We start from the raw sequence: 54,081 nt of genomic DNA, 5'->3' as shown, positions 1-54,081 counted from the left end.
CCGGGTCGCATCCACCACTGCATGCGATCGATCGGCATGGCCGAGCTGGCGCTGGAGCTAATGGTCGAGCGCGCTCAGGAGCGCAAGGCCTTCGGCAAATATCTGCAGCAGTATTCCAATGTTGCCGACTGGATCGCCGAGTCGCGCATCGAGATCGAACAGGCGCGGCTGCTGGTGCTGAAGACCGCCTGGATGATCGACGAAGTGGGCGCCAAGGCCGCACGCAAGGAAATCTCCATGATCAAGGCGCTGGTGCCGCGCATGCACACCCGCGTCGTCGATCGCGCCATCCAGGTTTACGGCGCCATGGGCCTGACCCCGGATACCCCGCTGGCGGACATGTGGACCGGTGGCCGCGCGCTGCGCTTCGCCGACGGCCCGGATCAGGTGCACTTGCGCAGCATCGCGAAGATGGAGATCAAGGCCAGCGAAGCCACCCGAGGCGCCACCGCCGCCTATCTCACGCCGCCTGGCCGAGCTTGAACGGGTCCGTTTAGGGGAACGCAGCCTCGTCTAGCGCGAGGCCTCCGCCGGAGCCTGCACGGCATGGATGCGGGTCAAGATCGCTGAGGTTCGAGGGGCAACAGAGGGCACTGGACGCTTCGTTGACATGGCTCAATGAAATCAGTCGTCAGCGGTAAGGTTGATCGCGGTCAAGGGTAGGCCTGGGCTGCGTCACTACCATGCTTCCTACATTCCTTGCTGGAAGTGGAACAGTGCTCATGAAGCCCCAACGCAGTACGTCCGTTATCGCCGGCAATTGGGGGGGGTACCTGCTGATCGCAGTGTTCCTCATGGTCTGCAGCTTCACGCTGCAAGCCAAAGAGTATGAAGCCGAGCAACAGCGCATCGAGCTGTTTTTCCCGAAGGTAACCCAGATTTCCGAGCCCGAAGGCGACTATCAGGTCCGTACGCTCACCGACGGCGTCGGCACTGTCTACGGTTACGCCTTCCAGAGCATCCACGTCACCGACATGCCGGCGTATTCCGGCAAGCCGCTGAACATGCAGGTGCTGCTCGACCGCGAAGGCGCCATCGTCGACGCCTATGTGCTGGAGCATCACGAACCCATCCTGCTGATTGGCATTCCCGAGCAGAAACTGCATGACTTCACCGCGAAATATGCCGGCATCAAGGCCGATCAGCGTGTGGTGGTGGGACGCTCCAGCGACAAGAGCGCAGTGACCGTCGATGCCGTGACGGGCGCCACCGTGACCGTGATGGTGGTCAACGAAATCGTCATGCGCTCCGCCCATGAAGTGGCGGCGTCTCTCGGTCTGGTCAAGAGCAACCTCGACGCCCGGCAGAAGCCGGCCATCGTCCGCGAAGACGTTTACCAGCCCGCCACCTGGGCGGAGCTGACCGGCAACGGCGCGATTCGTCGGTTGCATCTGACCAATGGCGATATCAATCAGGCGTTCAAAGGCACCAAGGCCGAAGGCATCGACGAGGCGCCCGCCGAGGAAGTCGACGATACCTTCATCGACCTCTACGCCGCCCACCTGAACCCGCCGACCATCGGCCGCAACCTGCTGGGCGACAATCAGTACCGCTTTCTGATGGAAGATCTCAAGCCGGGCGAACACGCCATCGCCGTGCTCGGCAGCGGCGAATACTCGTTCAAGGGCTCGGGTTACGTGCGCGGCGGCATTTTCGATCGGGTGCAGGTGCGCCAGTTCGGCAACATCCTCAGCTTCCGTGATATGGACTATCAGCGGCTCAACGACGTGTTCGCTGAAGGCATTCCGGACTTCAAGGAAATGGCGATCTTCATCCTCCGCGAAAATACCGGCTTCGATCCGGGCACACCGTGGACGCTGGAGCTGCTGGTGCGCCGCCAGACCGGCCCGGTGGATGGCATCTTCACCAGTTTCGAGCTGCCCTATCAGATTCCCGAAGCCTACATCGAGCGCCCGCAGCCGACTGCCGAGGAGCTGGCCGCCATCGAGGAAGCCAACCGGCCGATGTGGGTCAACATCTGGTACCAGAAGAGTTTCCAGATCGGCGTGATCCTGGTCGCGCTGGCGCTGCTGACGGTCATCCTGTTCATGCAGGACACCTTCGCTCGTTACCCGCACTTCCTGCGCATGCTGCGCCATGGCTATCTGATCTTCACCGTGGTGTTCATCGGCTGGTATGCCCTGGGGCAGCTGTCGGTGGTCAATGTGCTGACCTTCGTCCACGCGCTGGTGCAGGACTTCCGCTGGGAGCTGTTCCTGACCGACCCGGTGATCTTCATTCTCTGGACGTTCACCGCCGCAAGTTTGCTGCTTTGGGGGCGCGGCGTGTTCTGCGGCTGGCTGTGCCCCTTCGGCGCGCTGCAGGAGTTGATCAACGAGGCCGCGCGCAAGCTGAAGATTCCGCAGTACGACGTGCCCTTCACCGTTCACGAGCGGCTCTGGGCGATCAAATACATCGTGCTACTGGTGCTGTTCGGCATCTCGCTGGAATCCATGACGATGGCCGAGAAGGCCGCCGAGGTGGAGCCATTCAAGACTGCAATCACACTGAAGTTCGACCGCCAGTGGTGGTTCGTCGCCTACGCCGTGTTCCTGCTGGTGATCAACATTTTCACCCGCAAGGTCTTCTGCCGTTACGTCTGCCCGCTGGGCGCGGGGCTGGCGATCACCGGGCGCTTCCGTCTGTTCGACTGGCTCAAGCGGCGCAAGGAGTGCGGCAACCCGTGCCAGCTCTGCGCCAACGAATGCGAAGTGCAGGCGATCCATCCAGATGGGCATATCAATCACAACGAATGCCACTACTGCCTGGATTGCCAGATGACCTACTTCAATGACGACAAGTGTCCGCCGCTGATCGCCAAGAACAAGCGCTCCAAGCGCGACAAGAAAGCGCCGGCCGGGCCGCAGCTGATCCCCGTGCAAGTCGTGGAACCCTGAACCAGACACAACAACCCTTCACTTGACTGTTGGAATTACATCCAGAAAGGAGCAGACCATGAGCGACAAGGCAAAAGGCAACACCGAGGTGCTGGAAAAAAGCGGTCTGAGCCGCCGCGGCTTCCTGGGTGCGACAGCCGTGACCGGCGCGGCGGTTGCCGCCACGGCGTTCGGCGGCGCAGTGATGACGCGCGAATCTTTCGCGGCTGCGGCGAAGGACGCACGGTCGAAGATCCACGTGGGGCCGGGCGAGCTGGATGAGTACTACGGCTTCTGGAGCGGCGGCCACCAGGGCGAGGTGCGCGTGATGGGCGTGCCGTCGATGCGCGAGCTGATGCGTATTCCGGTATTCAACGTCGATTCGGCCACCGGCTGGGGCCTGACCAACGAAAGCAAGCACATCCTGGGAGATAGCGCCAAGTACCTCAACGGTGACTGCCACCACCCGCACATCTCCATGACCGACGGCAAGTACGACGGTAAATACCTGTTCATCAATGACAAGGCCAACAGCCGCGTGGCGCGTATCCGCCTCGATGTCATGAAGTGCGACAAGATCCTCACCGTGCCGAACGTCCAGGCGATTCACGGGCTGCGCCTGCAGAAAGTGCCGCACACCAAGTACGTGTTCGCCAACGCCGAGTTTGTGATCCCGCATCCCAACGACGGCAGCACATTCGATATCAGCGGCGAAAATGCCTACACCATGTTCAACGTCATCGATGCCGAGAAGATGGAAATGGCTTTCCAGGTCATCGTCGATGGCAACCTGGATAACACCGATGCTGATTACACCGGGCGTTTCGCCGCTTCCACCTGCTACAACTCGGAAAAGGCGTTCGACCTGGGCGGCATGATGCGCAACGAGCGTGACTGGGTCGTGGTGTTCGACATTCCTGCCATCGAGGCGGCAATCAAGGCCGGTGACTTCATCACCCTCGGCGACTCCAAGGTGCCGGTGGTCAATGGTCGCGACGGGTCCAAGCTGACTCGCTACATCCCGGTACCGAAAAACCCCCACGGCCTGAACACCTCGCCGGACGGTAAATACTTCATCGCCAACGGCAAGCTGTCGCCGACCGCCACCATCATCGCCATTGACAAGCTGCCCGAGCTGTTCGACGGCAAGCTGGCCGATCCCCGCGATGTGGTCGTGGGCGAACCCGAGCTGGGTCTCGGTCCGCTGCACACCACCTTCGACGGTCGCGGCAACGGCTACACCACGCTGTTCATCGACAGCCAAGTGGTCAAATGGAACATCGAAGAGGCCGTGCGCGCCTACAAGGGCGAGAAGGTCAACTACATCAAGCAGAAGCTGGACGTTCACTACCAGCCGGGGCACATCCATGCCTCGCTGACCGAAACCAGCGAAGCGGACGGCAAGTGGCTGATTGCGCTTTCGAAGTTCTCCAAGGACCGTTTCCTGCCGGTCGGGCCGCTGCACCCGGAAAACGATCAGCTGATCGACATTTCCGGCGATGAAATGAAGCTGGTGCACGACGGCCCAACCTATGCCGAACCGCACGACTGCATCCTGGTGCGCCGCGACCAGATTCGTACCAAGAAGATCTGGGACCGCAACGACCCGATGTTCGCCCCGACGGTGGAAATGGCCAAGAAGGACGGCGTCAATCTGGACACGGAAAACAAGGTCATCCGTGACGGCAACAAGGTGCGCGTCTACATGACCTCGATGGCGCCGGCGTACGGCATCACCGAGTTCACGGTGAAGCAGGGCAACGAAGTCACGGTGATCATTACCAACATCGACCAGATCGAGGACGTGTCCCACGGTTTCGTCATGACCAACCACGGCGCAAGCATGGAGATCAGCCCTCAGCAGACCTCGTCCATCACCTTCACAGCCGATAAACCCGGTCTGCACTGGTACTACTGCAGCTGGTTCTGCCACGCGCTGCACATGGAGATGGTCGGCCGTATGCTGGTTGAGCCGGCCTGAGGCAGGGCCTGAACGTGGGGCTGGCGCCGCGCGAAGCAGCTTCGCGCCGAGCCCGCCTTCACGGTCGCTTCAAAGCTGGCGAACCCTGATGGGGTCGCCAGTCGCATCACCCGCCTGGACGCTGAAGAAGGTAATTGGTGTGCTCGGATTTCAGGCTATTCGCTTAGGGTTTTCAGTGGCGCTTGTCGCCCACATGTTTTTTGCCGGGGCCGCGCTGGCGGAACCGCAACCCATCACCTCGCTGCCCTTGCAAACGCTGGGGGAAAACCGCTGGACGCTGCCCGCAGGCGAATACAGCGGGCAATTTTTCATCGATCAGCCGCTGGCGTTGCACTGTGCGCCCGGCGCGGTGATCGAGGCGCAGGGCCAGGCCAATGCCCTGACCATCCGCGCGCCAGACGTGACCATCGAGGGCTGTGAGCTGCGCGATTGGGGGCGCGATCTGACCGACATGAACGCGGCGATCTTCATCGAGCCCAGCGCCACCGATGCTGTGATCCGTAACAACCGCCTGCAGGGGCCGGGGTTCGGTATCTGGGCTGATCGCAGCCAGAATCTGCTGATCGAAGGCAACCGGATCGAGGGCGACCTGGACTTGCGCTCCCAAGACCGTGGCAACGGTATCCATTTGTTCTCCGTTCGCGGTTCCCGCGTCGTCGGCAATCATGTCTGGAACACCCGCGACGGTATCTACATCGACAACTCCAATGGCAACCGCATCGAGCGCAACCTGTTCGAGGACCTGCGCTACGGCGTGCACTACATGTTCTCCCACGAGAACCAGGTGATCGCCAACGTCACCCGCCGCACCCGCACCGGCTACGCGCTGATGCAGAGCCGCAAGCTGACCGTGATCGGCAACCGCTCCGAGCAGGACCAGAACTACGGCATCCTGATGAACTACATCACCTACTCGACCATCAAGGACAACGTCGTCAGCGACGTCGAGCGCGGCGATACCGGTGGCGACAGCATGATCAGCGGCGGCGAGGGCAAGGCGCTGTTCATCTATAACTCGCTGTTCAACACCATCGAAGGCAACCACTTCCAGCGCAGCGATCTGGGTATTCACCTGACTGCAGGTTCGGAGAACAACCGCATCGTCGGCAATGCCTTTGTCGGCAACCAGCAGCAGGTCAAGTACGTGGCCGTGCGGACCCAGGAATGGTCGGTGGACGGGCGCGGCAACTACTGGAGCGATTATCTGGGCTGGGACCGCGACGACGACGGTTTGGGCGATATCGCCTACGAGCCCAACGACAACGTCGACCGCCTGCTGTGGATGTACCCGCAGGTGCGGCTGCTGATGAACAGCCCCAGCATCGAAGTGCTGCGCTGGGTGCAGCGCGCCTTTCCGGTGATCAAGTCGCCGGGTGTGCAAGACAGTCATCCGTTGATGAAGCCGCCTACCCGCGAACCGTTGAAGCCAGACCAGGAACCTCTTTCATGAATGCCGTTGAAATCATGGGTGTGAGCCAGCGCTACGGCAATATGACCGTGTTGCACGATTTGAACCTGAACCTCGGTGAAGGCGAGGTGCTGGGCCTGTTTGGTCATAACGGTGCCGGCAAGACCACCAGCATGAAGCTAATCCTCGGCCTGTTGCAGGCCAGTGAGGGGCAGGTCCGGGTACTCGGTCGCGACCCACGGACCAGCGATGTCCGCCGCCAGCTGGGCTATCTGCCGGAGAACGTCACCTTCTATCCGCAGCTGACCGGGCGCGAAACCCTGCGCCACTTCGCCCGCCTGAAGAGCACACCGCTGAATCAGGTCGACGATCTGCTCGAACAGGTCGGCCTCACCCACGCCGCCGATCGTCGGGTGAAGACGTATTCCAAGGGGATGCGTCAGCGCCTCGGGTTGGCCCAGGCGGTACTCGGCGAGCCGCGCCTGTTGCTGCTCGATGAGCCGACAGTCGGCCTCGACCCCATCGCCACCCAAGAGCTGTATCTGCTGGTCGACCGCCTGCGCCAGAGCGGCACCAGCGTGATTCTTTGCTCCCACGTGCTGCCCGGTGTCGAGGCGCATATCAACCGCGCGGCAATCCTTGCCAAGGGCCGGCTGCAGGCCGTTGGTAGCCTCAAGCAATTGCGTAGCGAAGCCGGCTTGCCGGTACGTATCCGCGCCAGTGGCGTCAGCCAGAGCGAGGCATGGCTGGAGCGCTGGAACACCGCAGGCCATTCGGCGCGGCGCCATGGCGAGGATGGGGTTGAGGTGGTCGCCATCAACGGCCACAAGCTGCCGCTGCTGCGTGAACTGCTGGGCGAAAGCGAGCCGGATGACGTCGAGATCCACCAGCCGTCGCTGGAGGATCTGTACCGCTATTACATGGAGCGCGCCAGCGATGTGCAGGCCGCGGAGGGCAGGCTATGAACCAGGTCTGGAATATCGCTCGCAAGGAACTCAGCGATGGCCTGCGCAACCGCTGGTTGCTGGCCATCAGCCTGCTGTTCGCGGTACTGGCCGTAGGCATCGCCTGGCTGGGCGCGGCGGCTTCGGGGCAGGTGGGCTTCACCTCGATTCCGGCGACCATCGCCAGCCTGGCGAGCCTCGCCACCTTCCTGATGCCGCTGATCGCGCTGCTGCTGGCCTATGACGCCATCGTTGGTGAGGATGAAGGCGGCACATTGATGCTGCTGCTGACCTATCCTTTGGGGCGCGGCGAGATTCTGCTCGGTAAGTTCGTCGGTCACGGGCTGATTCTTGCCCTGGCGGTGCTGATCGGCTTTGGCGGCGCCGCGCTAGCCATCGCCGTGCTGGTCGAGGACATCGAGCTGGGCCTGCTGCTCTGGGCCTTCGGCCGCTTCATGATTTCCTCCACGCTGCTGGGCTGGGTGTTTCTGGCGATGGCCTACGTGCTCAGCGGCAAGGTCAGCGAGAAATCCAGTGCTGCCGGGCTGGCGCTGGGGGTCTGGTTCCTGTTCGTGCTGGTATTCGATCTGGTGCTGCTGGCGCTACTGGTGCTCAGCGAGGGCAAGTTCAGCCCCGAGTTGCTGCCCTGGTTGCTGCTGCTCAACCCCACCGACATCTACCGGCTGATCAACCTGTCCGGTTTTGAGGGCGGCGGCGCCATGGGCGTGCTGTCGCTGGGCAGCGAACTGCCGGTGCCCGGTGCTGTGCTCTGGCTGTGCCTGCTGGCCTGGGCCGGGGCTTCGCTGCTGCTGGCCTATGGCATTTTCCGCCGTCGTCTGGCCTGATTTCTTCGTTAAAGGAACTGCAATGATGAATGCGTTATACGTACAGGCTTCCCGGGCGCTGGTTGCCATCCTGCTGCTGGCTTTGGCCGGCTGTAATGAATCCGAGCAGGTGGAGCAGGTTCTGGAGCCGGTCGCTTTCCATGCCGAGGATGAGTGTCATGTCTGCGGCATGATCATCACCGACTTCCCCGGCCCTAAGGGGCAGGCGGTCGAGAAGGGCGGAGTGCGCAAGTTCTGCTCCACGGCGGAGATGCTTGGGTGGTGGCTGCAGCCGGAAAACCGTGTGCTGAACGCCAAGCTGTACGTTCACGACATGGGGCACAGTACCTGGGAGCAGCCTGACGACGAGTACCTGATCGATGCCACTAGCGCCTACTACGTGGCCGGAACCGGCCTCAAAGGTGCGATGGGTGCTGTACTGGCCACGTTCGCCGAGGAGGCCGCCGCGCAGAAACTGGCCGCTGAACAGGGCGGGCGGGTACTGCGCTTCGAGGAGATCGATCAGTCGGTGCTTCAACAATCGTCGGGCATGCAGCATGACATGGCCGATGACCACAACGCTCACAGCGGTCACCAGACCGGACACTAACGAGGTAACGAAAAATGATGGGTATCAGCATTTGGCAGCTTTTGATCGTGTTGCTGATCGTGGTCATGTTGTTCGGCACCAAGCGCCTGCGTGGCCTTGGTTCGGATTTGGGTGGCGCGATTAGTGGTTTTCGTAAATCCATGAGCGATGGGGAGAGCGCAACGCAGGGTGACGCGGTCAAGCAGGAGTTGAAATAGGTTTTTCGTATTTCCAGGGGGCATGGTTGCTTGACGTTGGGTTGGCGAGTTTTTTTGGGGGGTTGACTGCAAGTTTCGCTTTCATTAGCCCTTATAGAGCAGTCTGACGGCTTGGTTCCGCCCTGCTGGGCGAGTTCCTTTTGGCAGTCGCCCGGTTGGCCGGCCCCGCCAAAAGGAACCAAAAGGTCTTGCCCCTGCATCCGGCCCTGCGCTTCGCTCCGGGTTCGTTCGCTCCATCGTCGCTCCGAGGGTCGTCGTACAAGGGCCATCCATGGCCCTTTACGACTCTCGCCGCGTCCTGCGGCTCGCCCCTCTGCGCGACGATTCCGCTCACCCTCCTGACGGGGCGGCTGGTGTCGTCTGTTGGCCCGCGTACAAAAAGCGAAGCCAAAGCAAGTCCGGGTCTTAACGATCTTTCAGGCGACTCGGACCCTGTTCCCCTTCAGGAGGCCGAACGCAGGCGTTGCGCAGGGGGATGAGCGGCATGGATGCCGCGAAAGGCTTAAAGGGCCAGGGATGGCCCTTGTAAGCCGTGCCCCCGGAGCTGCGCCGGAGTGAGGGAAGTTTTGCGAAGCAAAACCCGGATGTTGGGGTGGCCTTCTTTTTGGTTCCTTTTTCTTGGCCAAACAAGAAAAAGGACTCGCCCAGCAGGGCGAAACCTGAAGTGTCAGTACACTCGGCAATCGGCCTGATCTCCAAAGTGCAATCCTAAACGAGCTGGCAGTACCACCCGAATCAGCGATACGGCTGACGCCACACTCACGCGCCGGAACCCCAGCCAGACGCCCTGGCACCGGGCCCTAAAGCCCTACCAACCGTCGGCACCGAGGCGGCTCGGCGAAAAGATGATTGCAATCAAGTCTGTCGAAGCCTTCTAACCTGTAGAAAGTAATCCTGGCTTCGGGTAATCCGGAGCACTCATAGTTCTGCCTGGCAGGCACTCCATCTGCAGCAGACATAAGACGTTCAGGAGGCCCTTGTGCAAGTTATCGATCGGCGAAAAGCCCTGAGTATCCCGCCCCTGTGGCGGCTCGCCTTTCGCCCGTTTTTCCTCGCCGGCAGCCTCTTCGCCATGCTTGCGATTCCGCTCTGGGTCGCCACCTGGACAGGCATCTGGCCCGGTTTTCAGCCAACCGGCGGCTGGCTGTCCTGGCATCGCCACGAGATGCTGTTCGGTTTCGCCATGGCCATCGTCGCGGGCTTCCTGCTCACCGCCGGCCAGACCTGGACCGGCCAACCCGGTGTGTCCGGCAAAAAGCTGATGGCACTGGCCGCCGTCTGGCTACTGGCGCGCCTGGGCTGGCTGTTCGGCCTGCCGCTGGCGCTGGTGATCCCACTGGATCTGCTGTTCATGCTCGGCGTGACCGGGCTGATGGCGCGCATGCTCTGGGTGGTCAAGCAGAAGCGCAACTACCCGATCGTGGCGGTACTCACGCTGATGATCGGCGCGGATGTGTTGGTGCTCTGCGGTATCGCCCAAGGTGGCGATGGCTTGCAACGCCAGGGCGTGCTCGCCGGGCTTTGGCTGGTGGCGGCGCTGATGGCGATCATTGGCGGGCGGGTGATTCCCTTCTTCACCCAGCGCGGCCTCGGTCATACCGAGGCGGTGAAACCCTGGGTCTGGCTCGATGTAGCGCTGCTGGTCGGCACTGGCCTGATCGCCGTGCTCTACGCCGCAGGCATCGCATTGCAACAGAATCTGCTGATCGGCGTGTTGTTCCTCGCTATCGCCGCCGGCCACTTGCTGCGGCTGGTGCGCTGGTACGACGGCGGCATCTGGCGCGTTCCGCTGCTTTGGTCGCTGCACGTAGCGATGCTCTGGCTGGTGGTCGCGGCTGCGGGGCTGGCGCTGTGGAATTTCGGCTTGCTGAATAGCTCCAGCCCTTCGTTGCATGCGCTGTCGGTGGGCTCCATGAGCGGTCTGATCCTGGCGATGATCGCCCGCGTCACGCTTGGCCACACGGGGCGTCCGTTGCAGCTGCCGGGTGGCATCGCCGCTGCCTTCGTGTTGTTCAACCTCGGGGCGGCCTCGCGTGTGTTCCTGTCGGGCCAGTGGCCGGTGATGGGGCTCTGGCTGGCGGCGATCTGCTGGGCCCTGGCCTTCGCGCTTTACGCCTGGCGTTACGCGCCGATGCTGCTGACCGCACGGGTCGACGGCCATCCGGGCTGATCGTCCCGTACCAGGCACTGCCTGATTAGTCATTCAACTGTGAAACCGCTGCCTGCCCAGTTCCGGGACGGGCAGCCTGCGGCTCGGCGGACGCCGGCATCGGAGATGATGATGAAAAGTGAATTCAAAGACCGCCTGGCAGTCGTCACCGGCGCCAGTTCGGGGATCGGCCTGGCGCTGTGTGCGGCGCTGCTGCAACGTGGCGCGCGGGTGCTGGCCATGTCGCGCAGCCTCGGCGGCCTCGGGCAATTGATCGAAACCTATCCCGAGCACTTGCACTGGATCGCCGGTGACGTGACATCGGCGGACGATCTCGCCGCGTTGCGGTGCCGCGCGGCGGAACTCGGTCCGGTGGACTATCTGGTGCCGAACGCCGGCATCGCCGAGCTGGGCGACAGCCTAGACATGGCCTGTTTCGATCGGCAATGGGCCGTCAACGGCGCCGGTGCACTGAACACTCTGGCCGCGCTGCGCACGGAACTGGCCAAGCCGGCGTCGGTGGTCTTCATCGGTACGTTTCTGGCGCGCGGGACCTTCCCCGGCCTTGCCGCCTATATCGCCAGCAAGGCCGCGCTGATTGCTCAGGCACGCACGCTGGCGGTGGAATTCGCGCCGCTGGATGTGCGCATCAACGTGGTCTCGCCGGGGCCGACCGCGACGGCGATCTGGGGCACGCTGGGGCTGGCCGACGAGCAGCTGGAGCAGGTCGCCGAAGGCGTCAGCAAGCGCTTGTTGCCTGGACATTTTCTCGAGTCCGCGGCGGTCGCCAACGTCATCCTGTTCCAGCTGTCGCAGGGCGCCCGTGGCGTTTACGGTCAGGATTGGGTCGTTGACAACGGTTACACCATCAACTGAACGGCGAGGCCGATGATGTTCAAGTGGAAGCGGACCGCCCAGGACTTGCAGCAGCAACGCGATGACCTGCAGCGCACCTGCACCGAGCAGGCGGCGCGTATCGCGGCGCTAGAAGCGCAGTTGACAGCGGCCAGCGCCGAAAGCGCGGCCGGTAAACGCCAGCTGGACTATTACCGTGGCGTGGCCGGCAACCTGGTGCGCTTCAGTGCGTCGGTGGCGCATCTAGGCGATTCCTTCGAATACCTCACGGGCCGGCTTGGCGATAATCGTGATCGCGCGGAGCAGGTCGCCGACGCGGCGCTGAGCAACCAGCAGCACTTCGGCGAGCTGCGCAACAAGGCCGTCGACATGGAAAGCGGGCTCACCGAGGCTTCGCACAAGGTCGACACCCTTGCCCGGCATTCGCAGGAGATCAACGGAATCGTCGATCTCATCAGCGGCATCGCCAGCCAGACCAATCTGCTCGCACTCAATGCTGCCATCGAGGCGGCGCGGGCCGGGGAGTCCGGTCGCGGCTTCGCCGTGGTCGCCGGCGAGGTGCGAACGCTGGCGGAAAAGACCGCGCTGGCCACCGCCGACATCGTGGACAAGATCACCGAGGTTCAGCGCGAGATCGCCCAGGTGCACGGTTACATCCAGCTGCAGGGCGAGCTGGCCCAGGGCTTCAGCCGCACCACCGAGCGTGCCGTGGCCGCCATGCGACAGCTGCATCAGCTGGCCGGCGCCATGCGTCAAGGAATCGAACATTCGTCGTTCCGTGCTGGCGTCGAGCTGGCCAACCTCGATGAGCTGTCGTTGAAGTTCGTCGTCTATAACCATGTGCTCGGCTCGGGTGACCCGAGGCCGTCGGTTCTGCCCAGCGAGCGCGAGTGTCGCTTCGGCCGCTGGTACTACGCCCAGAGCAATCGAGACATGCGCCGGCTGGAGCAATTCCAGCAAATCGAGCGGCCGCATATGGCGGTGCACCATCAGGGGCAGCAGGCGCTCGATGCGTTCGGCCGGCATGCGCTGGAAGATACGCTCACCTCTCTGGGCAGGATGGAGGAGGCCAACCTGGAGGTGATGCGCATCGTCGCGGCGCTGATCCGAGAGCATGAAAAGACCGTTCAGCCGGTGACCGAGGCGTCGTAGCAGGCTCGATCAGGCGAACCTGCCTAGGCATGTCTGGCCGCGCTCTAGTGCAAAAATATTGCGCGCAAAGTTCACTACTATTCATTGGCGATGCATTGGCAGCGCACCGACAATGTCGCGCGCAATTAGATCGGTGCAACTTTTCAGCGCGCCGGTCCATCCAAACCAGCCAGCGCCGCTACCGAGCGCCGCTGACTAGCGGAACGAATTCCCAACCAAAGCAGAAATAATGCAAGAACGCCTTCTCGACTGGTGCCGGTCCTTCGCGCCCGCGCCATTGTCCGCGCGTCCCGCTGAATGGCTGCGCGCCGCACTGGGCATTGGCCTGGCGCTGCTGGTGACGATACCTGCCTGTGCCTGGGTCTTCGGCACCGCGATTGCCCTGCCTCTCGCTGCACCGGCCGCCGCATCGGCGGTGCTGGTGTTCGTCGCCTCATCGAGCCCTTTCGCACAGCCATGGTCGGTGCTGGCCGGCAACCTGTTCGCGACCGCCGTGGGCGTGGCGCTGGGCATCAGTGGCATGCCCATCGCCACCGCTGCCGGACTGGCCGGCGCGCTGGCGATCTTCTGCCTGTTCGGCCTGCGCTGCCTGCATCCGCCCGGCGCGGCGCTGGCACTGGTCGCGGTGGTGGGCAGTCCGGAGATTCATGCGTACGGTTTTCAGTTGCTCTATCCGGTGGCGTTCAACTCGGCGCTGCTGATCGCGGTTGCGCTGATCTACAACAACCTCAGCGGGCATGCCTACCCGAAGCCGCGCCCGCAGAAGGGCAACATCCATCACACACAGGACGCGCTGCCCAGCGAGCGCATGAGTTTCAGCGAGGATGACGTCGAGCGCGCGCTGGCGGACTTCGGCGAATACGTGGACGTCACGCGCGACGACCTCGCACAGCTGATCAAACAGACCGAAAAGCACGCGCTGCGGCGCAGCATGGGTGAGATCACCGCAGGCGACATCATGTCCCGCGACCTTTACTGGAGCACGCCGGATTGCTCGATCCAGCGCGCCTGGCAGACCCTGCGCGAGCACCGTCTGCATTCGATGCCGGTGCTGCAGGCCGACAGCCACAAACTGGTGGGCATCGTGACCCTGGTCGACCTGCTCAAGCACTTCCGCCCGGCGTCCGCGCGCATCAACTTCGGCCAGCTCAAATTTCTTCGCGGCGTGCAACTTCGCGCGATCATGAGCAGCCCGGTGGTGTCGGTGACCGAAGACACTCACATGGTCGACTTGGTATTCCTGTTGTCCGACCGGGGGCTGCACTGCTTGCCGGTGGTGGACGACGAGCAGCGCCTGGTAGGCATGATCACCCAGACCGATCTGATCGCCGCGCTCTATCGGAACTGGCTCAAGCATCTGCCCGACTGATCGCCGTGCTCACTCGATCTGGTAGTTCCAGCGCGACCAGTCGTAGTCGTCCTCGGCTACTTCACGCAACAGTTCGATCGCCTTGAACAAGGCGGGCGACTGCGCCGCGCGCGCATACACCAGATAGACGGGATAGCTGAATTCCGGCGCGTGCTCGACGCGCTTGAGCGCACCTTCGTCCAGATAGCGTTGCACCACTCGCGTGCGGAAGTAGCCACGACCACCGCACTGCATCAGGTACTGCAGGGCCAGCGGGCCCAGGCTGAACGACATCGCCGTGCGGATGTGGCCCGGCAGCGCAAGATCGTGCTGTTGGCGAAACGCGGGGCCCCAATCCACATAGACGTAGGGCTCCGCGATGCTGCAGTGCTCCACCTGGATCAGCTTTTCTTCCAGTAGCTGCTCGACCTGCAGGCCCGGCCAGTATTCGGGTTGATGCACCAGCGCCGCGTCCAGTGCGCCGAGGTCGAGTTGCTTCTGCAAGGCGGTGCCGCTGTCCACCTCGTTGCGAAGCGCGTGATCGGGCATTTCCTGGCGCAGGCGCTGGACCCAAGCAAGCATCAGCGGGTTGCACAGGCTCACCTCGGCACCGAGCGACAGCAGATTGTCGAAACCGCGCGGCAACGGCAGATCGCGCCGCGCGGTTTCCCAGGTCTGCACCAGTTGCGTGGCATAGGTGACGAAGCGCTCGCCATCACTGGTCAGCCGCGCGCCGGCGCGGTTTCGTATGAACAGCCGACAGCCGAGCTGCGTTTCCAGACTGCGTACTCGCGCGGTCACCGCCGTTTGCGTGATATGCAGCCGCTCAGCCGTGGCGACGAAGCTGCCGCTGCGAATGATCTCGAGAAAAGTGCGGGCGAGATCTATATCCATGGTTGGGGACTCATATCAATCGGGTCGATATGAAAGCAGCTTGGAATGAAAGATAAAAGTAGATAAGCCGATAACGTCACTGGAGGCTGAGGTAGCTGCGGTGGATCACTAGCCTGACGGCCTCGGTAGGGTGGGCTTCAGCCCACCGGGTACCATTTGGGCCCATTATGGTGGGCTGAAGCCCACCCTACGATCCTATAGCTTACGCCCCAGCCCTGAGCTTCCGGCGCTTCTATCGTCCTCCGCCTTCAATGCGATGTCCCTTCGGCGAATTCGATCTTGTTGCCGACGTTGTACTTGCCCGAGGGCTTGTTCATCGGGATGCGCTTGATCTCTTCCAGGGTGTCGCTGTCGTAGACGATCAGCGCGCCGTCGGTGTCCCAGACGCTGAGCAACAGGTGCTTGCCGTCCCTGGTGAACTCCACGTGCGCGGCGTTCTTGCCGGGCATCGGGCGCAGGGTGTGGGCGACTTCCAGGGTCTGTTTGTCGATCAGGTGCACGGCATCGTTGTTGGGGCCGAAGAAGACGTCGGTCCAGGCGTACTTCGAATGCTCATGGCTGCGCATGAAGAAGCCCGGACCTTCGGTGGGAATCTCCTTGATCAGCTTCCAGCTCTGCATGTCGAGCACTGAGATCAGGCCCTTGCTGACATTCGGGGTGGCGAACACCCATTCGCCGCCGCGTCTCCAGTAGATGCCCGAACCCAGGTGCGGCATGCCGGGCAGCGGAATGTCGGTGACGGCCTTGCCAGTGTCGAGGTCGATCACCTGGCCGCCGTGGGCCTTGCGCGAGGTGGCGAGCAGGTGGCGATAGTCGGGTGTGAAGGAGAAATCATCGAGAAAGTCCGCGGCTTCGATGCGCCGAGGTTCGAAATCTGGCTCCCCGGCGTAGGAAAGCTCCCAGGCCTCCTTCACATCCTTCAGTGCGACCACGAAGCTGTCGCGCGGCGGCGCGGTGTAGACGGCGCTGACCCGTGATGGCGTGCCGTCCGCGCCGACTGCCGGGATGTGCTTGACCAGCGACAGGTCGCGGGCATCCAGCAGCACCAGGTTGCCCGGCAGATAGTTGCCCACCAGTACCCAGCGGCCGTCGTTGCTCACAGCCAGGTTGCGGGTATTCAGCCCGGCGCGGACCTCGGCGATCATGGTCAGGTTGTTGAGGTCGTAGACGCTGACCCAGCCGTCACGCGAGGCGAAATAGACGAAGCGTCCGTCCGGGGAAAACTTCGGCCCACCGTGCAGAGCGAAATGCGAGGGGAAGTTGGCCAGCTCCTCGAAGCGATCACCGTCGAGAACACGCACATGATGATTACCGGCCTCGACCACGACGAACAGGTTGAGCGGGTCGGCGCCGTGTTGAGGGCTGTCGGGCAGCTTGGCGACATCCACCAGCATCCGGTGGCTGGCGCGAATGTCGGCATCACTCCAGGTCGGCGGCACGGCGGAAGGCCGATAGAGGTAGCTGACCAGGCTGTCGATCTGCGCTGCGTCGAGCAGCGTCGAATAGGCCGCCATCTGGCTGGCCGGGCGGCCGTCGCGGATGACCTTGCGCGCCTCGTCCGGCTTGATCCGGCCAAGGCTTTCCGGCAACAGCGCGGGGCCGGCGCCACCGAGGCGATCGACGCCGTGGCAGCTTTGGCAGTGCTGCTGGTAGAGCGCATGGGCATCGATTGTCTCAGCGGCAGCGGCGCGCGGAATGGCCATGTCGAGCGCGACGAAGGTGGCGGCCGGCAGGGCGGCGGCCACCAGCAGGGCAGGAATCAGCCGCATAGGGCCTCCTTTTGCGTAGCGACGTCACCCTGCAGGCGCGCGGGGTACTGGACCTGCCGCCCATCGAACAGCCCGACCACCTTGCCGATCACCGTCAACGTCGGTGGCGTCAGGTGCTGCTCCGCGGCCATGCTCGGCAGTTGCTTGAGGCTGCAGCGCACCACCTGCTGATCCTGACGGGTGCCATTGCCAATCAGCGCGGCGGGCGTATCCACCGGCAGGCCGGCGGCGATCAGATTGCGCGAGATTTCGCCGAGGCTGCCCAACCCCATATAGAACACCAGGGTCTGGTTGCCCTCGGCCAGGGCGCTCCAGGGCAGGTGGAGCTCGCCGTTCTCCTGCAGATGACCGGTGATGAACTGGCAGGAGTGCGCCAAGTCACGGTGCGTCAGGGGAATGCCCGCATAGGTGCTGCAGCCGGCCGCGGCGGTGATGCCGGGCACCACCTGGCAGTCGATGCCGCGTTCGAGCAGGAACTCCAGCTCCTCGGCGCCACGGCCGAAAATGAAGGGATCGCCACCTTTCAGACGCACCACGCGTTTGCCCTGCCGGGCCAAGTCCGCCAGCAGCTGATTGATCTGCGGTTGCGGCAGACTGTGGTAGCCGCTGGTCTTGCCCACGTAGTGGCGGCTGCAGGCGGTGGGCAGCAGCACCATCAAGTCATCGCTGACCAGGCGGTCGTAAACCACCGCGTCAGCCTGTTGCAGCAGGCCCCAGGCGCGCAGGGTGAGCAGGCCCGGGTCGCCAGGGCCGGCACCGACCAGGGCAACTTCACCGGGGGCGAACGGGGTGCTCAGCGAAGCGGGGAGTGTGATTGGCTGGTCCATGCGGACTCCTGTGATTCTCATCAGGTTGACGGTTGCGCTTGGCTGAGTACGGTTCTGACGACCGCTAGGGTTGCTGATTTACAGGGCACTGATTTCCACGCTGGGGATGCGTACGGGAAGCGGCAACCCGATTTCCTCGTCGCTCAGGTAGCAGCCGGGGTCTTCCGCCCACAGATCGCCTGCGGCCCAGGCACGGGTACGGGTGTTGCCGTTGCAGATCGGCAGCCAGCGGCATTTGGCGCAGCGCCCACCCACGGCGCGCGGGAGCTGGCGCAGCTCGCGCAGCAACGGCTCGGGCTCATCCAGCCAGAGTTCGCGGAAGCGCTGCCGGCGTACGTTGCCGACGGTGTGCTGCCACCAGTAGGTATCGGGATGCACATCGCCGATGTTGTCGATGTTGGCGATACCGTTGCCCGAGGCGTTGCCGCCCCAGGCGCGCAGCATCTGCTCCAGGCGGTCGCGATGCTGCGGCAGGCGCTCCTCGACCCACTGCAGCAGCAGGATCGCGTCGGCGTCATTGTTGCCGCTGACGAAATCGGTCTCGCGGCCGTTCTGCACGTCGTCCCAGGCCTGCTCGAACAGCTGGCGCATGGCGTCGCGGGTCATCTGGTGGTGGGCGTCGGCCTTGCGGCTGCGCTTGCCGCGCCCGCTGTAGTTCAGGTGCGAGAGATAGAACTTCTGCACGTCGTGCTCGCGCATCAGCGCCAGCAGGGCGGGCAATTGTGGGTAGTTGTTCTGCGTGAGGGTGGTGCGCAGCCCGACGCGAATGCCGTGCTGGCGGCACAGGTCGATGGCATGCATCGAGGCGACGAAGCTGCCCTGGAGCTGGCGCCACTCGTCATGCACCGCTTCCAGGCCGTCGATGCTGATGCCGACGTAGTCGTACTTTGCTGCCGCCACTTGCTCGATATTGCGCTCGTCGATCAGCGTGCCGTTGGTTGACAGCGCCACGAAAAAGCCCTTTTCGCGGGCATAGGCGGAGAGATCGAATATGTCGTCCCGCAGCAGCGGCTCGCCACCGGAAAGGATCAGCACGCGCACACCGGCTTCGTGCAGATCGTCGATCACCTTCAGGGCTTCGTCAGTATCCAGCTCGTCGCGAAATTCGCTGTCGGCGGAGGTGGCGTAGCAGTGCTTACAGGTCAGGTTGCAGCGCCGCAGCAGGTTCCAGATGACCACCGGCGGACGGGTTCCCGGTGTGCCTCGTGCACCGAGCACTGGACCGGAATTCGGGCGGGCCAGGGCGCGCAGGTAATGGCTGATTCGCAGCATGCGGTATCTCCTCAGGAAGCGGCGGCTTCGTGGGTGAATCGATGGCTGCAGCATTACCGAGGTGGGGTGGCCGGTCCTTGATCCGAAACAAATAAAGGGGTGGTAGCGCGGGAGGCTGATGTTTGGATCATGGCAGACGTAGGGTGGGCTTCAGCCCACCGTAATCGCCGACGGCGCGGTGTCCTGCTGGGCAGAAGCGGAGCGCCTCCCGGACCAAGCTGCGATGCTTGTCGGGTTGCAACGAGACTGCCGTCAAACTCTGTAAAAGGCCGCTTCGCATAGACTGCCGCTCCTTGACCGCTGAGGGGGATCCATGGAGATCGGAGAGTTCGTTGCGCTGTACTGCCTGAACAGCCTGTTCTGGAAATGGATCATCAGTTGGGGTGGCGCGCACTGGCTTGAGGGCTGGAAAGCCATGGCCTTTCTGGAGTGGTTCGCCTGGCCATGGAACGCCGAGCAGATCCGCCTCTATGCGGTCGTGATGTGGGGCTTTACCACGCTGTTTTTCGTGGTTGGCCTGTTCAAGCCCGAATGGCGGTTCTGACAGGCTCGGTGGCTGCGTGGAATTTCTAATCAGCATGCTCGTGCAATGCTTCGGGTATGTGGTTTCCGAGCTGATCCTGAGCACCTTCTTCTTTCTCTGCGGCTGGCCAGTGGTCCGGCTTTTCACGCTGGGTCGCTACCCGACGCACGCCCGACCGGACGGCTCGCGGGGAGACAACTACGTATGCTGTGTCGGGTTGGTGGTGTTCTGTCTGCTGCTCCTGGCGCTGTGCAGCCAGTTCTGACGTCAGTAACGTGTCGCTGACTACTAATCTAGGGCTAAATCTCGCATTGATTCGCCTAAGGCCTCATGACCCCGTTCGATCAGGATCGTTGCAGCACTATGGATATCTCGCGGATCCTTGTTCTGGCTCAGCTTGAACTTACCGGCAAGTCGGGTGATCTCGATTTCTATACCGACGATAGCCAGCATCATCGATGCCATGTACTCCTTCGGTGCATCGGTCATTTTCCACGGCTTGGGTTCGGAGGCTTCATGCGTGCGGGTAAGCTTCGCGACCAGCCCCCTTACATAGCGCTCATCATCTCGAATCGTGATACGACCATGTGCATGTACGACCTTGTAGTTCCAGGTGGGCACTTGCTTGTGGTGCTCTTGCTTGCTCGGATACCAGTTAGGCGAGATATAGGCTTCCTCTCCTCTAAAAACGACAAGTACCTCGTCGCCGTTCCGAACCTCTGTCCAAACGGGGTTGTTGCGCGCGACATGGGCATGCAGCGTCCCAAGCGCCCCTTGCTCTGCGGCCAACTCGAAGGGAATGTGATTGGCGTCCAAACCGCTTCCGCCGTTTGTGAAAAGGATGCCCAAAGGATGCTGCCTGACGAGTTGGAGCATGGCGTCAGTCGAAGGGGCGCTAAAGTGTTCTGGAACGTACATATCACTACCGAATAGTTGCCGGGACGCAGTTGTAAGGAGAGGATCTGCCTAGGCATCACCAGGCATCCATTTGGCACTATGAAGCTTTTTGGCGATAACACACACACATCGTGTGCTTACAGGCTGACATCCCGCTCGACACGCTTCAAAGCAGCATCAAGCGCAAGGCTGCTTTCGGCCAAACGCTGCTAATCGCTTCCGGTATCAATCCACGACGAACAACGTGGCGCCGGTAGTGGTTGAAGACCGGTGGGCCTCCGCATTGTCGGCTACTTGGTAGCTCATGCCGGCGCTCAATGTGAATGTGCGGCCATCATCGAGCTCGGTCTCCAGTTGACCTTCCAGGCATAGCAGAATGTGTCCCTTCCGGCACCAATGATCTGCAACGTATCCCGGGCTGTAGTCGACCATTCGAACTCTCGTGTTACCGAATTGGCAGGTACGCCAGAGCGCCGTGCCGGTTTCACCCGGATGCGCAATGGGTTCTATTGTCGACCAGTCGGTAGTACCAAATGGGATATCAGTGAGTTCCATGGTTGCCTTACCCAAGGGGATAAGGTCCGAATCCTACCCATGCACCACCAAGACAAGATAGATACAGATGGGCCTTGTTTTTTCGTACACCTACGTGCGCGGCGGCTGGAGCCATGTATCCAGTGATCTTCTTTGATGCCCTACGGGTAAATATCCGTGACGAAGGCATGGTTCGCGACAAGGCAATCTATCTGGCGTTGGATGTGTTGCCAGACGGTACCCGCGATGCTGGGCATCTGGATCGAAAATACCGAAGGCGCCAAGTTCTGGCTGAAGGTATTCAACAGCTTGCGTAACAGGGGTGTAAAAGACGTGCTGATCGCAGTTACGGATGGCCTCAAGGGCATGCCGGAAACGCTAGGCGCCGTGTACCCTGAAACGACGCTGCCGACATGTATCTGCCGGCGCTGGCTCTGCGGCTACACCCTCAACCCGGTCTTCTTCAGAATCCGGCTGCTGACCAGCATCTCGTCCGCTCGGCAAGCATCACCTAGCAGGGTACGGATTTCGGCACGGTAGGTCTGGATCTCGCCGGCACTGCGACCGTGGACCATGGCGAACAGGTTGTAGCGCCAGCCGTCGCGACGGGGACGGCGGTAGCAGTGGCTGACGAAGGGCTGTGACCCGAGCAGCGGGCCGAGGCGGGGGAGGTGGGTGTCGTCGACGTCCCAGACGGTCATGCCGTTGTGCTTGTAGCCCAGGCGGTAGTGGTTGGGTACGGCGGCGATGCGGCGGATGGCGCTGTCGGCTTGCAGCTGGCGCAGCAGGGTCAGTACGGCGTCTTCGTCGAGGTCCAGGTGTTCGCCGATCCAGGCCCAGGGGTTGTCCACCAGCGGCAGGCCGGACTGGGTGAGTTCCACCAGGCGGCGCACCAGTGCGGGGTCAGACGGGCCATCAAACTGAGAAATGCAGGCCGACATGGTAGGTCTCCTCCTTGGGCAGGTTGAGTACCGGCAGGCCGGTCTGCGCCTCGATGCGGACGATAGTCTCTGCGATGCCCTCGGGCGTCGCGCAGCCCAGTACGAACCACATGTTCCACTCGTGCTCGCGACGGTAGTTGTGGGCGACTTCGGGTAGGGCGTTGAGTTGTGCAGCCACCGCGTCGAAACGTTCTTCGGGCACCGACAACGCAGCCAGGGTGAAGGCGCCGCCGAGGCGGTCGATGTCGAACATGGGGCCGAAACGGGTCAGGGTGCCATCGTCCAACAGCGCCTGGACACGGTCGCGCAGGGTCTGCGAGTCGTTTTCCAGCTCATCGGCCAGCGCCTGCCAGGGCTGCTTTACCAGCGGCAGGCCATGTTGCAGGCGGTTGATCAGTCGACGGTCGAGGTCATCCATGGGCCAGCTCCCGGGCAGCGGGTGGAGCATAGCGGCCACCGCACTGTTTGAAGGCGCGCGTGCTGAACAGCAACTGGTGCGGCACTTCGCTCAATCCGTGCTCGGCCAGCAGGTTTTCGATCAGTTGGCAGACCTGTTCGCGCTCGCGGCCGTGGACCATGCAGAACAGGTTGTAGGGCCAGTCCGGCAGGCGGCGTGGACGCTGGTAGCAGAGGTTGATGCCGGCGGCCTGGCCGAGACGTCGACCGACCTCGTCGACCTGCTCGTTAGGAATGTCCAGCACCAGCATGGCGTTGGCGCGAAAGCCCAGCGCGCGATGCTTGAGCACCAGGCCGACGCGGCGGAACAGCCCGTCCTCGCTCCAGTGCCGGACCTGTTCGAGCACGGCCTGTTCGCTGGCACCGATGCGTTCGGCCAGCATCCGGTAAGGACGGGCGGCAAGCGGCAGGCCCGCTTCGAGCAGGCTGCGCAGCTGCATGGCCTGCGAGTGGTCGAGGGTGCCGGTCATGGCGCATCTCCAATGGGAAAGCCGAGGTCGATGCGGTAGGCGCATTCCATCGGCAGGTCCAGCGGCATGAGGCCGGTTTCCGCCTCGATCTGTGCCAGCAGGGCGTCCAGGTGCGCGCGGTCAGGGCCGGTCACCACGAACCAGAGGTTGTAGTCATGCTCGCGCAGGTAGTTGTGATTGACCTCGGGAAAGCTGTTGATCCGCGCTGCCACCGCTTCCACGCGCGCTGGTGGCACGGCGAGCGCCACCAGGGTGCTGGCGCCGGCGCGGCTGTGCTCGAAGACGGGGCCGATCCGGGAAAGCCCGCCGCTGCGTTCCAGCTGCTCAAGGCTGGCGAGGATCTCTTCTTCGCTGCACTCCAGCGCCTCGGCCATGGCGCGGTAGGGTTCGGTGCACAGCGGCATGCCGTGCTGGAAGCGGTCGATCAGGCGGCGGCTGAGGCTGTCGAGCTGCATGTCATAACCCCGTCTCGTGGGCGCGGCTGCTGAAGAAGATGCCGCTCGGGCTTTCGGCCGGCAGGCGCTTGAGCAGTTTCAGCGTGTAGGGGTCCCACACCTGGACTTCGCCGCCGTCGCGCACCGACAGCCAGAGCTGGTCGCCGCGCGCGGTGAACTCCATGTGCAGCACGGCAGGGCCCGGCTCCAGGGTGGCGATGATGTCGTGGGTTTCAGTGTCGATGACCTGGATCTTGCCGTTGTCCGGATGGGCGAAGTTGACCCAGATCTGTCGCGCATCGGGGCGCGCCATGACGAAGATCGGCTGGCCGGCGACGTCGATGGCGTCGGTCTGCTGCCAGCTCTCGCTGTTCATCACCAGCACGCGGTGCTGGCCGACGGCGGGCACGAAGGTCTGGTCGCCGGCCACGGTCCAGCCTTCGAGGTGCGGCATTTTGTAGACCGGCAGCTTCTGCTGGCCGCGACCGTAACCGTCGAGAATGCGTTCGACGCCCTTTTCCGGGTGCCAGAGGTCGATCTTGGCCATGCCGTCCTCGCCGAACAGGCCGGCGATGTAGTAGCGGCCCTCCGGTGTGAGCAGCGCATCGTAGGGCTGGTTGCCGATGTTCTCGAAACGGCTGATCTGCGGCGTGCGGCCCTGGCTGAAGTCCAGCAGCCAGGTTTCGCCGGTATCGAACAGGCTGTAGATGAAGCGGCGGCCCGGTGCGTCGATGACGCCGACCACTCGCGAATTGCGGCTGTCGTCGGCCAGCGGCGTGGCGGGGATGTCGGCGACCAGCTCCAGCGTGTCGGCGTCGAAGACCTTGACGCCGCCCGGCTCGTAGTTGCCCACGGCGATCAATGTGCCGTCCTGACTGATGGCGCCGCCGATGCTGTTGCCGCCCTGGATCACGCGCTTGTCGATGCGTTGGCGCAGCAGGTCGACCTTGGTCAGCCCGCCGTCGCGACCGAAGGCGTAGGCGAAGCGCTGATCGCGTGAAAACACCACCGAGGCATGGGACAAGTCGCCCAGGCCCTCGATGCGCGCCAGGCTGGTCATGCCGCTGCTCTCGATTAGCTGCAGGCTGCCGGTGGCGCGTTCCACCACCACGCCCAGATCACCGGTGCCGCGCAGCGGTTGTTGCGCGCAGCCGAACAGCAGGCCGGCCGCAGCCAGCAGCAGGAAGGGACGGATCATGGCTTTGGATATCCTTCGATAAGCAGATCGACCAGCCAGAGGATGTCCTGCTCGTCGAGCAGGTCATTCCAGCCGGGCATGGCGGTGCCGGGGCGTCCATAGGTGACGGTGGCAATGAGGTTTGCGCGGGGTTTGCCGGCCAGTGCGTCGCGGGTGATCGCGGGGCCGAGGCCGCCGGTCAGGAGCAGGCCGTGACAGGAACCGCAGTCCTGCACGAGAAGATGTTCGAGTTGAGCCTGGCGTTCGGCATCGGGTGCCGCGGCCATCGCTGCGGGAATCAGGAGGAGGGACGCCAGGGCGAGCCCCAAACGCGATACTGCATGGCGGGACTGGGTCATGACGTCCTCCTGGACGTTACTTCGATTACTTCTGGCTAAGAACCCACTCAGCGAGGATCTTGGCTTCTTCTTCGGTTACAGCGTTTGGCGGCATCGGGATCGGACCCCAGACGCCCTGGCTGCCGTTCTTGATGTGGCCAGCGAGCGTGTCGGCAGCGCCGTCCTGGCCCGCGTATTTGGCGGCGACGTCCTTGAATGCCGGACCAACCAGCTTGGCATCGATGCTATGGCAGGCTGCGCAAGGCTTGCTCTTGAACAGCGCTTCGCCGTCCTGCGCCATCGCTGGTTGCAGCACCAGCGCACCGCCCAGGGCGAGCAGTGGAACTAGGATTTTCTTCATCAGTACTTCCTCAAGGCTAATGGGGAGGATCTTGATGTCCTCCCCGGTTTGACACTCAGTAGATGTCGTGCTGAGTGTTATGAACGTTAAATTTACCCGTTGGGGTAATCAATCTTTTGTCCCTGATCACCTTTTTCAGCTTCAAGGTCTTGTCATCGACCACCACGATAGCCGAATCCTCGTCCTGGCCGCTCCAGACGGAGAACCACACTTCATTACCGGCCTGGTTGTACTCGGGTTGTACGACACGCTTGGCGCCGTCTTTGATCCCCGACCAGTCGCCGATCGGCAGCACTTTGTAGCCGGCATCGAGGTTGTTGATATCGAATACCGCAGCCGATTGGCTGACCTTGGCGTCCGGGTGGAAGGTGGTGTCCAGATAGAGGTGGCTGGATTTCGGATGCGTCTTGATGAACAGCGATCCGCCGCCCTGGCCCTTAAGCGTCTGCACGACCTTCCAGGCGCTGTTCGGGTGCTTGTCCGGGTCGGTGCCGATCAGCGAGATGGTCTCGTCGCCCAGGTGGCTGGTGGCCCATACCGGTCCGAATTCGGGGTGCACGAAGTTGGCGCCACGACCTGGGTGCGGGATTTTGCCGACATCCACCAGCGCGGCCATTTTGCGGTCCTTGGAGTCGATCACCGCCACCTTGTTGGAGTTGTTCGCCGCCGTCATGAAGTAACGGTGGCTCACATCCCAGCCGCCATCGTGCAGGAAGGGCGCGGTGCCGATGATGGTGGTGGACAGGTTGTCGATGTCTTCGTAGTTGACCAGCATGACCTTGCCGGTTTCCTTGACGTTGACGATGAACTCGGGGTGCTCGTGGGAAGCGATGATGGCGGCCACGCGTGGCTCGGGATGGTATTCCTGAGTGCCGACGGTCATGCCGCGGGTGGAGACGATCTGCAGCGGCTCCAGGGTCTCGCCGTCCATGATGGTGAACTGTGGCGGCCAATAGTCACCGGCGATCACGTACTTGTCTTCGTAGCCCTTGAACTTGGAGGTTTCCACCGAGCGCGCCTCGATGCCGACCTTGATTTCAGCGACCTTGACCGGCTCCTTGCCCCACAGGTCGATCATGTCGATCTTGGCGTCGCGCCCGATCACCAGCAGGTAGCGGCCCGAAGCGGACATGCGCGAGATATGCACGGCGTAGCCGGTGTCGATGGTCTTGACGATCTTCTTGGTGTCGCCGTCGATCAGCGCGATCTTGCCATCGTCACGCAGGGTGACGGAGAACAGGTTGGGCAGGTCCAGTTTGTTCATCTGTTTGGTTGGACGGTCCTCGGGCTTGACCAGCACCTGCCAGGAATCCTTCATCTGCGCCATGCCCCACTCCGGCGGGGTCGGTGGCGTGTGCTGGATGAACTTGGCCATCAAGGTGATTTCGTCTTTGGTCAGCGCGTTGGAGGTGCCCCAGTTGGGCATGCCGGCTGGCGAGCCGTAAGTGATCAGCGCTTCGAGAAATGCCTGGCCGCGTTCCTGAGTGATGTCCGGCGTCAGCGGCTTGCCGGTGGCGCCCTTGCGCAGCACACCGTGGCAGCCGGCGCAGCGCTGGAAGTAGATTTCCTTGGCCTTCTCAAACTCGGCGGAGCTCAGATCGGGCGCGCCGGGGGAATGCATCACCTGGGCACTCGCTGGATCGATGCTGGAAGCGCGCCCCTTGTAGGCCGCATCGGCGCTTTCGGGATTGGCTGCCGCCTGGGCGACTGCCAGGCCGAGCAGTGAAAAGGCGGCGATGAAGCCCGCCAATACTGGTTTGCTCATACTCTTTTCTCCTTCTGACCGCATCTTGCGGTTCCTGCTAATGACGGCGATGTGGCAGTTCCCGGGGCTTGCTGTGCGCGGTTTGCATCCTAGAGAGAGCCGTTGCGAATGCGCTTGATGGCAATCAAGAGTGAACCCGGGATGGGGCGGGCGTGACGTCGTGTCGCGGGGAGATCGGGCTTGCAGTTCGGCGTCGCGTGCCGGCTCGGCGCCCATTTCGATTCGGGCTTGACCGTAATCAAGCTTCGCCGGCGGATGGCTTGAGGGGGCAGGGTGTGGCGGGTAGTTTGGACTTAGATGAATAACCAACTGCTGCAGTGAGGTATTGCCAATGAACGCGCCCGAGAACCTTGTCGGCCTGGCTGACGCGCCGTTCTATCAATCGCTGGGTAACGAAGAGGTGCTTTTCGAGCAGGCTTGGCGACATGGAATGCCAGTGCTGATCAAGGGGCCGACCGGCTGCGGCAAGACCCGTTTCGTGCAGCACATGGCACATCGTCTGAACCTGCCGCTGTACACCGTGGCCTGTCACGACGACCTGTCCGCCGCCGATCTGGTCGGCCGCCATCTCATCGGTGCGCAGGGCACCTGGTGGCAGGACGGCCCGCTGACCCGTGCGGTGCGTGAAGGCGGCATCTGCTATCTCGATGAAGTGGTGGAAGCGCGGCAGGACACCGCCGTGGTGCTGCACCCTTTGGCCGATGATCGCCGCGAACTGTTCATCGAACGCACCGGCGAAGCGCTCAAGGCGCCGCCGGGCTTCATGCTGGTGGTCAGCTACAACCCCGGCTACCAGAACCTGCTTAAAGGTATGAAGCCCAGCACCCGGCAGCGCTTCGTCGCCATGCGTTTCGATTACCCGCCAGCCGCCGAGGAGCAGCGCATCGTCGCCAACGAGGCTCAAGTGGATGCCGCGCTGGCCGAGCAGGTGGTCAAGCTCGGGCAGGCGCTGCGTCGCCTCGAACAGCATGATCTGGAAGAGGTGGCCTCGACCCGCCTGCTGATCTTCACCGCCCGCATGATCCGTTCCGGCATGAGCCCGCGCGAGGCCTGCATGGCGTGCCTCGCCGAGCCGCTTTCCGATGATCCGCAAACCGTAGCCGCCCTGATGGATGTGGTCGATGTCCACTTCGCATGAACGCCTCGCGCTGACGAACCGCCGGTTGCCGGGCGATCTGGCGATGTGGTTCTTCATCCTCGCCGAGCTGACAGTGTTCGCGATCCTGATCCTGGCGTTCGCCGTTACCCAGTTACTGAACGCCGAGACGTTTCGCGAAAGCCGCGCGGCGCTGGACAGTTCCATCGGGTTGGTGCTGACGCTGAGTCTGCTGACCTCCGGTCTGCTGGCGGCGCTGGCGGTGGAGCAGGTGCGTCTGGATCGGCCACGTCGCGCGGCGGCGTTGCTGTTGGCGGCGCTGGTGACGTCCTGCGTCTACGTGGTGCTCAAGCTCAACGAGTACAGCCACCTTTCAGGGCTGGGCCTGGGGCTCGAGCACAGTACCTTTTTCACGCTGTACTGGATTCTCACCGGCTTTCATTTCCTGCACGTGTTGCTGGGGATGGTCATTCTCGGCTGGATGGCCGAGCGCTGCCGTCGTCAGACCTACACCGCGCGTGACTGCGCCGGGCTGGAGTCCGGGGTGCTCTATTGGCACATGGTGGATGTGGTCTGGGTGGTGCTGTTCCCGCTGGTCTACGTGATCAACTGACGAGGTCGTGATGTCTGCTTCGAAGGTGTTGATTGTCTGCTGGCTGGTCCTGGCCGCGCTGTCCACGGCGACGGTGGCGCTGGGCAGTTCCGGCTCGACCCTGCTGCTCGCCGCGGCGGTGCTGGTCATCGCGCTGGTGAAGGGCTGGGTGATTACCGAGCGCTTCATGGAAATGTGCCATGCGCCGATGATGTGGCGCTTGCTGATGCTCGGCTGGCCGCTGGTGATGGCGGCTGGGGTGATCCTGACGCTGGTTTGAGTTGGGTCAGGCTGGGTGTTGGGGCTCGTGTTCTGGTGGGCTGAAGCCCACCCTACGGACTGTAGCGTTCCGCGCCCGCCAATGTAGGGTGGGCTTCAGCCCACCGATATCAACAATCTTGATCGCTCTCAATGCCCCGCGTCGGCGCGTTGCTCTGGACGCTCCGCGTCTGCTTTAAGAGTCCTGCACATCCAGCGCCGTGACGCATGGTGTTCTCAAATGCTGGCGTGGGACGCCGCCCGGCATGCCTTCCCATAAACCCGACTAAAACGTTTGGTCTTTTTCTTGATTGCCATCAAGCAGGTTTCGATAGCTCCCTTCTTAAACTGGCCACGCCAAGCCATGAGGAGGCGACCATGTCCGAGACCTTCACCAAGGGGATGGCCAGGAATATCTACTTCGGGGGAAGCGTGTTCTTCTTCCTGGTATTTCTCGGCCTGACCTATCACACAGAGCAGACCTTTCCAGAACGAACGAATGCGTCGGAATTGACCGAGGCGGTCGTGCGCGGCAAGGAAGTCTGGGAAAACAACAACTGCATCGGCTGCCACAGCCTGCTTGGTGAAGGCGCCTACTTCGCGCCGGAGCTGGGTAACGTCTTCGTCCGTCGCGGTGAAGATGCGGCCTTCAAGCCCTTCCTGAGTGCCTGGATGAAAGCGCAGCCGCTGGGCGCGCCAGGACGCCGGGCGATGCCGCAATTCAACCTGAGCGAACAGGAAGTCGATGATCTGGCGGAGTTCCTCAAGTGGACCTCGAAGATCGATACCAACAACTGGCCGCCAAACAAGGAGGGCTGAGAGATGAGCATCATGAATCCGCATCTCAAATTCCAATCGCAAGCGGTCGCCAAACCCTACTTCGTGTTTGCGCTGATCCTGTTCGTCGGGCAGATCCTGTTCGGTCTGATCATGGGCCTGCAATACGTCGTCGGTGACTTCCTGTTCCCATTGCTGCCATTCAACGTGGCGCGGATGGTTCACACCAATCTGCTGATCGTCTGGTTGCTGTTCGGCTTCATGGGCGCGGCCTACTACCTCATCCCCGAGGAAGCGGATCGCGAACTGCACAGCCCGAAACTGGCGATCATCCTGTTCTGGGTGTTTGCAGCCGCTGGTGTGCTGACGATTCTCGGCTACCTGTTCGTGCCTTACGCCGGACTGGCGGAAATGACCAAGAACCACCTGCTGCCGACCATGGGTCGCGAGTTCCTGGAACAGCCGACGATCACCAAGATCGGCATTGTGGTGGTGGCCCTGGGCTTCCTCTACAACGTCGGCATGACCCTGCTCAAAGGTCGCAAGACCGTGATCAGCACGGTGATGATGACCGGTCTGATCGGCCTGGCGGTGTTCTTCCTGTTCTCCTTCTACAACCCGGAAAACCTGGCGCGCGACAAGTACTACTGGTGGTTCGTGGTGCACCTGTGGGTCGAAGGCGTGTGGGAACTGATCATGGGTTCGATGCTGGCCTTCGTCCTGATCAAGATCACCGGCGTCGACCGTGAAGTGATCGAGAAGTGGCTCTACGTGATCATCGCCATGGCCCTGATCACCGGCATCATCGGTACCGGTCACCACTTCTTCTGGATTGGTGCGCCTGAGGTCTGGTTGTGGCTGGGTTCGATCTTCTCCGCCCTTGAACCGCTGCCGTTCTTCGCCATGGTGCTGTTCTCGCTGAACATGGTGAACCGTCGTCGTCGGCAACATCCGAACAAGGCCGCATCGCTCTGGGCCATCGGTACGACCGTGACTGCGTTCTTCGGCGCTGGTGTGTGGGGCTTCCTGCACACCCTGGCTCCGGTGAACTACTACACCCACGGTTCGCAGTTGACCGCCGCCCACGGCCACCTGGCCTTCTACGGTGCCTACGCAATGATCGTGATGACCATGATCAGCTACGCCATGCCGCGTCTGCGTGGTCTGGGTGAAGCGCCGGATGCACGGGCTCAGCGCATCGAGATTTGGGGCTTCTGGCTGATGACCATCTCCATGGTTGCCATCACCCTGTTCCTCACCGCCGCTGGCGTGGTGCAGATTTGGCTGCAACGCATCCCGGCAGACGGCGCGGCGATGTCCTTCATGAATACCGCCGACCAACTGGCCATCTTCTTCTGGCTGCGGTTGATCGCCGGGGTGTTCTTCCTGGTCGGGCTGGTCTGCTACCTGTACAGCTTCAGGCAGCGTGGCCGGGTTACCGCCGACGTACCTGCAGCAGTCGCTGCAGCCTGAGACTGACGCACGATGAACGACGGCCCGGCTGACCCAGCGGGCCGTCTTCGTTCGAACTGCGCTACGGAGATCGCAATGGCCTTTACCATCGAAGTCGAAGAGTGGGTCGGCAGCGTCTGGCACCGTTTCATCACCCGCCGCGCCAGTCCCGATTTTCCCGAGGCGTGCGTCGAGCTGGAGAGCATGCAGCGACCCTTGTCGGTCCTGTTCCGAGCCATGGGTGGCGCCAGCGGTATCGGCGTGGAAGCTGCCAATGCGCGCGACATGATGTTGCGGCGCAACCTGCTGCAACAGGTCGCCGGAACCTGCAAGCAATTGCCGGTCGCCTGGTGCGACGCGAGCAATCTGCGCCTGCCGCAACGCCTTGCGGTCTATCCGGAAGTTTCACTCAATCAGGATCTTTATCGCTGGCTGGCGCTGCTCGCAGCGCAGGCGGGCGAGATGCGCCACTGGGCGCGTGACAACCAGCGCTGGACCCAATCGATTCTCCAGCGCTTCCCTGCCATGCGGCCACGCTACGGGCGGTTGGTCGAGGCACACCTGCAACTGCGTCCCGACCCGGCCACGCTGCCGCGCGCCGAAGCCGCGCTAGAGCGCGCGCTGTGCCAGGCGCTGCGCGAGCCGGGCAGTGTCGAGCAGTTTCCCCGCAGCGAAGTGGCGCCCTGGCCGCTGCCGATGTGGCTGTACCCGGCCGAAAACCTCGGCGTGCCGCAAGCTACCGAGTTGGGCGATGAAGACCCGGATAACACCTTGCAAGCACCGCCGACCGAGCAGAAGGGCCTGCGCAAACGTGCCAAGCGGGTCGAGGAAACCACCGGCAAGGGCGGTTTGATGCTGTTCCGTCTGGAGAATTTGTTCAGCTGGTCCGAGCACGTCGAGCTGGATCGCCAGGGCGACGACAGCGAAAACGAGGACGCCTCGCGCGTCGCCGAGGACCTCGATGAAATCGCCATGTCGCGCCAGCGCATGCGCAAGGGCGGTGGCCTCAAGCTGCACCTCGATCTGCCGCCGTCGGACGTGGACGACATTCCGCTGGGCGAAGGCATCAAGCTGCCGGAGTGGGACTATCGCAAGCAGCGCCTGCAGGAGGATTTCGTCAGCCTGCAGATGATGCTGCCGCGCGGCTCCGAACCCAAGGGCCTGCCGCTGCGGCTGAGCCCGCTGGCGCGCAAGCTGCGGCGGCAATTCGAACATTTGCGTAACGACCGCCAATGGTTGCGTGGGCAACCCCAGGGTTCGGAGCTGGACATGCAGGCCTGGCTGGATTTCCACGTCGAGCGCCAGCACGGCCAATGTGCCGAGCGCGGGCTGTTCATGGAGCAGCGGCAGAGTCGGCGCGACCTGGCCTGCCTGCTACTGGCGGATCTGTCGATGTCCACCGATGCGCATCTGGATGACGAACACAAAGTCATCGATGTCATCACCGACAGCTTGTTGTTGTTCGGCGAAGCGCTGTCGGCGGTCGGCGATGAGTTCGCGTTGTACGGCTTCTCCTCGCTGCGCAGGCAGCAGGTGCGCATGCAGGAATTGAAAAGCTTCCGCCAGCGTTATGACGATGAAACGCGCGGACGTATCCAGGCGCTCAAGCCCGGCTATTACACCCGCATGGGCGCGGCGATCCGCCAGGCCACTGAGCTGCTTGGCAAATGCAAGCAGCGGCGCAAGCTGCTGTTGCTGGTGACCGATGGCAAGCCCAACGACCTGGACCTGTACGAAGGCCGCTACGGCGTCGAAGACACCCGCGAAGCGGTGCTCGAAGCCCGGCGCCACGGCCTGTTGCCGTTTTGCATCACCATCGACCAAGAGGCCGGCGATTACCTGCCCTACATGTTCGGCGCCAACGGCTACACCCTGATCAAGGAACCGCAGCAACTGCCGTTCCGTCTGCCGCAGTTGTATAAGCAGTTGACGAAGGGGTGATAGAGAGCTGGAAGTGTTGCGTGGAATTGGTGGGCTGAAGCCCACCCTACCGGATCGTGCGGAGTAGTCCCGTAGGGTGGGCTTCAGCCCACCAGCCTACTCAGCGGGCGGCGTTCCGCTTCAGCCCACCATCCCCGCTTCCGGCCGCTAGAAAAGGTGCCGCGGCAGCCAGACGATCATCGCCGCGCAGAATACGGTGAGCCCGATACATAACCAGAAGAACTTGCGTTGGCGCCGTTCGCCAGCGGTGTCGGCGTGGGCGGGGAGGGGCATGCCGCAGTGGCTGCACTCGGCTTCTTTCGGTGGGTTGGGCTGCTGGCAGTACAGGCACAGGGGCATGGCGGTGTCCTCGTTACGTCGGGTCCAGCTTGCCACGCGTGGCGGTCGATTGAGGTTGACCGCAATCAACCGCCTGTCAAAGCCGCTGGCGCTGAGCCGAACGGCGCCGAGCCCCGTCTCCGATCACTCGAACTGTTCGAGACGCTGGGGGTCGAGAATGGTGATCTGACGGCCGTCCTGGGTGATGATCCCTTCGTCGATCAGGCGGCGGATGATCCGCGAAAAGGTTTCCGGCTGGATCGACAGGTGGCCGGCGATCAGCTGCTTGGCCATCGGCAGTTCGAAGCTGTTGCCGTCGGCCTTCAGACGCGCCAGCTGGGTCATCAGGTAGCGCACCACGCGGTGGGTGGCGTTCTTCAGTGACAGCGTTTCGATCTCGTTGATGCGCTGATGCAGCCGCACGCTCAGCTTGCCGAGCAGGGCGAAGGACAGCTTCTGGTTCGCTTCCAGCAGGCGCATGTAAGCCGTGTTGGAGAACCGATAGACCTGGCTCGGGCAAACGGCCTGGGCCGAGGCGACGTAGTTGGGCGTGTCCATCAGCATCATCGCTTCGGCAAAGGTCTGGCGATTGCCGATCACCTCGAAGACCTTCTCCTGGCCGTCCGGGGTCAGGCGGTAGATCTTGATCGCGCCGGAAATCACGAAGTAGAACGAGTGAGCCGGTTCGCCCTGATGAAAGAGGTTGTCGCCCTTGTCGAGATTGAGCAACTGGCTGGCACCCATCAGTTCGTCCATCTGCTGATCGTTCAGCGGTTCGAACAGATGGTGGCTACGGAGAATCTGGTTGTGTACGCGATGAAGCACCATGCAAGACATCCTGTTTTCTAATAGTTGGCCATCCGCAACCTGCCTGCTTGAGGCGGTAACGCGGCGCTGATTCGGTACTGAGCCTAGCGCAGCCGTTTGGCTCGAGTATTGATGCAGGCCAGTGTCCAGGTCGAACGGCGCTGGCGCTGCATCGCGGATCGTTTCAACGATCAGCAGTTGCCGATTCGCTCCAATGCGGCGCGGCGAACACGTCGGGGTAGCGGTGCAGCGTAGCCAGAACGAGCTGCGCGCCCTGTTCCTGCTCGGCAGTTTCGGCCAGTGCCTTGGCGCCCTTGAGCAAATCGGCCAGTAGACCATGCAGGGCGGCATCGGCTTGCTCGGTCAGCTCGCAGTGGGCGATCAGGAAGGAGACGTTGTCTTCGACCGCCGTCTGCAGCTGCTTCGCCGCCCGCGCGTCGATGGATGCCGAACCGTCCGGCAGTGCGACATTCACCGCTTCACGCAGCTGCGTCATGCCTTTGCGCAAGGCGGCGTCGGTCGGCCATTGCTGATCATGAATGGACGGTGCCGCAGCTGAGTGCCCGTCATGCCCGTGGTTGTGAGGGGTGGCGGCTTGTGCGCTGTCGACGACCAGATCGAGTGCCACGCCGCTGGCCAGTGCCAGCATCGACGCCATCGCCACGCCCCATGCCAAAGGTTGGATAACTGCTTTCATATCAGTGCGCCGCTGCGTTGACGAACAGGATGTTGTTTTCCAGATGGATGTGCTGCATCAGGTCGTTGCGTAGCTCCTCCAGCCCGCGATAGAGCGCGCGCCAGGTGTTGCAGGCGTTCGCCGGCGGGGTGATGTCGTGGGTCAGCTCGGCCAGGCGCTCCAGGGCGGCACCGTGCTGATCGTGCTCGTAGCGCATCACGGCGATCGGGCCCTGGGTTTGCGGCAACTGGATATTGCGTCGCAGCATCGGAAAGAGGATCTGCTCTTCCTTGAGCATGTGGCTTTCGAGTTCCTGCTGCATGGTCCACAGGTGCTCGGCCAGGCCGATCGGGCAGTCGGCCTTGTTGCCATGCACCTGCTCGACGCGGTTGGCCAGCCGAATCAATTCGGGAAACTGCTCGCGATGGCGCTCATGGAAGCGTTCGAGGACATAATCGATGAGCGTGCTGGCCGGCTCGCTCCGCCAATCCGGCTCGGCTGTCGGAGCGCTTTGCAGTGCGGCGAGTTCGCCGGCAATCGCCTCTGCATCAAGGCTGCGCTGCTGGGCTGCGTCGCGCAGTGGGGTATTGCCGCCGCAGCAGAAATCCAGCTTGTACTGGCGAAACACGCGCGTGGCGCCAGGAATGAGGCAGGCCAAGGTGCCCAGGGTTTGCTCAGTAAGCGCAGTCGTCATGGCGATGTTCCGTGTGGGTTGGCTGGATTAGGTTGACGGGACTAGCGCAAGCCTTGTGCCATGACGCGACTCATTGATTTTTAAGTTGAAAAAATCCGTGCTGGTGAAAATGACCTGAGCGGTTTAGGGTTTAAAAAACCTTGAGGGTATTTGTAACCATGATGGAAGAAGCGCTGCTGGCCGACCTCGTTACCGAATTGCCGAACGCCGTTCGCCTGCAACGGCTGGTGCATACGCTGCATGAGCGTTTTCGCTGTGGCGCGGTGGTGCTGCTGCGCCTGGACGAAGATACGCTGCGCCCGCTGGCGGCGGTGGGGCTGGTGCAGGAGGCCCTTGGCCGGCGCTTCGTCGTAGCCCAGCATCCGCGGCTCGCCGCCATTCTTTCGCAGCGCGAACCCGCTTGGTTCGAACCCGACAGTCGATTACCCGACCCCTACGATGGCCTGCTCGACGAGCATGTCGGCGAACCCTTGCCAGTGCACGACTGCATGGGTGTCAGCCTGTTCGTGGAAGGCAAGCTGTGGGGCGCGCTGACCCTCGATGCGCTGCACGCCGGCACCTTTGATGATGAGGCGCGGCGTGACCTGCAGCGCTATACCCTGGTGATCGAGGCGGCGATCCGCATTACCCGGCTGGAGCATGAGAATCGTGGCCTGCGCCTGGCCCGCAGCGATGTGCTGGAAACCACGCAGGTGCCGGGCGACGGCGAAATTCTCGGGCAGAGTCAGGTGATCGCCGAGTTGCTGCGCGAGCTGGAAGTGGTCGCCGACTCCGAACTGCCGGTGTTGCTGCTGGGCGAGACCGGCGTCGGCAAGGAGCTGTTCGCCCGCTGGCTGCATCGCCATTCGCGGCGCCGGAACAAGCCGCTGGTGCTGGTCAATTGCGCGGCATTGCCCGAATCGCTGGCCGAAAGCGAGCTGTTCGGCCATGTAAAAGGCGCGTTTTCCGGTGCGACCACCGATCGTCCTGGCCGTTTCGACGCAGCCAACGGCGGGACTTTGCTGCTCGACGAAGTGGGCGAATTGCCGCTGATCGTTCAGGCCAAGCTGTTGCGCACCTTGCAGAATGGTGAGATTCAGCGGCTCGGCGCCGACAAGCCGCGTCAGGTCGATGTGCGGATCATCGCCGCGACCAACCGCAACCTGCGCGAGAGTGTGCGTGACGGGCATTTCCGCGCCGACCTCTATCATCGTTTGTCGGTCTATCCGGCACCGATCCCACCGCTGCGCGAGCGCGGCAACGATGTGCTGATCCTGGCCGGTTATTTCCTCGAACTGAACCGCGCCCGGCTGGGCCTGCGCAGCATGCGCCTGTCACCCGCCGCGGAGCGTGCCCTGCTGGGCTATGCCTGGCCGGGCAACGTGCGCGAACTGGAACATGTGATCAGCCGTGCGGCGCTGCGGTTGCTCAGTCGTGGCGCGTCGCGCAGCGAAATTCTCACGCTTGAGCCCGACCTGCTCGACCTGGATAGCACGCAGTCCGCCTCGCTCGCGCCAGTCGCCGACCCGCAGCCGCTGCCAACGGAAGTCGAAATCGTCTCGCTGCGCGAAGCGGTCGATAACGCCCAGCGTCAGGCGATCGTCCGAGCACTAGAGGCCAGCGGTGAGAACTGGGCGCAGGCGGCTCGGTTGCTCGATGTCGACTCCAGCAACCTGCACAAACTGGCAAGGCGGTTGAAACTGAAGTAGCCGCCGGGCACGGGTTGGACCAAGGGCTGCGCACGCGTCGGACGCGTGCCGCCAATCGGCGCGAGTCGTCCCGATTGCCTGGTGGTCTAAGCTGCAGACCATTACCCATTAAGGAGATTTCCATGGCCCTGGACCATGACCAGTTCGACGCGTTGCTGACCGAGGCCCTGGCCCATGCGGAACGTGCAGCCAGCGAGAACAACCCGCAGCATTATCAACAGGCCTTCATCGCCAGCCTCCAGGCCATGCGGTTGTTGGCCGAAGAATCCGGTGCCTGGCGGCAGATGGTGGCGCGCGCCACGGAGGAGTTCGAAGGCGACGAGGGAATATAGAGGCCCGAGGCTGGACGGTCGTGTTCTTGCACTTGCGCCCTGATCACGCCCGCTCCTACGGTCAGCCGTAGGGTGAGTGCAACCCGCCATGCAGGGCTGAAGTCCCTACCTTTAGAGCTACAGATGCGCCATAGCTCACTGGTGGGCTGAAGCGGAACGCCACCCGGCCCACCCTACGAGTTGGAAGCTTGACGTTGCCTTTGTAGGGTGGGCTTTAGCCCACCGGTGGCGCTCAATATGTCGACGAATCATCCGCACTGCCGCGCCGCGGCTACCTTGACCTTCATCAATGCCGACTTCGGGTCGGCTACCTAGACTGCCGGCTTTCCGTCCTCCCTGGACGGGCGCCGTTGCCGCCGGCACGGCGCGCAATGTATCCGAACGTCTAGGAGTTGCCATGCACCTGGTCTGCCCGGCAGGAAGCCTGCCCGCGCTGAAGGCCGCCGTCCAGCAGGGCGCCGATGCCATCTATGTCGGTTTTCGAGACGACACCAACGCCCGCCATTTCGCCGGTCTCAATCTGGATGAGAAGCAGCTCGACAAGGGTCTGCAGCTGATCCGCGAAAAGCGCCGCCAGCTCTACGTCGCCGTCAATACCTACGCCCAGCCGCAAGGTTGGTCGCGCTGGCAGCGCGCGGTGGACCAGGCCGCCGACCTGGGCGTCGATGCGCTGATCGCCGCCGACCCCGGCGTGCTGGGCTATGCCGCCAAGCGCCATCCGCAGCTCAATCTGCATCTGTCCGTTCAAGGCTCAGCGACCAACGCGGCGGCGCTGGCCTTTTACCAACAGCGCTACAACATCAAGCGCGCCGTACTGCCACGGGTTTTGTCGCTCAAGCAGGTCAAGCAGGTCGCGGCCAGCAGCCCGGTGCCGATCGAGGTCTTCGCCTTCGGCAGTCTGTGCATCATGGCCGAAGGACGCTGCCATCTGTCCTCCTACCTCACCGGCGAGTCGCCGAACCTGTGCGGGGTCTGCTCGCCAGCCAAGGCGGTGCGCTGGAGCGAAGAGCCCGAAGGGCTGACCTCGCGCCTCAACAATGTGCTAATCGACCGTTATGCCGAGGGCGAATCGGCGGGCTACCCGACGCTGTGCAAGGGCCGCTTCTTGGTCAATGGCGAGCGCTTCCATGCGCTGGAAGAGCCCACCAGCCTGAACACCCTCGACCTGATTCCGGAGCTGGCCAGCATCGGCGTCACCGCCATGAAAATCGAGGGCCGCCAGCGCAGCCCGGCTTATGTCGAGCAGGTAACTCGCGTCTGGCGTGCGGCACTGGATGCCTATCTACAGGCGCCGCAGCGTTATGCCGTCCAGCCGGGCTGGCGCGAGGTGCTCGATGGCTTGTCCGAGGGTTCGCAAACGACGCTCGGCGCCTACCACCGGGCCTGGCAATGAACGAGGAGCCAACCATGAAACTCAGCCTCGGCCCCGTGCTGTTTTACTGGGATCGCCAGCGCACACTGGAATTTTATGCCGACATGGCCAGCACGCCGCTGGATGTCATCTATCTGGGCGAGACCGTCTGCTCCAAGCGCCGCGACATGGGGCTGGACGACTGGATCGGGCTGGCGCGTGAGCTGAGCCAGCAATCGACGGCGCAACTGGTGCTGTCCGGCTTGACGCTGGTCGAGGCGGCGTCCGAGTTGTCCGGCCTGCGCCGGCTCTGCGACAACGGTGAGTTGCTGGTGGAGGCCAACGACCTGGGCGCGGTGCATTACCTCTCCGAGAAACGCCTGCCTTTTGTCGGCGGTCCGGCATTGAATCTCTACAACGGCCATGCCCTGGCCGAGCTGGTCAGGAGCGGCATGCAGCGCTGGGTGCCGCCAGTGGAAATCTCCGGGGCGATGATCAGGGCTGCGCGCGCGCAGCTGTCACAGCTCGGTGTGCCGATTCCAGAGGTCGAAATCTTCGCCTACGGCCATCTGCCGCTGGCCTACTCGGCGCGCTGCTTCACTGCCCGTGCGGAAAACCGTCCGAAAGACGATTGCCAGTTCTGCTGCCAGAACTACCCCGAAGGCATTCCGCTGCTGAGCCAGGAAGGCGAGGCGCTGTTCACCATCAATGGCATCCAGACCATGTCGGCATCGGTCAGCAATCTACTGGCGGACTATCCGGCATTGGTGGAAAGCGGCGCTGACCTGTTGCGTCTGAGCCCGCGTGCTTCGGGTATGACCGAGGTGATCACGGCCTTCGATGCGGTGCGCAAGGGTGGGCTGCCACCGTTGGCCGTCGACGGCTGCAATGGCTACTGGCACGGCCAGCCAGGGATGCTGCGCGCAGAGGAGGCCGGACTATGCTGAAGCCGCGCGCGCACCTGTTGAAACTGGGCGAGCATCTGTTGCCACTGGCCGCGCGCACGCCATTCCTGCTGCAACGCTTGGCACTGGAACGCAGCCTCAACCAGCTCTTCGCCGAGCCGCTGGCCGAGGGCGCCTTCGAAGCGCTAGAAGGTCACTGGATGCGTCTGGAGGTCGTCGACCTCAAGCTGGCCTGGTGCCTGACCTGCGACCGACAGAAGCTGCGCATCGCCGAACAGGCGCCGGTGCAGGTGACCATTCGCGGCAACTGGCGGGAGTTCTTGCTGCTGGCCAGCCGTCAGGAAGATCCGGACACGCTGTTCTTCCGCCGCCGGCTGGTGATCGAGGGCGATACCGAGTTGGGGCTGGCGATCAAGAATCTGATCGACAGCCTCGACCCGGACATGCTGCCGCCCTGGCTGTGGAAAATTCTGCAGGGTGCCGGAGAAGAAGTGGCGCAGGCGGGTCGGGCGCAGCCTGCGGGCGTCTGCTGATCGAGTACTGCGCCGCTCCGGCAGCGGCGCAGAGGTGGGGGAATGGCTAGACCGAGTACAGCCGGGGACGCGGCTTCATGCGGTCGCTGGCGATGATGCTGCACATGTCCTCGAACAGCGCATCGGCTTCTGACTCGGAGCAGTCTTCACGATAGCGCTTGCGCAGGCCGTAGCTGCTGAGAGTGATATGCACATCGGCGATAACGTCGTGCTGCGCCAGACAGGCGCGTGCGCAATGCAGCGGGCAGCCGTCGATGGCCAGAATCGGTCGACCCGAGTTGGCCTTGTTGACCAGCGAACTGACCCGCCCGCCGACACCGGCAATGCATGACATCTCCGCCAGCCCGGCACGGTCGAGGCGCACCGCGAGGGTGTTGGCCAGCTGCGCCACGTTGGAGCAGCCCGAGCAGGAATAGACCAGTGGAAGTGACGGCGTCGACATGGCGTTCTCCAGTTCGGTAAGACGATTGTCAGTATCGCGGCCGGGGCGGCTGGCGCCTTTGACGATCATCAAGAAGCTGAGGCGATCGGTCGCAGGTCACTCCTGATAGGCGGCCAGGCCCTGGCTGTCGAGAATCTCGATGCGCCGGCGCTGCACGCTGATCATTCCCGATTCGATCAGCCGATGCAGGATGCGCGAAAAGGTTTCCGGCTGGATGCCCAGCTTGGATGCGATCAGGCGCTTGGGCACGTCGAGCGTGACGACGCCGCTGTCATCTTCCTGCGACTGGTAGAGAAAGCGCACCACGCGATGGCTGGCATTAGCCAGAGTCAGGGTGTCGATCTCGTTCATGCGCTGGTGCAGGCGGATGCTCAGGGTGGCGAGGATGTCGAGGCAGATGCTGGGGTGTTCTTCCAGCATGCGGCGGTAATGCTGGCCGTGCAGGCTGGCGACCAGGCTGGCCTTGAGCGCCGTGGCACTGACCGGGTAGTTCGGCGTGCCGGTGAACAGCAGCGCTTCGGCGAAGGATTCACCACTGCGGATCACCTCTACGAGTTTTTCCTGGCCATCGCAGACCACGCGATGCAGCTTCACCTGACCACTGAACAGGAAGTAGAAGCGCTCGGCCTTGTCGCCCTGGTGAAACAGCGAGGCGCCGGCCGACAGTCGCTTGAGATTGGCCGACGCACAAACCTCCTGCAGAGCCGCCTCCGGTAGGCGGCTGAACAAGTGGTGGCGGCGAAGCTCCGCAACAAGTGTCGTTTCGCTGAGCATGGTTCCTCCGCCGGTACGAGTCCGGGATTGTTCGAGGTTGCATCCTATGAGTCTGGGTAATGGACCTTCCTTGATCACGGACAAGATCCCCGGCCGGGAGCGATCCGTCGGCTTTCGAAAACAGCTTGGGCGAATTGACGATGGTCAATTCGCTTCCGAGCCCAAGCCTCTAAATTTCACATCATATTGTGTTCAGTAATTTGTTTTTAACTAGATATGGTGTGGAGGCGTAATGCCTGGGGTTGACGAGAAGAATCGCCCCGTCTCGCTACGCAAGCGTGACGGGCGGCTGGTGACGTTCGAACTGGACAAGATCGGTGCGGCGATCGCGGCGGCGGGTCTCGCCACTGGTGAGTTCGATCAGGCCACTGCGCGGCTGCTGGCCGCCGAGGTGCTGGCGCGATTGCCGCAACGCGTGGTGGAAGTGGAACAGGCGCAGGACGCCGTCGAGCGCGTGCTTATGGAGGCGGGGCATTACGCCACGGCTCGCGCGTACATCGTCTACCGCGAGCGGCATGGGCGGCTGCGTCGCGACCGCAAGGCCATCGTCGATGTTGCCTCCTCGATGAACGAGTACCTGTCGCGCGAGGACTGGCGCGTGCGCGCCAACGCCAACCAGGGCTATTCGCTGGGCGGGCTGATTCTCAACGTGTCCGGCAAGGTCACGGCCAACTACTGGCTGGACGAGGTCTACAGTCCGGAGATCGGCACCGCACATCGCGAGGGCGACCTGCACATCCACGACCTCGACATGCTTGCCGGCTACTGCGCCGGCTGGTCGCTGCGCACCCTGCTCAACGAGGGTTTCAACGGTATTCCCGGTCGGGTCGAGGCGGGGCCGCCGAAGCATCTGTCCAGCGCGCTGGGGCAGATGGTCAATTTCCTCGGCACGCTGCAGAACGAGTGGGCTGGCGCCCAAGCGTTCAGCTCCTTCGATACCTATCTGGCGCCTTTCGTGCGCAAGGACAACCTGAGCTACGGCGAGATTCGCCAGGCCATCCAAGAGTTCATCTACAACCTCAACGTGCCGTCGCGCTGGGGTACGCAGACGCCCTTCACCAACCTGACCTTCGATTGGGTCTGCCCGGAGGATCTGCGCGAGCAGGTTCCCTATATCGGCGGTGAGGAAATGCCCTTCGCCTATGGCGACCTGCAGGCCGAGATGGAGCTGATCAACCGCGCCTATATAGAAGTCATGCAGGCCGGCGACGGTCTGGGCCGGGTGTTCACCTTCCCGATCCCGACCTACAACATCACCCACGGCTTTCCCTGGGACAGCGAAAACGCCGACCGCCTGTTCGAGATGACGGCGCGCTACGGCTTGCCGTACTTCCAGAACTTCCTCAACTCGGACATGCAGCCCAACCAGGTGCGTTCCATGTGCTGCCGCCTGCAGCTTGACGTGCGCGAGCTGCTCAAACGTGGCGGCGGGCTGTTCGGCTCCGCAGAGCAGACCGGCTCGCTCGGCGTGGTGACCATCAACTGCGCGCGCCTGGGCTACCTGCATCAGGGCGATCGCCGCGGATTGTACGAACACCTCGATGCGCTGCTGGAAATGGCCAAGGAAAGCCTCGAGGTCAAGCGCAAGGTCATCCAGCATCACATGGATGCCGGGCTCTATCCCTATACCAAGCGCTACCTGGGCACGCTGCGCAATCACTTCTCCACCATCGGCGTGAACGGTCTGCACGAGATGGTGCGTAACTTCACCGAGGACGCCGAAGGCCTGCAAACACCGGCCGGCCGTGCCCTCGTCATTCAGCTGCTGGACCATGTGCGGGCGGTGCTGGTGCGCTTTCAGGAAGAAACCGGCCACCTCTACAACTTGGAGGCGACGCCGGCCGAAGGCACTACCTACCGCTTCGCCAAGGAAGACCGCAAGCGCTTCCCTGACATCCTGCAGGCGGGTACGGCCGAGGCGCCGTACTACACCAACTCCTCGCAGCTGCCGGTGGGCTTTACCGACGATCCATTCGAGGCGCTGCAACTGCAGGACGAACTGCAGACCAAGTACACCGGTGGCACCGTGTTGCACCTGTACATGGCCGAGCAGATTTCCTCGGCCCAGGCCTGCAAGAACCTGGTGCGCAAGGCGCTCGGTCGTTTCCGTCTGCCTTATCTCACTGTCACCCCGACATTCTCCATCTGCCCCGTGCACGGCTACCTGAGCGGCAAGCACGAGTTCTGTCCCAAGTGCGACGAGGTTCTGCTGGCCAACGCGTCGGCGGATTGCGGCTGCACGGCCTGAGTTCGTGGCGAGATGGTTCAAAGATGGTTCCTACGCTCCTGCGTGGGTACCTGCAGCGGGACGCCTCGCGCCCCAGCGATGCGGAGCGTCATGATCGGTGTTCCCACGCAGAGCGCGAGGAACGAGCAATGTTTCACCCATCCGTTAGAAAAAGGAGCGACATTTGAAAGCCACCCAACTGCCCGAAGCCCAACGCCAGCGCTGCGAAGTCTGGACTCGTGTCATGGGTTATCACCGCCCGGTTACTGCGTTCAATCCCGGCAAGCAGTCCGAGCACCATGAGCGTCAGCATTTCACCGAGGCGGCCGCCCGGGTAGCCGCGGCGTGACGGCAAGCCTGCGGGTCGGGGGGCTGCTCCCCCTGACCACTCTGGATTTTCCCGATCATCTGGCCTGCGTGCTGTTCTGCCAGGGGTGCGGTTGGCGCTGTCGCTATTGTCACAACCCGCAGCTGATCCCCGCATGCGGCGCGCAGGAAACCTCCTGGGAGGAAATTATCGGCTTCCTGGAACAGCGCGCCGGCCTGCTCGAGGCGGTTGTCTTCAGCGGTGGCGAGCCGACGCTGCAGCTGGCATTGCCCGACGCCATTGCCCAGGTACGCGCCATGGGTTTCAAGGTCGGCCTGCACAGCGCCGGGATCAAACCCAAGCTGTTTCGCCAGGTATTGCCACTGGTGGACTGGGTGGGTTTCGATATAAAGGCCCTGCCGGAGCACAGCACGCTGATCACGGGTGTCGAAGGCAGCGGCGCTGCTAACTGGAAGAGTTTGGAGGCGTTGTTGGAAAGCGGCGTCGCCCATGAATGCCGCACGACCGTCCATTGGCAGTTGCTGGATGCCGAACGCCTTTGGGATATGGCGCAGCGCCTGCGCAAGCTGGGCGTCGAGCGCTTCGCCGTGCAATGCGTACGCACCGCCAGGATGCTCGACGAGACGCTCGCCGAAAGCTGCCCGCCGTACGATCAGCAGAAACTCTGGGATCGCATGGGGCAGCTGTTTCCGACGTTCGTCTTGCGTGGGTGACGAGATCTGACCGTTGCGGCATCGGTGGGCTGAAGCCCACCCTACGGATGACGACGCAGCCGAAGAGCTTGTACGAGGTGCCCGGTGCGCGGAGCGCACCCTACGAGGGCTTGAACCAATCTTCAGCAAAGTAGGGTGGGCTTCAGCCCACCATGTCGACAGCCGTCCGCCATCCGAGTGACAGAAAAACTGTTTTCGCCTTGCCGTCTTTCTGCTTTTTGTCAGCCGTACCGTTGTGGCATCGGTGGGCTGAAGCGGAGTGCCGCCCGGTCCACCCTACGGTGATGACGCAGCCGCAGTGAGAGGCCGGCTCCGTGCTCAGCTCCAGCCCCAGAACTGCAGATACCAACCATAGCCGACGACTGCGGTGCCCAGACCTACGCTGGCAAAGGCGGTCAGTCGGCGCAGGCCGTTGGCGCCGTGGCGGCTGATGACCTGCCATGCCAGAAGAGGCTCTAGGTGACCGCGCCGGCCGGCATCCGTATTGCGCGGGCGAGTCAGGGCCTCTTCGGTGTGGATGAGGCCCGTAGGGTGCGTGACGAACCAGGGGCTGACCGTCCACTGGAACGCGCCCATCGCCAGCCCGATCATGCCGAACAGCAGCGTACTGACCCAATGACCCTGCTGCGGCTGCTCGCCGACGATGAGCAATCGGGTGTCATCGTGTATTCGTCGGAGCAGCGCCAAGGAAAATCTGATTGAGTGCCGCGGCCGTTGGTGAGCCTGGAAAAGCATCGAACCGGCCATTTGCCAGAGCCTGAGCTGCGTTATGAAAGCCATTCCATGCCGCGCGTGCCAAAGCTCCGCCAACGCTGATTCGTCTGACTCCCAGGTCCGATAGCTCGCTCACCGTTAGTTCACTATTCCAACCAATCAGCATGTTGACGGGTTTTGGCGCCACGGCCAAGACGACAGTCGCAATCTCATCGAGGGTTCTGATCCCAGGCGCATACAGGCAGTCGGCACCCGCTTCGGCATAGGCTTGCAGACGTCTGATCGTGTCCGGAAGATTGGGGCGCCCCACAAAGAAGTTTTCCGCACGAGCGACCAAAAGCGTGTTGGTGCCGCTTGCATCGATTGCCTTGCGTGCCGCGCGGATGCGCTCCACCGCCTCTTGAATATCCCGGAGTGGTGCCCGCGTATCGCCCGTTGAGTCTTCGATTGAGAAACCGGCCACCCCGGTTGCCACGACGAGCTGTACGCTTTCGAAAACGTCGCTGGGTGCTTCGCCGAACCCGCTTTCGAAGTCCGCGTTGATTGGCAGATGAGTGGCCTGCACCATGCTCCGTACGTGTTCCAGAACGGCATCGCGCTTCATATATCCGTCCGGCTTCGCGCAGGACCAGGCGTGGCCGGAACTCGTCGTCGCCAATGCCTTGAATCCCATGCCTGCAAGCAGCTGCGCGCTGCCGGCATCCCAGGGATTGGGCAGCACGAAGCATCCGGACTCATGCAGCTTCCAAAACGAATCGCGCTTTGCGGATACAGTTGGGACGATCATAAGAACTACCTTTCGTTGCCATGCGGCTGGGTCAGGGAACAACGAATGCTGGTTCAGCCTGGTAAGCGTTGTGAAGCAAATCCATGAACGGCTTCGATTCTTCGATGGCGCTGGGTCCAATAGCCGTAACCGCTACCCCGGGTGTCCAAGAATTCATAATTGCAGCCCCTGAAAAATTCGCCACATCGGCGGGTTTGATTTCTTCATGACGCTGCGGAACATCAAGGCGGGTTAATTGGCGCTGAATTATTCCCATCATAGTGCCCGTCAATATCTGCGCCTTGGGCCAAACGACGGAGCGACCATCCCAAAAAACAAGATTCCAGATCGTCGCCTCACTTAACCTGCCGTGCCGATCGGTAAACGCGGCGTCATCGAAGCCCTGCTCGATAGCGCGGTGCAAGTAGTAGGTCTTCGCGCCCTCGCCGACGTGTTTGATAGCTGGGAGAAACCTTTCATGCTCCACGATGCCAAGGCGCACCGGACCTGACGGGCCGTCGGACGGCAGGCCTGTGCGCACAAGAATGGCGGGCTCCGCCTCGATGCTCCTGGCGGTGAACTCCCCGTCTGGAGAATAAACCGTGACAGTGAGCGACTGATCCTCCGGTCCATTTGCAAGCGCAGGACGGATACTCCGAAGCACGTGCTCATCGGGCAGCGCCATGCCAAACAACCTGAGCGTAGCTTGCTTCAGGCGGGTCATATGTAGATCCAATCCCTTGACCTTCCGATTTCGGACTTGCATGGCGGTAAAATGCGCAAACCCCGAGAAAGCCAGAGGCATCATGTCATCAGCAGTTGCTGGCGCACCGTTGATGAGTGTCGGGTAAGTAGCGGCTTGGACAGACATTGCGTTGCTCCTGCGGTTTTGATTGGGAGCACGCAGTCTAGAACCTGACAGCACTGTTAGAGTCAAGGCCTATGAAGATCGGAGAACTATCCAGGCGTAGCAACGTGAGTATTCGAATGCTTCGCTATTACGAAGCGCAGGGCCTTCTCAAGCCCCACCGCACGGAAGGCGGATTTCGCGAATACGGTCCGGTTGACGAGCAAACGGTTGAGCGGATCAAGCTTCTGGGCTCTGCAGGGATGACGCTTGCGACGATCAGGCAGTTCGCGCCTTGCCTGCGAGGGGAGAGTCTGGTCTTCGAACCATGCGATGAGCTGCGCACAACGCTACGTGACCAATTGGATCTCATCGACCAGAAGGCCAACAAGCTGATGCAAACCCGCAAGGTGCTCAAGAAATTTCTGCGTGACGTTGAGTCATGACATCCGAACATGCGTGTCTTCCTAATATCCGCCGCTGGACGAGTGCAGTCGCTCGACTCTCAACGCCTACCTCACTTCACCGCTCCGCCGAAAACTCGCCCGATAGTCCGTCAGCTTCAGACGCACGTGCTGGCTCATATCGCCGCTGAGCATACACAGGCGTGGCCTCTCTTAAACTGAACACCCCATGCAGGTAGAACTGCTCGCCGGCTTCCTTGGAGAAGGCCAGTTCGTTTTGGCTGACCAGAAATGACGAACCCACCCGTTACCGCGATCTTCCATGTCCTTCGTTTTGCGAAGGTGAGCAGGAGATCGGACCGTTGTGGCATCGGTGGGCTGAAGCCCACCCTACAGGTGAGCACGTAGCCGCGAAGTAGGGTGGGCCGGGCGGCGTTCCGTTTCAGCCCACCCTTCTATGCCAGGGCGCACAGGCCCGCGCCGAGCTCAGTTCCAGCCCCAAAACTGTAGATACCAGCCATAGCCGACGACCGCGGTGCCCAGGCTCACGCAGGCAAAGGCGGTCAGGCGGCGCAGGCCGTTGGCGCCGTGACGGCTGATGACCTGCCAGGCCAGATACAGGCTCCAAGCGATGGCACCGGCCAGAAGCAATGCGCGGGTTGGCTGCGCCCAGGCGAGGATGAAACCTTCATAGCGCAGCAGCTTGATGGTCGTCGCCGAGAGGCCGAGAAACAGTCCGGCGCCGCCCAGGGGCGTCAATGTCAGCGCCAGGTGGTGGAACAGGTTATCGCCCCGGTTCATAAGCCGTACCGCGCCACGCAGCAACAACCAGAGCGCACCGCCGATCAGCAGCGAACTGGCGCCAATGTAGGTGAGGATCGCCGCGCCATCGAGCCAGCTGAAGGCATCGTTGGCCTGCGGGTAATGCGTCAGCAGCCACCAGGGCGCGTTGGCTTCGAGCGGCCAGAAGATGTCGCGGTCGACCAGCCATTCGGCGGCGGTCTGCTTGAGCGTGATGAACCAGGGACTGACCGTCCACTGGAACGCGCCCATCGCCAGCCCGATCATGCCGAATAACAGCAAGGTACTGTCCCAATGACCCTGCTGCGGCCGCTCGCCGACGATGAGGATTTCCTCGTTGGGCGAACGTGCGCTCAGCGCGACGGCACCGCGTTGACCGCTGCATCGACCGCAGGCGTGGCAGTCGCTGTTGCCCTGCATGCGGCGGATGTCGATCAGCGGCGCGCAGTTGGGGGTAGGCAGGTGCGGCGCCTGATTGGCCTGCCAGCGTTCCTCGTCCACCTTGTAGTGGACCGGCGCAAGGCGCGCCAGCAAGTTGAACACACCGCTTACCGGGCATAGATGCTTGCACCAGATTCGCTTGCCTCTTCCATAAAGGTAGCCAACCAGCATCGCCGCCACGGTCGAACCGCCGAGAATCAGCGCCGCGGCCCGGCCATAGTCATACACGCTGATCAGCTGGCCGTAGACGGTGGTCAGAATGAACGCGACGGTTGGCCAGCCGCTCCAGCGTATCCAGCGTGGCGTGCCCTTGTTCAGTCCGCGCCAGCTGATCCATTCGCTGAGCGAGCCTTCCGGGCAGAGCACGCCGCACCAGAGACGACCGAAGAACACCATCGACAGCAGCACGAAAGGCCACCACAGCCCCCAGAACAGGAACTGGGCGAACACCGTGATGTTGTCGAGCATGCGCGCCTCGGAAGGCGGCAGCGAAAGAGCGGCAGGCACCAGCAGCAGGACCAGATAAAAGCCGACCACCAGCCATTGGATCAGGCGGATGGCCTGGGCATGCTGGCGCAGCAAATCGCCGATGCGCGCCAGCCAGGGAGCGTTGGTGATCATGCGGTGCGGGCCTCCAGACGAGCCTCCGGTTTCGGTCGCAACCAGGCCCAGACGGCCAGCCAGTACAACCCCATCAGCACCACGGCCGCCAGTGACGGCATGGCGCGGTAGCCAGTCAGCCCCGCGACGGTGCTGCCTAGGGTGCCGCCGTCATCGAGCAGGGCGGAGGTGTCCCAGAGCGGATCGCCAAAGACGCTGTAGAACACTTCCGGTATATCCATGCCCATCAACTGGCCGCTGAAACGGTCGAGCCCGGCCATGAGCAGGGCCGCACCCAGCAGCAGCAACAGGGCTTCGCTGACTTTGAAGAAATGCTTCCAGGAAAACAGCCGGCTGCCGGCTTGCAATGCGGCGTAGCTGAGCAGCGCGAGGATGAAGCCGAGCACGCCGCCGAGGACGAAGCTCGCCAGATCCGTGCCTTGCTGCTGATGGCCGATGCCATAGAGGAACACCACCGTCTCGCTACCTTCGCGGGCCACGGCGAGCATCGCCAGCACCAGTAGGCCGATACCGCTGCCCTGGCTCAGGTGTGCGCTGGCGCCTTCGATCAAGCTGCGCTTGAGGTCGCGTCCGTGATGGTGCATCCAGCCGACCATCTGCAGGATCAGCAGGCTGGCCACCAGCAGCATGGCGCACTGGAACCATTCGCCCGCCGGACCTGCCAGCCAGTCGCCAGCGCTGAGAATGCCCCAGGCCAGTAGCGTCGCCAGGCCGAGCCCGGCGGCCACACCACCCCAGAGCATGCGCAACGCATGGCGATTATCCGGTTGCTGGCTCAGCCAGGCATGCAAAATGCCGATGACCAGCAGGGCCTCGACGCTTTCACGCCAGACGATGAACATGGATTGGCCCATGGCGCTTCTCCTGTTGGGTGGCCTGATGGCGGGGTCGGTCTGTCGAGATCGAGACCCTGGCCGTGCAGACCACAGGGACTACTTGGCGATGATTTCCCCTTCGGGAAGATCCATGTGGAACTCGTCGAAGAAGGGGTAACGGCCCGGTTTCAGAGGGTGAATTACGACGAACGAGGTGACGCCGGCCGAGAGGACCTTTTCCACCCGTAGTGGCGTGCTTTCGAATTCGCTCGGTCCGCTGCCGGCGTTGTTGATGATGATCTTGAAGCGCTGCCGGGCCGGCACCTCGAGGGTTGCCGGCTCGAAATGGCCGTCGCGGATGGTCAGTTCGTAGGTGGGCAGGCCGGCGTGGGCGCCGCCGGCAAAGCCGACGACGAACAGGGGCAGCAGGTGCAACAGGACGCGTCGCATGGCTGGCCTCCGGCTCAATAGCCGCCTTTCTTGCCGATACCGGCGTAGGTGAACTCGTAGTTCAGCTCGCAGCGTTCGAACCAGGGCGCGACGCCGGTTTCCTTGTCGACGTGGCGACCGAACATGGTGTGACCACCGCCCGGCGGCAGGATGGTGAAGGTCAGTTGGTACTTGCCGGGCCCCATCAGCTTGACGTTGTCACCGTAATGCGGGCCGTCATTGGCCACCATCGGGTGGAAGTCGCCTTCGATCTTCTCGGCCGAGCCTTTCTTGCTCAGCGAATATTTGATGTTCAGGTAGGGCACGAAGCTGCCTTCCTGCCAGCCGTTGCGGTTGTCTTCGGTGGCGGCAATGTCGGCTTCCAGATGGACGTCGGATTCGGCTGTGGCGCGCATCATGCCGGCCGGCTCCATTTCCACCGGCTGCAGGTACACCGCGCCGACTTCCATACCGCCGCATTGCTGCGGTTCACCGATGGGGTATTCCTTGGCTTGGGCGAGGGGCGTCAGCATCAGTGATGCGATGGCGAGGGTAACGGGAATACGCATGTAGCCTCCGTGAGGAGCGTTATGAATGACGAAGCAAGACTCGCATCCGCAAGGCTTAACGATAATGATTCGCGTCAATTCTGAAGGAAATACTTTGTTACGTATAGAGTGGCGCGCGTCATAGTTATGCCGCCGTGATGGCTCAAGCGCGCGGCTGACCTGCGCTGGCAGCATCCCGCTGCGTTGAGTTGTCACACCCCTTGCGGCCGATCGTTGAAGGCATTGCGCAGACCGGCTGACCCCCGTGCTCGGAAATTTCTGCGAGTTCTCCGAGGCGCGGCCTACCATGTGCTTTTCGAATCAGGGGAGCCTATGCAAACCGTTGTGCTGGACGCCCGAACCGCCCGTGTACTGCCTTGGCTGGTTGCCATCGCATTCTTCATGCAAACCCTCGACGGCACCATCCTCAACACCGCGTTGCCGGCTATGGCGCGGGATCTGGCCGAAGATCCGCTGCGCATGCAAGGCGTGGTTATCGCTTACATGCTCACCGTGGCACTGTTGATACCGGCGTCGGGCTGGTTGGCGGATCGCTTCGGCACTCGGCGGATATTTTTCTCGGCGATCCTGTTGTTCACGCTTGGCTCGCTGCTCTGCGCGATGTCCACCAGCTTCAACCAGCTGGTGATCTCGCGGGTGATACAGGGCATGGGCGGCGCGTTGATGCTGCCGGTGGGGCGTTTGGTGGTGTTGCGTGCCTATCCGCGCAGCGAGTTCGTGCGCGTCATGACGTTCATCGCTCTGCCGGGCATGGTCGGTCCGCTGATCGGCCCGACTCTCGGCGGCTGGCTGGTGGAATACGCGTCCTGGCACTGGATCTTCCTGATCAACCTGCCGGTCGGCCTGATCGGCTGCATGGCCGCGTTTCGCTTCATGCCCGATCTGAAGAGCGCCGAGCGAATACGCTTCGACAGCTTCGGTTTCCTGCTTTTTGGTAGCGCGATGGTGCTGATCACCATCGCGCTCGAAGGGCTTGGCGACATGCACATGCCGCATGCACGCGTCCTGCTGCTCATCGTGATCGGCGCAGCCTGCCTGACGGCTTATTGGCTGCGTGCCGGACATGTCGACAAGCCGTTGTTCAGCCCGGCGTTGTTCCGCGTCCGCAGCTTTGCCGTGGGCATTTTCGGCAACCTGTTCGCGCGTCTGGGAAGCGGCGCATTGCCGTTCCTGCTGCCATTGCTGCTGCAGGTGGCGCTGGGCTATTCGCCGGCGCAGGCGGGCATGCTCATGATTCCATTGGCGCTCGGCGCCATGTTCATCAAGCCCTTGGCCAAACCGTTGATAGACCGTTTCGGTTATCGCCGCATCCTGATCGGCAACACGCTGCTGCTGGGCTCGCTGATCGCCAGCCTGGCGACGATCGATGCGCACACTCCGATGGTGCTTCTATTGCTGCACTTGAGCCTGATCGGGATGGTCAATTCCATGCAGTTCACCGCCATGAACACCGTGACCCTGGTCGGGTTGAGCAACCAGAACGCCAGCAGCGGCAACAGCCTGCTATCGGTGGTGGTGCAGCTGTCGATGAGCTTGGGTGTCGCTTCGGCGGGTGCGCTGCTGGGCGGCTTCACCGTACCTGGAGCCGATGGTGAGGCCGTGCTGCGGGCTTTTCATCTGACGTTTCTGTGCATCGGTACGATGTCGATGCTGGCGGCATCGCTGTTCTCTCAGCTCGACAGCAGGCGGGTCATGGCTGCTCGCCTCATCGATGAGGAATGAGCGAGCGTCAGATCAACCGATACACAGATCGGCTTCCTCTTCCTCGGGAATCTCGTCGGTCACAATCACCCGCGCGTGGTGGCTATCTTCGTCTTCCATGCGCAGGCCGAAGTAACGGGTGTCATTGGCATCCCAGAACGCTTCGACCTGATCCATCGTGGCGGCCTCGAGAAGGACCTCCAGGCTGTGTTCCAGGACGATCGTATAGAGTTTTTCAGCAGACATGATCAACAGGCTCGCGCTCGATTCGGGACAGTGGCTGCGCCATTGCAGCGGTGATGTCATTCTGACAGCTAACGGCTTCACCACAGCGCCCACTCATCGCCTTCCTGTTGTCATCCGCTGAACGGTTGATGTGTCACTGCCTTGCGGATGAGCAGCCAGAGCCATTGAACGAACTCATGTCTCGACGCCCTCGCCGGACCAGGCCGGCGGCGCCTCGGCTTCGCGCTCGGGCTTGTCGTTCGATGTTTCTTCTTCGGGCTGGCCGAGCAGCTCATTGGCCGACTTCTGCACCTGATCGATCTGCTCGTTGAACGCATTGACGGTATCGCTGACAGCCTTGCGCGCCAGTTCCTGCACGGCCTGCTCGGCCTTCTCCGTGATCTTCTGCGCCGATTCCTCGGCGACCTCGCAGCCGGCCAAGATTGAGCCGATCAAGGCCACTAGCGTCCGGGAAGCAATGGATGCTGGTTTCATGTGTTATCTCCAACGGTGATGAAAGCCCCGACAAGCCGGGGCGGTAGAGTTATGAATGGCGGTTCGTTTCGGTATCGGCGAGAGGCGGGTCGTTGCGGGTCTTCCACAGCGACAGCAGCACGCCACCGACCAGCAGGCCGACCGTAACGCTCAGGGAAATCGCCGGCGGAGTCTTGCCAATAATGCCGACCAGGAAGATCTTGCAGCCGATGAACACCAGCACCAGAGCCAGGGCGTACTTGAGGTAGGCGAAGCGATGAATCATCGCCGCCAGGGCGAAGTACAGCGCACGCAGGCCAAGGATCGCGAAGATGTTCGAGGTGTAGACGATAAACGGGTCCTGGGTG

The 54,081-nt window shown here is 62.6% G+C and carries 59 protein-coding genes and 3 pseudogenes (2 of these 62 running past the window's edge); 32 read left to right on the top strand and 30 right to left on the bottom strand.

Features of this window, described 5'->3' with window-relative positions; genetic code table 11:
- The 13 genes and pseudogenes from GYM54_RS09695 to GYM54_RS09640 all read left to right on the top strand — a co-directional run.
- Positions 1-483, top strand: partial view of an acyl-CoA dehydrogenase family protein gene (locus GYM54_RS09695; protein WP_181105081.1) — the final stretch only. The gene continues 768 nt to the left of window position 1, outside the view; the window shows 483 of its 1,251 coding nt (coding positions 769-1,251); its start codon lies beyond the left edge, outside the window; the stop codon is at positions 481-483.
- A 311-nt stretch (positions 484-794) separates the two neighbouring features.
- On the top strand, positions 795-2,897 hold the full coding sequence (gene nosR / locus GYM54_RS09690; RefSeq protein ID WP_374105192.1) for a transcriptional regulator NosR: 2,103 nt from the start codon (positions 795-797) through the stop codon (positions 2,895-2,897).
- Positions 2,898-2,955: 58 nt separating this feature from the next.
- Entirely contained in the window at positions 2,956-4,857 is a 1,902-nt protein-coding gene (gene nosZ / locus GYM54_RS09685) for a TAT-dependent nitrous-oxide reductase (protein ID WP_197445842.1), read from the top strand.
- Between the two features lie 193 nt (positions 4,858-5,050).
- Positions 5,051-6,307, top strand: coding sequence for a nitrous oxide reductase family maturation protein NosD (locus GYM54_RS09680; protein ID WP_197445877.1), 1,257 nt, complete (start codon positions 5,051-5,053; stop codon positions 6,305-6,307).
- Positions 6,304-7,230, top strand: coding sequence for an ABC transporter ATP-binding protein (locus tag GYM54_RS09675; protein WP_197445841.1), 927 nt, complete (start codon positions 6,304-6,306; stop codon positions 7,228-7,230). The genes GYM54_RS09680 and GYM54_RS09675 overlap by 4 nt, the downstream gene beginning before the upstream one ends.
- Positions 7,227-8,054 (top strand): ABC transporter permease, encoded by an 828-nt coding sequence (locus GYM54_RS09670; RefSeq protein ID WP_197445840.1) that lies wholly within the window; start codon positions 7,227-7,229, stop codon positions 8,052-8,054. Before GYM54_RS09675 ends, GYM54_RS09670 begins: the two co-directional genes overlap by 4 nt.
- Positions 8,055-8,079: 25 nt before the next feature.
- On the top strand, positions 8,080-8,643 hold the full coding sequence (locus GYM54_RS09665) for a nitrous oxide reductase accessory protein NosL (RefSeq protein ID WP_197445876.1): 564 nt from the start codon (positions 8,080-8,082) through the stop codon (positions 8,641-8,643).
- A gap of 14 nt (positions 8,644-8,657) precedes the next feature.
- Positions 8,658-8,840, top strand: coding sequence for a twin-arginine translocase TatA/TatE family subunit (gene tatA, locus GYM54_RS09660; RefSeq protein WP_177493057.1), 183 nt, complete (start codon positions 8,658-8,660; stop codon positions 8,838-8,840).
- A 979-nt stretch (positions 8,841-9,819) separates the two neighbouring features.
- Positions 9,820-11,010 (top strand): NnrS family protein, encoded by a 1,191-nt coding sequence (locus GYM54_RS09655; protein ID WP_197445839.1) that lies wholly within the window; start codon positions 9,820-9,822, stop codon positions 11,008-11,010.
- A gap of 111 nt (positions 11,011-11,121) precedes the next feature.
- Complete coding sequence (locus GYM54_RS09650) at positions 11,122-11,865, top strand: SDR family NAD(P)-dependent oxidoreductase (RefSeq protein WP_197445838.1); 744 nt, start codon at positions 11,122-11,124, stop codon at positions 11,863-11,865.
- A 390-nt stretch (positions 11,866-12,255) separates the two neighbouring features.
- A pseudogene (locus GYM54_RS22035) lies at positions 12,256-12,528 on the top strand (methyl-accepting chemotaxis protein); the annotation flags it as partial.
- A 33-nt stretch (positions 12,529-12,561) separates the two neighbouring features.
- Positions 12,562-12,996 carry a CZB domain-containing protein gene (locus tag GYM54_RS22030; protein WP_374105191.1) on the top strand — a complete coding sequence of 145 codons (435 nt, stop codon included), beginning with the start codon at positions 12,562-12,564 and terminating at the stop codon, positions 12,994-12,996.
- A gap of 229 nt (positions 12,997-13,225) precedes the next feature.
- A complete protein-coding gene (locus GYM54_RS09640; RefSeq protein WP_197445836.1) occupies positions 13,226-14,365 on the top strand; it encodes a CBS domain-containing protein in 1,140 nt (379 codons plus the stop codon).
- A gap of 9 nt (positions 14,366-14,374) precedes the next feature.
- Here GYM54_RS09640 and GYM54_RS09635 read toward each other — a convergent pair whose 3' ends face one another.
- The 4 genes from GYM54_RS09635 to nirJ form a co-directional block, all read right to left on the bottom strand.
- Complete coding sequence (locus GYM54_RS09635; protein WP_181105068.1) at positions 14,375-15,238, bottom strand: LysR family transcriptional regulator; 864 nt, start codon at positions 15,236-15,238, stop codon at positions 14,375-14,377.
- Positions 15,239-15,486: 248 nt separating this feature from the next.
- Positions 15,487-17,007: a nitrite reductase gene (locus GYM54_RS09630; RefSeq protein WP_131650866.1), complete on the bottom strand. Its 1,521-nt coding sequence runs from the start codon at positions 17,005-17,007 to the stop codon at positions 15,487-15,489.
- Positions 16,998-17,834 carry a uroporphyrinogen-III C-methyltransferase gene (gene cobA / locus GYM54_RS09625; RefSeq protein WP_181105066.1) on the bottom strand — a complete coding sequence of 279 codons (837 nt, stop codon included), beginning with the start codon at positions 17,832-17,834 and terminating at the stop codon, positions 16,998-17,000. The genes GYM54_RS09630 and cobA overlap by 10 nt, the downstream gene beginning before the upstream one ends.
- A 78-nt stretch (positions 17,835-17,912) precedes the next feature.
- Positions 17,913-19,106: a heme d1 biosynthesis radical SAM protein NirJ gene (gene nirJ, locus GYM54_RS09620; RefSeq protein WP_181105064.1), complete on the bottom strand. Its 1,194-nt coding sequence runs from the start codon at positions 19,104-19,106 to the stop codon at positions 17,913-17,915.
- A 313-nt stretch (positions 19,107-19,419) separates the two neighbouring features.
- On the opposite strand from nirJ, the gene GYM54_RS09615 reads away from it, so the two are divergent.
- On the top strand, positions 19,420-19,650 hold the full coding sequence (locus GYM54_RS09615) for a hypothetical protein (protein WP_181105062.1): 231 nt from the start codon (positions 19,420-19,422) through the stop codon (positions 19,648-19,650).
- Positions 19,651-19,666: 16 nt separating this feature from the next.
- Positions 19,667-19,894 carry a hypothetical protein gene (locus GYM54_RS09610; RefSeq protein WP_181105060.1) on the top strand — a complete coding sequence of 76 codons (228 nt, stop codon included), beginning with the start codon at positions 19,667-19,669 and terminating at the stop codon, positions 19,892-19,894.
- Positions 19,895-19,917: 23 nt separating this feature from the next.
- On the opposite strand, the gene GYM54_RS09605 is transcribed toward GYM54_RS09610, so the two are convergent.
- Positions 19,918-20,547 carry an FMN-binding negative transcriptional regulator gene (locus tag GYM54_RS09605; RefSeq protein ID WP_181105058.1) on the bottom strand — a complete coding sequence of 210 codons (630 nt, stop codon included), beginning with the start codon at positions 20,545-20,547 and terminating at the stop codon, positions 19,918-19,920.
- Between the two features lie 204 nt (positions 20,548-20,751).
- A complete protein-coding gene (locus GYM54_RS09600) occupies positions 20,752-21,081 on the bottom strand; it encodes a DHCW motif cupin fold protein (RefSeq protein WP_181105056.1) in 330 nt (109 codons plus the stop codon).
- Positions 21,082-21,194: 113 nt separating this feature from the next.
- Between GYM54_RS09600 and GYM54_RS09595 the strand changes: the two are divergent.
- Positions 21,195-21,480 (top strand): annotated as a pseudogene (locus GYM54_RS09595) (transposase); the annotation flags it as partial.
- A 20-nt stretch (positions 21,481-21,500) separates the two neighbouring features.
- Here GYM54_RS09595 and GYM54_RS09590 read toward each other — a convergent pair.
- Genes GYM54_RS09590 through GYM54_RS09555 form a run of 8 tightly spaced genes read right to left on the bottom strand, consistent with a single transcriptional unit; the run spans position 21,501 to position 27,002 of the window.
- Positions 21,501-22,001 (bottom strand): nitrite reductase, encoded by a 501-nt coding sequence (locus tag GYM54_RS09590; protein ID WP_181105054.1) that lies wholly within the window; start codon positions 21,999-22,001, stop codon positions 21,501-21,503.
- On the bottom strand, positions 21,976-22,419 hold the full coding sequence (locus GYM54_RS09585; protein ID WP_181105052.1) for an Lrp/AsnC family transcriptional regulator: 444 nt from the start codon (positions 22,417-22,419) through the stop codon (positions 21,976-21,978). Before GYM54_RS09585 ends, GYM54_RS09590 begins: the two co-directional genes overlap by 26 nt.
- Positions 22,412-22,927: an AsnC family protein gene (locus tag GYM54_RS09580; RefSeq protein WP_181105050.1), complete on the bottom strand. Its 516-nt coding sequence runs from the start codon at positions 22,925-22,927 to the stop codon at positions 22,412-22,414. The genes GYM54_RS09585 and GYM54_RS09580 overlap by 8 nt, the downstream gene beginning before the upstream one ends.
- A complete protein-coding gene (locus GYM54_RS09575) occupies positions 22,924-23,382 on the bottom strand; it encodes an Lrp/AsnC family transcriptional regulator (RefSeq protein WP_197445835.1) in 459 nt (152 codons plus the stop codon). The genes GYM54_RS09580 and GYM54_RS09575 overlap by 4 nt, the downstream gene beginning before the upstream one ends.
- Position 23,383: 1 nt before the next feature.
- Positions 23,384-24,559, bottom strand: coding sequence for a cytochrome D1 domain-containing protein (locus GYM54_RS09570; protein ID WP_197445834.1), 1,176 nt, complete (start codon positions 24,557-24,559; stop codon positions 23,384-23,386).
- Positions 24,556-24,897, bottom strand: coding sequence for a cytochrome c (locus GYM54_RS09565; protein ID WP_197445833.1), 342 nt, complete (start codon positions 24,895-24,897; stop codon positions 24,556-24,558). Before GYM54_RS09565 ends, GYM54_RS09570 begins: the two co-directional genes overlap by 4 nt.
- A 25-nt stretch (positions 24,898-24,922) precedes the next feature.
- Positions 24,923-25,237 (bottom strand): c-type cytochrome, encoded by a 315-nt coding sequence (locus tag GYM54_RS09560; protein ID WP_131650856.1) that lies wholly within the window; start codon positions 25,235-25,237, stop codon positions 24,923-24,925.
- Between the two features lie 55 nt (positions 25,238-25,292).
- Entirely contained in the window at positions 25,293-27,002 is a 1,710-nt protein-coding gene (locus GYM54_RS09555; RefSeq protein WP_197445832.1) for a nitrite reductase, read from the bottom strand.
- Positions 27,003-27,360: 358 nt separating this feature from the next.
- Here GYM54_RS09555 and GYM54_RS09550 point away from each other — a divergent pair, with 358 nt between their 5' ends.
- The 6 genes from GYM54_RS09550 (at position 27,361) to GYM54_RS09525 (ending at position 33,118) form a co-directional block, all read left to right on the top strand.
- The gene (locus tag GYM54_RS09550) at positions 27,361-28,140 is read left to right on the top strand and encodes a CbbQ/NirQ/NorQ/GpvN family protein (RefSeq protein ID WP_197445875.1); all 780 of its coding nucleotides are present in this window, start codon (positions 27,361-27,363) and stop codon (positions 28,138-28,140) included.
- Complete coding sequence (locus tag GYM54_RS09545; RefSeq protein WP_197445831.1) at positions 28,124-28,711, top strand: cytochrome c oxidase subunit 3; 588 nt, start codon at positions 28,124-28,126, stop codon at positions 28,709-28,711. The genes GYM54_RS09550 and GYM54_RS09545 overlap by 17 nt, the downstream gene beginning before the upstream one ends.
- A gap of 10 nt (positions 28,712-28,721) precedes the next feature.
- The gene (locus tag GYM54_RS09540) at positions 28,722-28,970 is read left to right on the top strand and encodes a cytochrome C oxidase subunit IV family protein (protein ID WP_131650852.1); all 249 of its coding nucleotides are present in this window, start codon (positions 28,722-28,724) and stop codon (positions 28,968-28,970) included.
- Between the two features lie 356 nt (positions 28,971-29,326).
- Entirely contained in the window at positions 29,327-29,767 is a 441-nt protein-coding gene (locus GYM54_RS09535) for a cytochrome c (protein WP_131650851.1), read from the top strand.
- Between the two features lie 3 nt (positions 29,768-29,770).
- Entirely contained in the window at positions 29,771-31,198 is a 1,428-nt protein-coding gene (locus GYM54_RS09530) for a cbb3-type cytochrome c oxidase subunit I (RefSeq protein ID WP_197445830.1), read from the top strand.
- Positions 31,199-31,273: 75 nt separating this feature from the next.
- The gene (locus GYM54_RS09525; protein WP_197445829.1) at positions 31,274-33,118 is read left to right on the top strand and encodes a nitric oxide reductase activation protein NorD; all 1,845 of its coding nucleotides are present in this window, start codon (positions 31,274-31,276) and stop codon (positions 33,116-33,118) included.
- 147 nt (positions 33,119-33,265) lie between these two features.
- On the opposite strand, the gene GYM54_RS09520 is transcribed toward GYM54_RS09525, so the two are convergent.
- The 4 genes from GYM54_RS09520 to ytfE all read right to left on the bottom strand — a co-directional run bounded on the left by GYM54_RS09520 (position 33,266) and on the right by ytfE (position 35,613).
- The gene (locus GYM54_RS09520) at positions 33,266-33,457 is read right to left on the bottom strand and encodes a DnrP protein (protein WP_197445828.1); all 192 of its coding nucleotides are present in this window, start codon (positions 33,455-33,457) and stop codon (positions 33,266-33,268) included.
- A 123-nt stretch (positions 33,458-33,580) separates the two neighbouring features.
- Positions 33,581-34,264, bottom strand: a complete 684-nt coding sequence (locus GYM54_RS09515; RefSeq protein ID WP_197445827.1) for a Crp/Fnr family transcriptional regulator — start codon at positions 34,262-34,264, stop codon at positions 33,581-33,583.
- A gap of 163 nt (positions 34,265-34,427) precedes the next feature.
- Positions 34,428-34,940, bottom strand: coding sequence for a DnrO protein (locus tag GYM54_RS09510; RefSeq protein ID WP_197445826.1), 513 nt, complete (start codon positions 34,938-34,940; stop codon positions 34,428-34,430).
- Between the two features lies 1 nt (position 34,941).
- Complete coding sequence (gene ytfE, locus GYM54_RS09505) at positions 34,942-35,613, bottom strand: iron-sulfur cluster repair protein YtfE (protein ID WP_197445825.1); 672 nt, start codon at positions 35,611-35,613, stop codon at positions 34,942-34,944.
- Positions 35,614-35,771: 158 nt separating this feature from the next.
- Here ytfE and norR point away from each other — a divergent pair, with 158 nt between their 5' ends.
- The 5 genes from norR (at position 35,772) to GYM54_RS09480 (ending at position 40,422) form a co-directional block, all read left to right on the top strand.
- Positions 35,772-37,301 (top strand): nitric oxide reductase transcriptional regulator NorR, encoded by a 1,530-nt coding sequence (gene norR / locus GYM54_RS09500; RefSeq protein WP_131650844.1) that lies wholly within the window; start codon positions 35,772-35,774, stop codon positions 37,299-37,301.
- A gap of 122 nt (positions 37,302-37,423) precedes the next feature.
- Positions 37,424-37,633, top strand: a complete 210-nt coding sequence (locus tag GYM54_RS09495) for a hypothetical protein (protein WP_131650843.1) — start codon at positions 37,424-37,426, stop codon at positions 37,631-37,633.
- 397 nt (positions 37,634-38,030) lie between these two features.
- A complete protein-coding gene (locus GYM54_RS09490) occupies positions 38,031-39,026 on the top strand; it encodes a peptidase U32 family protein (RefSeq protein ID WP_197445824.1) in 996 nt (331 codons plus the stop codon).
- A gap of 14 nt (positions 39,027-39,040) precedes the next feature.
- On the top strand, positions 39,041-39,931 hold the full coding sequence (locus GYM54_RS09485) for a U32 family peptidase (protein ID WP_197445823.1): 891 nt from the start codon (positions 39,041-39,043) through the stop codon (positions 39,929-39,931).
- Positions 39,925-40,422, top strand: a complete 498-nt coding sequence (locus GYM54_RS09480) for an SCP2 domain-containing protein (RefSeq protein ID WP_197445822.1) — start codon at positions 39,925-39,927, stop codon at positions 40,420-40,422. The genes GYM54_RS09485 and GYM54_RS09480 overlap by 7 nt, the downstream gene beginning before the upstream one ends.
- A 46-nt stretch (positions 40,423-40,468) precedes the next feature.
- On the opposite strand, the gene GYM54_RS09475 is transcribed toward GYM54_RS09480, so the two are convergent.
- Both GYM54_RS09475 and GYM54_RS09470 read right to left on the bottom strand, forming a co-directional pair.
- Positions 40,469-40,864: a putative zinc-binding protein gene (locus tag GYM54_RS09475; RefSeq protein WP_197445821.1), complete on the bottom strand. Its 396-nt coding sequence runs from the start codon at positions 40,862-40,864 to the stop codon at positions 40,469-40,471.
- A 96-nt stretch (positions 40,865-40,960) separates the two neighbouring features.
- Entirely contained in the window at positions 40,961-41,638 is a 678-nt protein-coding gene (locus GYM54_RS09470) for a Crp/Fnr family transcriptional regulator (RefSeq protein WP_197445820.1), read from the bottom strand.
- A 232-nt stretch (positions 41,639-41,870) separates the two neighbouring features.
- Here GYM54_RS09470 and GYM54_RS09465 point away from each other — a divergent pair, with 232 nt between their 5' ends.
- From GYM54_RS09465 to GYM54_RS09455, 3 genes are all read left to right on the top strand, one after another.
- Positions 41,871-43,886 carry a ribonucleoside triphosphate reductase gene (locus GYM54_RS09465; protein WP_197445819.1) on the top strand — a complete coding sequence of 672 codons (2,016 nt, stop codon included), beginning with the start codon at positions 41,871-41,873 and terminating at the stop codon, positions 43,884-43,886.
- 163 nt (positions 43,887-44,049) lie between these two features.
- On the top strand, positions 44,050-44,214 hold the full coding sequence (gene nrdD, locus GYM54_RS09460; RefSeq protein ID WP_181105014.1) for an anaerobic ribonucleoside-triphosphate reductase: 165 nt from the start codon (positions 44,050-44,052) through the stop codon (positions 44,212-44,214).
- Positions 44,211-44,906, top strand: a complete 696-nt coding sequence (locus GYM54_RS09455; protein WP_197445818.1) for an anaerobic ribonucleoside-triphosphate reductase activating protein — start codon at positions 44,211-44,213, stop codon at positions 44,904-44,906. The genes nrdD and GYM54_RS09455 overlap by 4 nt, the downstream gene beginning before the upstream one ends.
- Positions 44,907-45,224: 318 nt before the next feature.
- Here the strand turns inward: GYM54_RS09455 and GYM54_RS09450 are convergent.
- From GYM54_RS09450 to GYM54_RS09440, 3 genes and pseudogenes are all read right to left on the bottom strand, one after another.
- A pseudogene (locus GYM54_RS09450) lies at positions 45,225-45,566 on the bottom strand (hypothetical protein); the annotation flags it as partial.
- Positions 45,565-46,407, bottom strand: coding sequence for an oxaloacetate decarboxylase (locus tag GYM54_RS09445; RefSeq protein WP_181105010.1), 843 nt, complete (start codon positions 46,405-46,407; stop codon positions 45,565-45,567). The gene GYM54_RS09445 and the pseudogene GYM54_RS09450, both read right to left, overlap by 2 nt.
- A gap of 31 nt (positions 46,408-46,438) precedes the next feature.
- Positions 46,439-47,257 (bottom strand): aminotransferase class IV family protein, encoded by an 819-nt coding sequence (locus tag GYM54_RS09440; RefSeq protein ID WP_181105008.1) that lies wholly within the window; start codon positions 47,255-47,257, stop codon positions 46,439-46,441.
- A gap of 71 nt (positions 47,258-47,328) precedes the next feature.
- On the opposite strand from GYM54_RS09440, the gene GYM54_RS09435 reads away from it, so the two are divergent.
- The gene (locus GYM54_RS09435) at positions 47,329-47,679 is read left to right on the top strand and encodes a MerR family transcriptional regulator (protein ID WP_131650833.1); all 351 of its coding nucleotides are present in this window, start codon (positions 47,329-47,331) and stop codon (positions 47,677-47,679) included.
- Positions 47,680-48,123: 444 nt separating this feature from the next.
- On the opposite strand, the gene GYM54_RS09430 is transcribed toward GYM54_RS09435, so the two are convergent.
- From GYM54_RS09430 to GYM54_RS09415, 4 genes are all read right to left on the bottom strand, one after another.
- Positions 48,124-49,500 carry a 4Fe-4S binding protein gene (locus tag GYM54_RS09430; RefSeq protein ID WP_181105006.1) on the bottom strand — a complete coding sequence of 459 codons (1,377 nt, stop codon included), beginning with the start codon at positions 49,498-49,500 and terminating at the stop codon, positions 48,124-48,126.
- Positions 49,497-50,354, bottom strand: coding sequence for an FTR1 family protein (locus tag GYM54_RS09425; protein ID WP_181105004.1), 858 nt, complete (start codon positions 50,352-50,354; stop codon positions 49,497-49,499). Before GYM54_RS09425 ends, GYM54_RS09430 begins: the two co-directional genes overlap by 4 nt.
- A 78-nt stretch (positions 50,355-50,432) precedes the next feature.
- Positions 50,433-50,765, bottom strand: coding sequence for a cupredoxin domain-containing protein (locus GYM54_RS09420; protein WP_181105002.1), 333 nt, complete (start codon positions 50,763-50,765; stop codon positions 50,433-50,435).
- A gap of 14 nt (positions 50,766-50,779) precedes the next feature.
- The gene (locus GYM54_RS09415) at positions 50,780-51,313 is read right to left on the bottom strand and encodes an iron transporter (RefSeq protein WP_181105000.1); all 534 of its coding nucleotides are present in this window, start codon (positions 51,311-51,313) and stop codon (positions 50,780-50,782) included.
- 312 nt (positions 51,314-51,625) lie between these two features.
- Here GYM54_RS09415 and mdtD point away from each other — a divergent pair, with 312 nt between their 5' ends.
- The gene (mdtD, locus tag GYM54_RS09410; RefSeq protein ID WP_181104998.1) at positions 51,626-53,035 is read left to right on the top strand and encodes a multidrug transporter subunit MdtD; all 1,410 of its coding nucleotides are present in this window, start codon (positions 51,626-51,628) and stop codon (positions 53,033-53,035) included.
- A 12-nt stretch (positions 53,036-53,047) separates the two neighbouring features.
- Here the strand turns inward: mdtD and GYM54_RS09405 are convergent, their stop codons facing one another.
- The 3 genes from GYM54_RS09405 to GYM54_RS09395 all read right to left on the bottom strand — a co-directional run.
- The gene (locus GYM54_RS09405) at positions 53,048-53,260 is read right to left on the bottom strand and encodes a hypothetical protein (RefSeq protein WP_181104997.1); all 213 of its coding nucleotides are present in this window, start codon (positions 53,258-53,260) and stop codon (positions 53,048-53,050) included.
- A gap of 174 nt (positions 53,261-53,434) precedes the next feature.
- Positions 53,435-53,734, bottom strand: a complete 300-nt coding sequence (locus GYM54_RS09400) for a hypothetical protein (protein ID WP_197445817.1) — start codon at positions 53,732-53,734, stop codon at positions 53,435-53,437.
- 49 nt (positions 53,735-53,783) lie between these two features.
- Positions 53,784-54,081: the final stretch of a TerC family protein gene (locus GYM54_RS09395; RefSeq protein WP_181104995.1), read on the bottom strand. 710 nt of this gene lie beyond the right edge of the window; only the last 298 of its 1,008 coding nucleotides appear in the window; its start codon lies beyond the right edge, outside the window — the gene reads right to left on this strand; the stop codon is at positions 53,784-53,786.

Source organism: Pseudomonas sp. MTM4 (assembly GCF_019355055.1).
Classification (GTDB): Bacteria; Pseudomonadota; Gammaproteobacteria; order Pseudomonadales; family Pseudomonadaceae; genus Stutzerimonas.
The sequence above is the reverse complement of the archived record's forward strand: the minus strand, read 5'-3'. Positions and strand labels throughout refer to the sequence as shown.

Coding starts and splice junctions, on each gene's coding strand:
- GYM54_RS09615 (WP_181105062.1), top strand. CDS start 19,420: ATGGAGATCGGAGAGTTCGTTGCGCTGTACTGCCTGAACAGCCTGTTC.
- GYM54_RS09600 (WP_181105056.1), bottom strand. CDS start 21,081: ATGGAACTCACTGATATCCCATTTGGTACTACCGACTGGTCGACAATA.
- GYM54_RS09555 (WP_197445832.1), bottom strand. CDS start 27,002: ATGAGCAAACCAGTATTGGCGGGCTTCATCGCCGCCTTTTCACTGCTC.
- GYM54_RS22030 (WP_374105191.1), top strand. CDS start 12,562: ATGCGACAGCTGCATCAGCTGGCCGGCGCCATGCGTCAAGGAATCGAA.
- GYM54_RS09535 (WP_131650851.1), top strand. CDS start 29,327: ATGTCCGAGACCTTCACCAAGGGGATGGCCAGGAATATCTACTTCGGG.
- GYM54_RS09580 (WP_181105050.1), bottom strand. CDS start 22,927: ATGACCGGCACCCTCGACCACTCGCAGGCCATGCAGCTGCGCAGCCTG.
- ytfE (WP_197445825.1), bottom strand. CDS start 35,613: ATGACGACTGCGCTTACTGAGCAAACCCTGGGCACCTTGGCCTGCCTC.
- norR (WP_131650844.1), top strand. CDS start 35,772: ATGATGGAAGAAGCGCTGCTGGCCGACCTCGTTACCGAATTGCCGAAC.
- GYM54_RS09445 (WP_181105010.1), bottom strand. CDS start 46,407: ATGATCGTCCCAACTGTATCCGCAAAGCGCGATTCGTTTTGGAAGCTG.
- GYM54_RS09465 (WP_197445819.1), top strand. CDS start 41,871: ATGCCTGGGGTTGACGAGAAGAATCGCCCCGTCTCGCTACGCAAGCGT.
- mdtD (WP_181104998.1), top strand. CDS start 51,626: ATGCAAACCGTTGTGCTGGACGCCCGAACCGCCCGTGTACTGCCTTGG.
- GYM54_RS09565 (WP_197445833.1), bottom strand. CDS start 24,897: ATGACCCAGTCCCGCCATGCAGTATCGCGTTTGGGGCTCGCCCTGGCG.
- cobA (WP_181105066.1), bottom strand. CDS start 17,834: ATGGACCAGCCAATCACACTCCCCGCTTCGCTGAGCACCCCGTTCGCC.
- GYM54_RS09420 (WP_181105002.1), bottom strand. CDS start 50,765: ATGCGACGCGTCCTGTTGCACCTGCTGCCCCTGTTCGTCGTCGGCTTT.
- GYM54_RS09400 (WP_197445817.1), bottom strand. CDS start 53,734: ATGAAACCAGCATCCATTGCTTCCCGGACGCTAGTGGCCTTGATCGGC.
- GYM54_RS09490 (WP_197445824.1), top strand. CDS start 38,031: ATGCACCTGGTCTGCCCGGCAGGAAGCCTGCCCGCGCTGAAGGCCGCC.
- GYM54_RS09665 (WP_197445876.1), top strand. CDS start 8,080: ATGAATGCGTTATACGTACAGGCTTCCCGGGCGCTGGTTGCCATCCTG.
- GYM54_RS09585 (WP_181105052.1), bottom strand. CDS start 22,419: ATGGATGACCTCGACCGTCGACTGATCAACCGCCTGCAACATGGCCTG.
- nirJ (WP_181105064.1), bottom strand. CDS start 19,106: ATGCTGCGAATCAGCCATTACCTGCGCGCCCTGGCCCGCCCGAATTCC.
- GYM54_RS09405 (WP_181104997.1), bottom strand. CDS start 53,260: ATGTCTGCTGAAAAACTCTATACGATCGTCCTGGAACACAGCCTGGAG.
- GYM54_RS09475 (WP_197445821.1), bottom strand. CDS start 40,864: ATGTCGACGCCGTCACTTCCACTGGTCTATTCCTGCTCGGGCTGCTCC.
- GYM54_RS09430 (WP_181105006.1), bottom strand. CDS start 49,500: ATGATCACCAACGCTCCCTGGCTGGCGCGCATCGGCGATTTGCTGCGC.
- GYM54_RS09640 (WP_197445836.1), top strand. CDS start 13,226: ATGCAAGAACGCCTTCTCGACTGGTGCCGGTCCTTCGCGCCCGCGCCA.
- GYM54_RS09560 (WP_131650856.1), bottom strand. CDS start 25,237: ATGAAGAAAATCCTAGTTCCACTGCTCGCCCTGGGCGGTGCGCTGGTG.
- GYM54_RS09515 (WP_197445827.1), bottom strand. CDS start 34,264: ATGGTGCTTCATCGCGTACACAACCAGATTCTCCGTAGCCACCATCTG.
- GYM54_RS09545 (WP_197445831.1), top strand. CDS start 28,124: ATGTCCACTTCGCATGAACGCCTCGCGCTGACGAACCGCCGGTTGCCG.
- GYM54_RS09675 (WP_197445841.1), top strand. CDS start 6,304: ATGAATGCCGTTGAAATCATGGGTGTGAGCCAGCGCTACGGCAATATG.
- GYM54_RS09680 (WP_197445877.1), top strand. CDS start 5,051: ATGTTTTTTGCCGGGGCCGCGCTGGCGGAACCGCAACCCATCACCTCG.
- GYM54_RS09530 (WP_197445830.1), top strand. CDS start 29,771: ATGAGCATCATGAATCCGCATCTCAAATTCCAATCGCAAGCGGTCGCC.
- GYM54_RS09650 (WP_197445838.1), top strand. CDS start 11,122: ATGAAAAGTGAATTCAAAGACCGCCTGGCAGTCGTCACCGGCGCCAGT.
- GYM54_RS09630 (WP_131650866.1), bottom strand. CDS start 17,007: ATGCGGCTGATTCCTGCCCTGCTGGTGGCCGCCGCCCTGCCGGCCGCC.
- GYM54_RS09520 (WP_197445828.1), bottom strand. CDS start 33,457: ATGCCCCTGTGCCTGTACTGCCAGCAGCCCAACCCACCGAAAGAAGCC.
- GYM54_RS09575 (WP_197445835.1), bottom strand. CDS start 23,382: ATGCAGCTCGACAGCCTCAGCCGCCGCCTGATCGACCGCTTCCAGCAC.
- GYM54_RS09510 (WP_197445826.1), bottom strand. CDS start 34,940: ATGAAAGCAGTTATCCAACCTTTGGCATGGGGCGTGGCGATGGCGTCG.
- GYM54_RS09590 (WP_181105054.1), bottom strand. CDS start 22,001: ATGTCGGCCTGCATTTCTCAGTTTGATGGCCCGTCTGACCCCGCACTG.
- GYM54_RS09525 (WP_197445829.1), top strand. CDS start 31,274: ATGGCCTTTACCATCGAAGTCGAAGAGTGGGTCGGCAGCGTCTGGCAC.
- GYM54_RS09435 (WP_131650833.1), top strand. CDS start 47,329: ATGAAGATCGGAGAACTATCCAGGCGTAGCAACGTGAGTATTCGAATG.
- GYM54_RS09670 (WP_197445840.1), top strand. CDS start 7,227: ATGAACCAGGTCTGGAATATCGCTCGCAAGGAACTCAGCGATGGCCTG.
- tatA (WP_177493057.1), top strand. CDS start 8,658: ATGATGGGTATCAGCATTTGGCAGCTTTTGATCGTGTTGCTGATCGTG.
- GYM54_RS09480 (WP_197445822.1), top strand. CDS start 39,925: ATGCTGAAGCCGCGCGCGCACCTGTTGAAACTGGGCGAGCATCTGTTG.
- GYM54_RS09635 (WP_181105068.1), bottom strand. CDS start 15,238: ATGGATATAGATCTCGCCCGCACTTTTCTCGAGATCATTCGCAGCGGC.
- GYM54_RS09425 (WP_181105004.1), bottom strand. CDS start 50,354: ATGGGCCAATCCATGTTCATCGTCTGGCGTGAAAGCGTCGAGGCCCTG.
- GYM54_RS09540 (WP_131650852.1), top strand. CDS start 28,722: ATGTCTGCTTCGAAGGTGTTGATTGTCTGCTGGCTGGTCCTGGCCGCG.
- GYM54_RS09570 (WP_197445834.1), bottom strand. CDS start 24,559: ATGATCCGTCCCTTCCTGCTGCTGGCTGCGGCCGGCCTGCTGTTCGGC.
- GYM54_RS09440 (WP_181105008.1), bottom strand. CDS start 47,257: ATGTCTGTCCAAGCCGCTACTTACCCGACACTCATCAACGGTGCGCCA.
- nosR (WP_374105192.1), top strand. CDS start 795: ATGGTCTGCAGCTTCACGCTGCAAGCCAAAGAGTATGAAGCCGAGCAA.
- GYM54_RS09495 (WP_131650843.1), top strand. CDS start 37,424: ATGGCCCTGGACCATGACCAGTTCGACGCGTTGCTGACCGAGGCCCTG.
- nosZ (WP_197445842.1), top strand. CDS start 2,956: ATGAGCGACAAGGCAAAAGGCAACACCGAGGTGCTGGAAAAAAGCGGT.
- GYM54_RS09605 (WP_181105058.1), bottom strand. CDS start 20,547: ATGTACGTTCCAGAACACTTTAGCGCCCCTTCGACTGACGCCATGCTC.
- GYM54_RS09415 (WP_181105000.1), bottom strand. CDS start 51,313: ATGCGTATTCCCGTTACCCTCGCCATCGCATCACTGATGCTGACGCCC.
- GYM54_RS09485 (WP_197445823.1), top strand. CDS start 39,041: ATGAAACTCAGCCTCGGCCCCGTGCTGTTTTACTGGGATCGCCAGCGC.
- GYM54_RS09470 (WP_197445820.1), bottom strand. CDS start 41,638: ATGCTCAGCGAAACGACACTTGTTGCGGAGCTTCGCCGCCACCACTTG.